Here is a 42254-nt window from a genome sequence, read left to right on the forward strand (position 1 = left end):
TTCAAAGGCCGCGCAACAGGCCGAACACATGTCAGTACCCGAACCAATGCAATTGCCGGCCAAATTACCTCTTGCGTTTTGGGCGTCTACACATGTTGCAAAGTTTTGACCATTGACGCTCGCTTCGCCAGCAGGTGAATGACTATCGGATTAATCAAGTCGAAAGTCTGTTCATGATCTCTTTCAAAGGTGCACAATAAGGGAAGCCAACCCAACCCATATTTGGGAGTCTCATTATCCTAAATTGCTGCCCATTGGCTCTAAACAGTTTTGGATCTCGAAATTTGCGAGTTTGCACAGCCAAATTCTGTTAAATAATGCTGCTACCAGCTATCGGTTTAAGTTTCATTTGCGATAGTTGAGCTACTCAGCTTCAAAGAGCTGGCACGTTCTCACATTCAAGCCCTTAGCGATCTGAATGATCGTTTTTACCCAGGGGTTTCTTCCCCGCGCTCAATCCCACCAATATAGGTTCTGTCTAACTCCACAAAATAGGCAAAGCCTTTCTGGGAAAGGCCTTTCGCCTTTCTCAGTTCTCGCACCCGACGTCCGAATGCTCGTATCCGCGATCTAAGCTTGCGATCGCTGTATTGTTGCTCTGATGGCGTGCGTTGTCGTGGCGCATCCGCGACGTATCTGTCCCATAGGGTATCCTTCCATTCCGTAGAATGGATGGCACCATCAAACCTTGGGATTAAACACCTAGCCACTTCCGAAAAATTCATTGACGGAGCACATGCACCGAACACTGAGCGTGGCGAACAACGAGGGCTGCCGTTGAGCCCAGGAAGAATTCCTTCATTCCGGGTCTATGCGAAGCAAGGACGATACAATCGATGCCATGTTTGTTTGCATACTCGGTGATTGCTCGGCCAGCTGATTGGCTCTCGATCAAGACTGAAGAAACGCTGGTTTCTCCCTTCAAACGTTCGGCTAAACTCGCCTTCGCTTTTTGGAGAGATTTTTCGGCGATATCTTCGTCCATATAGTACATTATCTGCCTGTTCGGCGGTTCGTGAATATGCGCCGCAGTGATTTTTCCACCTTCGGATACGAGAGCGTGTGCCGCCGAGAGTGCGTGATCACTGATGCCATGCTCAAGAGACAGCGCTACTAAGATGTTATTGTACATTTCAAACCTCTAGTTACAGGTTTCCGTTTTCTGCTGCTAACTTGTCTCTCCCACTTGATCTTTGAGAGAGCTCTCAGGCACCCCAGTCGTTTGATTGGGGTGCGCGCAATTTTATTTTGTCTTGCACTTTCCCGCGGCTACCTGCTGAGCAGGAGGTCCGGCAAGAAGAGAGCCAATTCTGGTACGAAGGTTGTCAGCATCAGCGTGGGAAGCCAGGCAAAGACAATGAAGATCAAAGTCGGCCACAGCATGCGCGAAACCGGCTCATCACAGACCTGAGCGCCAAGATAGAGCAGTGGCGCTGTAGGCGGTGTAATGTTTGCCATACCCAGGTTCACGCCAATCACAGCCGCAAAATGGATCGGATCCATGCCAGTGCTCTGTGCAATAGGCAGCAAGATTGGTGTCGCCAGAAGCAGGCCCGAAATATCATCCATTAACATCCCGATCAGGATCAAAACGATGTTGATCATCAACAAGACCACAATCGGGTTATTCGAAACAGAATAGACCATATTTTTGGCCAACTGTGGGGCACCTTGCGCGATCAAGTTGTCGGATACGATCAGGACCATGAAGATCATGACCATGACCACGCCAATAGTTACGCCTGAGTTCTGAATGGTCAGTACAAGGGTTTTCCAAGTCAGACCACGGTAGAAGTAAATCGCAATCGGGATTGAGTAGACGACGGCGATACCAGCGGCTTCGGTTGGTGTCATGATGCCGCCATAGATTCCACCCAGAATGATAAGAGGCATCATCAGTGCCGGGCCGGCCAGGCGTGTCTGTACTCCGAACGTTGGCAGGAATGGCTTGGGGCGCTCTGTCAGCTTAATTTCGTCGTATTTCCGCAGCATGAACTGATTGACCACAATCAGAAGTGTGATCAGGATGAGCGCCGGTAGAACCGTAGATAGAAAGCACTTCAGAACGTGTTGCTGCGCGACCCAGCCATACAGGATCATCGTGGAGCTTGGCGGGATCAAAAGACCCAGCGGACTTGCCGCTACGATTAGCGCTGCCGATTGTCCACCCGGATAATTTGCCTTTTTCAGGTGAGGCATCATGATGCCCCCAATGCAGGTAAGCGTCGCATTCGCACTACCGGAAATGGAGCCAAATACCCCACAGGCCAATACCCCTGCGGCGCTCAGACCACCTTTGACATGGCCGATAAACATTTCCGCCAGCGAGACAAGGGGAGCTGCGATCTTACCTTTTTCCATGATGCCGCCAGCGATCATGAAGAGCGGGATGGCCAGAAGTACCAGTGAACGGATGCCTGTAGAGCCGGTCGGCAGATAACCGGTAATCGATTGATCTCCAACAAGGGCGATGAATATCAAGACAGCTCCGAATGCCACATACACGCTGACGCCCAGAAGCAGCATAAAGCAGACAATAAGGAGACTTCCGGTAATGATCATTGGACTTCTCCCTTACGCATTTCTGATCTCAGGGGCAGACCGAGCCCCTTGCGGATATGCACGTACAGATAAGCAGCGGTGAACGTTGCCATGAAGCCAAAGGCAATCATGATTCCAATCCGCCAAGTGACAAACGGTATTCGCAATACGGGAGTTGCGCGTAGCCGCGGAAACGAGAAATCATCAAGAAGAGAGACATAACACGCATACATAAGGAACAAGATCACCAGCACCTCAATCGAGAGGACGATGAATCCGCGCCACCAGATCAGTCGAGGATTTTGGATCACGATGCCAAGAATATCCGCGTTGATATGCAGATTGCGCGCTGAGGCCAGAACGGCACCTGCAAAAAAGCCTATGATACTGATGCCCAGAAGCCATTCTTCGTAGGCAAATAGATCGCCGCCAAATCCATACCGGATGACAACAACGGCCCCAAATGTGAACGCCATCAAGAACCCGGAAAGCATGACAATCTGCCTCATGACAAACGCCACCGCTTTCAACGGATATCCAACAACTACCGGCAGTTCGTCAGTGATTTTTTGCGAGCTCTTCTTTTCAGCGCTTTCGACAATCACAGGACGCTCAGCTTCTGAACTAGACATCTTTCTCCCTCCCTTTGTTGAGCTAAAGATCAAGAAAGGGCCAACTGATGTGTTGGCCCTTTCCCTTAATTTTATTGTTGCTGATTAGCTGCCAGCAGGCGGTCGATGATGTCCTGACCGACGTTTTGTGCCATCGCGGGCCAGACTGTCTCTTGAACATGAGCCGCCATCGCAGCTTGCTCCTCATCGTTCAGGCGCAGGATGGTGTAGCCTTTGTCGAGCAGTTTCTGACCGAAAACGTCGTCATTCTCACGGTTGTAAGCAAAGAAGTCTTTGGACGCTTTGGTCATTGCTGCCTGCAGCGCATCACGCTGTTCGTCGTTCAGCTTGTCGAGTGTCCGCTGCGACGCGTAGAAAGTTGTCAGTTCCGATATTGAGTTGTACTCGACAAAATGGGTGCCAACATCCGACTTGGCGAAGATCGAGTAGGTCGCGGTCTTGGTGCAGCAGATCGCCCCATCGACGATACCGGCCTGAAGCGCCGGGAAGATGTCGCCCCATGCCATGGTCGTCGCCTGGTAACCCAGCTCTTCGACCATCGACTTCACGACACTGGACGACCAAACACGAATGTTCATGCCCTTGTCGTCAAATGTGTTCCAGTTCCCGGGCTCTTGCGACGCGACGATGCCGATGAACCCTTCAGGGTTCTGCGCCATCACGCGAACACCGTATTCGTCGGTGATCTCTTGCAAGATGGTATTGAATTCGGAATCCATGTTGAGCAGGGTCTTTTCCATGTCATCCCATCCGCCCAGCAGGAACGGCATAGACAGGAATTCCAGGCGTGGATCGGTATCGGCATAGATGAACGCCGATGCCAGGTCGATATTTCCGCGTGCGACGTCTTCGAATAGCGCCTCACCGGAGCCCAGCTGGTTGGCCGGGAATACTTCGATCGCCAGGCCGACATCCGCAGCTGCGACGTCCGCTGCGACTTGCTCCATCATCTTCGTGCCCTGATGATCGATCGGGAACACGCCGGCAAAACGCAGTGTCATGTCATCTGCTGTAGCAGCTGTTGATATTGTGGTTGCAGCAAGCAAAACGGCACCGCCCATCGCGCCGAGGGCGCGGCGGTTAATCTTCGTAGTCATTAAGGTTTCCTCCTCGGTATTGAGTTTCCTGCTGCACCACGTGCAGCAAGACCTTTCTTTGCCTCAAATCAGCAAAGTTCCGGGGCGACGAACTCGTATCCGAGATCATCGGCCACAGCCTTGTACGTCACCTTGCCATGGGCCACGTTCAGGCCGTTCATCAGGTGACGATTATCCGCAAGCGCCTGTTTCCAGCCATTGTTGGCAATGGCCAGAGCGTGCGGCAGCGTTACGTTGTTCAATGCGTAGGTCGAAGTCCGGGCGACTGCGCCCGGCATGTTGGCGACACAGTAATGAACAACATCGCCGACAACGTAAGTGGGCTCTTCGTGAGTGGTGGCTTTGGACGTTTCAAAGCAGCCGCCCTGATCGATCGCCACGTCCACGACGACCGCACCGGGTTTCATTTTCGAGATCAGCTCGCGCGAGACCAGCTTGGGCGCAGCAGCGCCCGGGATCAGAACCGCACCCACAACCAGATCGGCGTTGGTGACCTCTTCTTCCAGTGCAGCTTTGGTCGAATAGACAACTTTGGCCGACGCCTCGAAATGGTTCTCCAGCTTCTCAAGAACGGCGGGGTTGCGGTCCAGAATGGTCACGTCCGCGTGCAGGCCGACGGCCATTTGGGCCGCGTTGAAGCCAACGACACCACCGCCGATAACCACGACCTTGCCGGGCTTCACACCGGGCACGCCGCCCAGCAATACGCCCAGACCACCCTTGGCCTTTTCCAGCGCACTGGCACCGGCCTGGATCGACATGCGGCCTGCAACCTGGCTCATCGGTTTCAGCAATGGCAAGCCGCCATTGTCGTCGGTGACGGTCTCGTAAGCGATGCAGACCGCGCCCGAATTGATCAGATCCTTGGTCTGCTCCGGATCAGGCGCCAGATGCAGATAGGTGTAAAGGATCTGGCCTTCGCGCAGCATGCCGCGTTCCACGGCCTGAGGTTCCTTTACCTTCACGATCATCTCAGCATTGGCAAAGATGTCGGCAGCAGTTTCCGCAATCTCGGCACCAGCGGCGCGATAGGCGTCGTCGTCCGCGCCAATGCCAACACCGGCGTTGGTTTCTACGACGACGTTGTGGCCGTGCGAGACCAGTTCCGCGACACTTTCGGGGGTCAGGCCGACGCGATATTCGTGGTTCTTGATTTCCTTGGGAACACCAATGAACATGTGTTTCACTCCTTGGATCGGATGTTCATTTCGCCGTCGGCATGACGAACTCGGCACCTTCCGAGATGCTTTCGGGCCAACGCTGCATGATGGATTTCTGCTTGGTGTAGAAACGAACACCCTCTTCGCCATAGGCATGCATGTCGCCGAACAAGCTTTTCTTCCAGCCGCCAAAACCGTGCCAGGCCATCGGAACCGGGATCGGAACGTTGACGCCGACCATGCCGACCTGAACCTGCTTGCCAAACTCACGTGCAACATTGCCGTCGCGGGTGAACAGCGACACGCCGTTGCCGAACTCGTGGTCGTTGATCAGTTGCAGGCCTTCGACGAAGCTTGAGACGCGGACGCAGGACAGAACCGGGCCGAAAATCTCTTCCTTATAGATTTTCATGTCGGGGGTGACGTTGTCGAACAGAGTTCCACCAAGGAAATAGCCTTCTTCGTGCCCTTCGACGGTGTAGTCGCGGCCGTCGACCAGCAGGTCAGCACCTTCTTCTACGCCAGCGTCGATGTACCCTTTGATGCGGTCACGTGCGGCGGCAGTGACAATCGGGCCCATCTCGGCGTCCAGTTCGAGGCCGTTTTTGACCTTCAGGGTTTCGGCACGTTCCTTCAGGACCGGCATCAGCTTGTCGGCGGCATCGCCAACCAGCAGGGCAACCGAGATCGCCATGCAGCGCTCTCCGGCCGAGCCATAGGCCGCGCCGATTAGTGCGTCGGCTGCCTTATTCATATCGGCGTCCGGCATCACCAGCATGTGGTTCTTTGCGCCACCCAGCGCCTGAACGCGCTTGCCGTGACGCGCACCGACCTCGTAGATATAGTTGGCAATCGGTGTCGAACCGACGAAGGACACGGCCTTGACGTCGTCATTTTCCAGCAACGCATCCACGGCGACCTTGTCACCTTGAACGACGTTGAACACGCCGTCCGGGAAACCGGCCTTCTGCATCAGATCCGCGTAGAGCAAGGATGCGGACGGATCGGTCGGAGACGGTTTCAGGATAAAGGTATTGCCTGCGGCGATGGCGATCGGGAACATCCACATCGGCACCATGACCGGGAAGTTGAAGGGAGTGATCCCGGCGACAACACCCAACGCCTGACGCGTGGTCCAGTTGTCCATGCCAGTGGAGACTTGCTCTGTGTAATCGCCCTTTAGGAGTTGCGGGATACCGCAGGCAAACTCGATGATGTCGATGCCGCGCTCAACTTCACCCTGCGCATCTGTGAACACCTTGCCGTGTTCGACAGTGATGGCGCGGGCCAGATTGTCCTTATGCTCGCGCACCAGGGCCAGAAAATTGTTCATCAGGCGGGCGCGGCGGATAGGCGGTGTGTTTGACCACTTCGGGAACGCGGCTTTGGCCGCGGCCACTGCGTCGTCGACAGTCTGGACGTTCGCCAGTGACACCTCGCCGGTTTGCGCACCGGTTGCGGGATTGAAAACCGGCTGAGTATTCTCACCGGATGGCGCAGTGATTTGACCATTAATGTAGTGGCCGATCAAAGCGATCGGGGATGCATCTTTCATGATGTCAGTCCTTTTTGGGGTTAGAAGTCAGGGGTTATGGCAGGTCAGCCAATACCTCTCCAAGTGTTTGACAAAGTTTTGTTATTTCGGGTTCCGATATGATCAGAGGTGGAGACAAGGCGATGATGTCACCTGTGACACGGATCATTATTCCGGCGTCCCAGGCTCGTTTCATTGCATCATAACCCCGTGCCCCAGGCGCGCCCTCTCGTGGTGCAAGCTCGACCGCGCCCACCAATCCCAGATTGCGGATATCGACTACGTTCGGCAGACCTTTGAGGCTGTGAAGCTGATCCTCCCAGGGCTGCGATAGCAATGCAGCGCGGCGGAACAAATCATTCTGCTTGTAACTCTCCAGCGTAGCCAGCGCAGCAGCGCAGGACACAGGGTTGGCGGAATAGGTATAGCCATGGAACAGCTCAATCGGCGCATCTGCGTTTTCCATAGCCGAGTCATAGATGGCATCGGAAACGATGACCGCACCCATCGGAATAACGCCGTTGGTCAGGCCTTTGGCGGTTGTGATGATGTCCGGCGTCACATTGAAGTACTCCGATGCTGTCGCCGCACCCAAACGACCGAACGCGGTGATGACCTCGTCGAAAATCAACAGGATGCCATGGCGGTTGCAGATTTCGCGCAGCTGCTTCAGGTATCCTTTCGGCGGCAACAGCACACCGGTGGACCCGGCCATCGGCTCAACGATTACTGCTGCAATCGTCGACGCGTCATGCAGCGCAACCAGTCGTTCCAGATCGTCTGCCAGTTCCGCGCCATGTTCCGGACACCCGCGTGAGAATGCGTTTTTCTCCGGGTCATGCGTGTGGCGCAGATGATCGACGCCAGTGAGGAGCGTCCCGAAGTGCATCCGGTTCTTCACGATGCCGCCGACTGAGATGCCGCCGAAGCCAGTGCCGTGGTAACCACGCTCACGCCCGATCAAACGCGTACGTGCCCCGTCACCGCGCATCCGATGGTAATGCAGCGCAATCTTGAGCGCCGTGTCGACAGACTCAGAGCCGGAGTTGGTGAAGAAAGCGTGGTTCATTCCCTCAGGCATCATCGCTGTCAGCTTTGCCGACAACTCAAACGCCTGAGGGTGGGAGAACTGGAAGTTCGGGGCGTAATCCAACTCGTGCACCTGTTTATGCACGGCTTCAACGATCAGCGGATCACGGTGACCTGCATTGACGCACCACAGCCCGGCGGTGCCATCCATGACCTTGCGCCCATCAGAGCTGGTATAATACATCCCTTCGGCCGACTGGATCATACGGGGCTCGCGAAGGAAATCACGATTGGCTGAAAACGGCATCCAAAACGATGACATTGTGTTGGGTTGATCGAGCACGTCCATTCCTCGTGAAGCAGATTTTCATTTGGTGCCAAATCCTTGCAAAGTTCAGACACTCCGCACACCCGGATTTATTGAAATCTGTAAGCTATTGAAAAACAGAGTGACGGCATGCTAAATGCTTTCGATCAAAAGCGAGAAATCATTGAGGTAACGGTTTTGGCATCGGATTTGGAAACGGCTCGTCGCCTAAAACTGATTCGAACAACTAAAGGTCTCAGTCAGCGAGAGATGGCCAAACGCGCGGGAGTGGGTAGCGGGACGATTTCTCAAATCGAAAGTGGATCAACCCAGCCTTCGGTGGCACTGCTCAAGAAGATCCTCGCAGGTGTCGACGTCAACCTGGGGTTTTTCTTCAGTTTCGAATTGCAGAACGAAGACAGCTTCTATTTTCCTCACAGCAGCATGTGCGATCTTGGATCCCCTGGTGTTTCCTATCTTCTTGTCGCCGGCGAACGCCGAGACAGAAAACTACAGATGCTCATAGAAGAGTATGATGTCGGCGCTGACTCGGGTCGCGCAGAACTGTCGCATGAAGGCGAGGAATGCGCGGTTGTCATAGAAGGTCGGCTTGAAGTGACGGTAGATGGGCAGTCCAGAGTGCTAGACCCGGGTGACGCATATTACTTCTCGAGTATATTGCCCCACCGCTTCCGAAACGCTGGTGATATTCCCTGCAAGGTAATCAGCGCTTGCACCCCTTCATCATTTTGAATCGCAAAATCCACTATAGTATATTAGGCATTGCCAACTTGTTTGCGCGTTCTGAACTGGTTACCGCTCACGCATGAAGATACCGAGCAAAATACCGCGCCTGAAGGGTTTTCGTTTTCCACCAACTCATACCATCACGCCTGAGCTGATGCCTTCGACCTCTGGAACGACTATGCTGCCGAATTGACCACCTGACAGGCTGGGCAGGCCAACCTGTTAAATTCGGTCAAAACAAGTTGGCAATCACGGCGGATGATTTCCATCAGGAGATGGGACGCCTTGTCAGAGCTTTGTTGTTCGGCCTTTCGAAAGCTTCGACCCAACAATTTATCGAACATATCCAGTGCAAGATCGGTGAGTTGTTCTTCAGGCCGAAAGCAGGCGGCCGACAAAACCGCCCACAACCATGGCAAGGCCATACGCCTTAGGTTTTGCACCGTGGTCCGCAAGCCTTCACCGGCCAGATTGTCGAGTGCCAATATCGAGATATTCTTACGCAAACTGGCGGGCAACCCGATCGCCCGGACCACCGTCAGGCGATCCAGAACAGCCTTGATGGATTTGGCGGAAGCTGATTTAGGTGCCGCCTTCAACCAACTCAGCGTCGAAACCTCGCCCGATTCAGGTGGAGCAATCAATGCACGCAGGGCGTCGTGGTGATCCGAATGCAGGTCTCGGGTCAGAGCGGAAATCCTGACGTTTTCCGCGCGCTGGATTGCGTGCCTGACAATCAGTTCAACGGTGCGGCGCGCCGGAACCAGGATACGCCGCCTTCTCAGTTCTTCGATCAGCGAGATTGCCAAGGGCGCTGGCCGCGGGTCTTCTCCTGCAGATGGTGTCAGCCAATGAACAAGCTCCAGCACAAGAGATCTTGTGAAAGCTTGTTGGCCGAACCGAACCATGATTTGCGCGATATGTTCGCGTCGCGTCTGCGAGCGTCGATCATAGACCGCGACATCGGAGGCGCTGGCATCAACCTGATCTGCAAGGAAGGCCAGCATAAAGTCGTTGGGCTGTTCTCCAACCTCTCGAACCCGACCTAGGTGGTACAGATAAGTGTAGTGGCTTGAGATTATAAATCGTTGGGCGCGAGATTATCGCTGATTCTGGCCCAGATTATTTGAGACTGTAAATCGGTTTGGGATCAGATTGCTCGCGACTGGGCTCAGAGAAATTGAGACGAGCTCACATTGCTGAGATTGGATGCAGTGGTCTGAGATTACCGAAAACAAGAACGAGCTGACGTTGGTACGACCACAGGATACGAGAACCTAACCTGAGTTAATAATCAGGAGCAATGCGTAGACCATGCTTCCTTCACAATCCAAACAGATTCAAGATTTAAAGCCATAAAACCGTCTGAGGTACAACCGGCGAAGATAGAACAGCGCTGCACCAAGGCCCATGGCAATCAATCCGGTTGTGACGCCCGCCATCAAATGTTGGAAGGCGGGCACAACATAGTAGGTATCGCCCGTCGCGATTGCATCCGATGCTGCCGGAACAAAACGGCGTTGTATCACGTATGTGTTGGCTGCAATAAGAACGAGTAACAGACCATGAAGGATCAAAGCCCATTGCAACAGGTAAAGGGCGAAATCCATGATCTGGCGTACGCTTTTCACCCTTTTGTGCTCATGATGCGGTCAAGTTCACTCAGGTTTAAAGGCTCACATGCGAGGTTTTTCTTGTATGAGACAAATGGCAGCCAAAGGAAAGGCTACCTCATCCAAGAAAATTCGCTAGGGCAATACTTTTCATCAGTTTTGTTTTTTGTTACGTATGTTTCCGAAAGTACTTCGTAGAAGTCGTCGAGATCATCTCCCCAAATCCCAAGGTCTTACACAACACGAGTCTCTGAGGACAACCCAGAAACTTCATTTTCTGAGTAGCCAAATTTCTTTAGAGATTCCTTGGTTCTGGGGGGATTGCCTTTTCGATTATGAGAGATCTCGTTTTAAGTGGTTTTCCTGTGAATGAAAGCCACGGTAACAATTGCGGCGAAGCCGGGAAGCCAAAAGAAAGTTAGCAAGGAAAACGGCAAGTGATCAAGCAAGTATGCAGAAATACTGCCTGGCAGGAAACCTCTAAGTGGTTGCTGCCAAGTGAAATCCAGAAGTGCTGGCAGGGTCAATATTGTTGTAATAACAGCGGCTTTCCATCCCAATATTTTGTTGAGAGTTAAAAAAACTAATGGAGGTAGAGCGCAAATGACAATGGAGTTAAACCCTATTTCCTGCTGGGGTGCGGCGTAACTTGCTAAATAAAGCCAAACAACGAAGACGGTCAGAAAGACAGCTGCTCCCCACAACACGTGCTTTTTATTTAATGTCACCAAAGGATACTACCTCCCCGGCTGCGGAATGCGGCGGAGGCGCCGTTCAAGTCTTGATGGGAATCTTGTCGTTCTGAGATTTCTAAATGGCCCTATTCCATCTAGAACACCGGAGACAGATTTTGCGCATCCAAATAGTTTTTTCATCACATGATCTCCCAATCTTTCACGCCAGCCAAGGGCTTCGGCTTTCTGGATCATAATGCGGTTCTGGTTGCTGAGATACCGATACCTGTCATGCAGGCTGACGGGCACGGCACTGGAATTCGGGTAGCGTTCGATAAATTCGGTGCGGACAAGATTGTAGTAGGCTGACCCTTTCTTGACCACTACGTCGGCACAACTCGGGGGTTCTGCCGCAAACTCCGTCGCCAACTGTCAGATCAAACGCAGTTCTGGTAACGCGTGCTGGAACATGACAGGGGGAAATCCGTGACTATCTCTTTCAAAGGCGCGCATTTTCCGAAAGACGTGATTTTGCACGCGGTGTATTTCTATCTTCGTTATTCTGTGTCCTACCGGGATCTGGAAGAAATTCTGGCCGAGCGTGGCGTCAAGGTAGATCAGGCGACGCTGAACCGCTGGATCGTCAAATACGCACCTCTGATCGCCGACCGAGCACGTCGCCAGAAGCGTTGCTGCGATCGGTCCTGGCGAATGGACGAAACCTATGCGCGCGTCAAAGGAGAATGGGTCTACCTATACCGGGCGGTCGACAAACACGGTAAAACCCTTAACTTCTTGCTGTCCAAACGGCAGAATAAAGCTGCGGCGACAAAGTTCTTCGCTCGTGCGCTCGAGGTAAACGGGCTCCCAAGAAAGATAGTGATCGACAAAAGCGGCGCCAATACGGCCGGTATCAAAGCCTTCAACAAGATGTTGAAAGGTTTTGGTTGTCCGATCCCAATCGAGATACTGAGGCGGAAACTCCAAAATAACATCATTGAACAAGACCACCGATTTATCAAACGCCGGATCCGCCCAATGCTCGGTTTCAAGTCATTCGCCTCCGCTTCTGCAACGCTTGACGGGATTGAAGTTGCGCACATGATCCTAAAGGGTCAGTTCGGACTCGGAACCTGTCCGTTCAAGCAGTTTGCGGAACTAGCCGTCTAAACTCAGCAACTTCCGGCAAGCAATCATACTTCAGAAAAGAATGCGACAATGCCCGTGGCCTTCGCATCAAACCGCGTGGGATAACGCGTATCACATTGTGATGTGGGGCGATCCAAAGTAGTCAACTCGCGGCTTGCCCCGCAAAAAATAGGCGCCTCTACGCGCTGAAGAACGCCAGATATGGGCAAACTGAACAAGAAGAAAATTATGCACGCAGAGGCCCAAGTTGAACGGAAGAAATGTCGAAGAACTGAAATCCAAGGCAATTTGCTCTGATTGCATATCCGAACCTTATCTGTCCGAAGTGATAACCGCGGAAGGAGATGACCGAGATTGCAGTTATTGCGGGGATGCCGACGTCGCGGTTGATCTCGACACGTTGGCGGACAAGGTTGAGCTGGAGTTCACACACCATTTTATCCGCACCTCCGGTGAGCCGGATTTTTTTCAGTACCTAATGCGGAAAGACAAGGAGAGCGACTACCAATGGTCTCGCGAGGGGCAAGAAACGGCCTATGCCATCATGGATGTCGCGCAGATTTCTGAAACCGCCTTTGATGTCCAAGCCATCCTGAAAGAGCGACATGATGATTTCGACGCATCTGCAGCCGGGATTGAAACCGAGTTTTCTTCGGGCGCGCGTTACGAGGAGATCATGCCCGACGACGACGCATGGTATAAGGAATGGCGCAAATTTGAAGAACTGATCAAGACCGAAGCCCGGTTCTTCATCAGGACCATCGCATCCTATCCCGGACGGCTGTTTGATCATATCGACGAGATGCAAACCAGGGACGGCAAACCGCTCGTAGTAGACGCGGGTCCGGATTCAAAGATCACACACCTCTACCGGGCCAGAGTGTTTCAATCCGATGATCCACTGAAGACGGCAATGAAGCGCCCTGACAAGGAACTTGCCGCCCCGCCCTCACATGTTGCCGGCGCAGGGCGTAGGAACGCCAAGGGCATCTCCGTGTTTTATGGCGCGACGAAGCGGAAAATTGTGCTGGCAAAGGTGCGCTCACCCGTCGGAAGCCAGGTGCTTGTCTCGCGCTTCGAAATTACCCGTCCGCTGAAGCTGCTTGATTTGTCTGCCGTCGGCAATGTGCGGGAGATCGGTAGCATATTCGATCCCGGTTTTGCCAACCGTCTCGGCCGTATGCTGTTTCTGAGCACGTTGAGCGACCTTATGGCTCGCCCTGTCATGCCAGATGATCAGGACACCGAATATCTGCCTACCCAGGCCGTTGCCGATTACCTGGCGACGGAAAGTTGTCGCTCGACGGTATACTGTTCCCATCAGTTCAGATCGGAGGCAAGGGCCGCAACGTGGTGTTGTTTCACGAGGCATCACGATGCGCTGAAATGGAGTTTCCCGACGGCACGGAAATGCACGCTGAAACCTATAGTTCATATGCCGAGGGTCCGGAGATTGACTACACCGTGACAGAAGAAGTTCCTCTCGCAACAGAGGACACCAAAAAAAATGAAAGTTGCGCCTTTTCCGTTCGGCGATGATTGGCCAGGAGAAGATGATCCCGCCCCGCGCAACGTCGCGCTGAGAATTGAGCCAGAATCGCTACGGGTTCATCGTATCTGAGCGGTCAAATCAAGTCGAAAAGATTCGAAGTTCGGAGGCGTCGTTGGGAAAAGCGTGACGCTGATTTTTAGAGTTCCCAGAACGAAAAAACTTTGATCGATAAAGTGTGTCACCCAATCATGGTGTGCAGTCATTCACCGTAGCGTAGCTCAAATTCTTCTTTGCCAACTAAGCCGACTTCCGATATCCCAAACCATTGGTTACCAAAGGCTATGAATGAAATTAGCCAACAGCTTCTTTATCAGCGTTTACACAATCGCATCATTGAGCAACTAGACCACTCTTCGTCACTTTGCGGTGTGTCTGAAGTTGGTGCATTCGAAACGTTAGAGTGCATATACGATTTCCTGCCGATAGATTTTGATGTTGTACCAGAACTGTTTGACGAAGAAGAACGAAATGCGATTTCGGATTTTTTGGAGATTGCCGACAAGGCTGCCAAGGAAACCCATCGAGACACTTGGGAACTCGCTGCGTACAAACAATCTACAACGTGGGTCGAACTAACTCGCAGGGCAAAGTTGGGGTTTGCAGTGTTCATGCGAAGAGGGCGGTTCTCAGAGGACGAAGAGGAGAGCCTGACCGGCTAATTCAATGCCGCGTTTGGGCCCGGAGTCGAAATTCGCCGAGAGTTGCCTTTAGTTCACCTCTGCGCAACAAAGTGAGCTTTCGCTGCAATTGCTCCTATGACTGGTCTCAGAACATTCGCAAGAACTGAATGGAGAACAGGCTATATTCAACTGGCACGAATCCAGTCCCACTACCTCAGATCTTGATTATGGCCATTTTGTCCTGAGTCATGTCATGTATGGTGTAACCGATACCTCCGGTATTGTAGCCCGACTGGCGACGCCCGGCAAAGGGCATCCAGTCTACCCTGAATGCAGTGTGATCATTGACCATAACCGCTGTTGCGTCCAAATGCTGAATGGCTTGCATCGCAACGTCGAGCGTCTTGGTAAAGACGGATGCTTGAAACGCGTAGGGCAAGCTGTTCGCAGCCTGATATGCGGTTTCAATATCGTCATAACTGTAGACGCAAACGACCGGGCCAAAAATCTCCGCTGTTGACACGCGGGCATCCTGAGGCGGGTTTAGCAAAACTGTTGGAGCATAGGTTGTCTGCCCCAACCGTTTTCCGCCGGTAAGCACTGACGCACCTGACTGAACGGCTTCATCCACCCATTGTTCGACCCGATCGACCTCGGCGGGTCGGATCAGGGGACCGCAATCCACATTGGCGTCCGTGGCATCGCCAACTTTCAGACCACTGGCGGCATCAGCCAGATTCTGTGCAACTTCAGCAGCGATTTTCGCGGGGGCAAAAACCCGTTGGACGGAAACACAAACCTGACCGGAGTGATAAAACCCACCTTTAGTCAGCAACGGGATCATTGCGTCGATATCAGCACCGTCATCAACAATAACGGGTGCTGCGCCACCATGCTCCAAGGCGCATCGTGTTCCAGGGGCAAGCTTGGACCGCAGCATCCAACCCACCCTCGCCGACCCGATAAATGAGAAAAACCCGACCCTTGGGTCAGTGATCATCTTCTCGGCCACATCATTGTGACAGGCCGCGAACCGACACCAATCTTTGGGTAGCCCGGCCTGGCGAAGAATGTCGACGAACGCCCGGCAGGACAAGGGAGTGTCCAGGGCTGGTTTTACCAGTACGGGGCACCCGGCTGCCACGGCAGGGGCAACCTGATGGACGATCAGGTTTAGCGGGTGGTTGAAAGCGCTTGCCGCTACCACAACCCCAATCGGTTCACGTTGTGTGAATGCTATCCGACCTGACCCGGCTGCGGTCAGTTCCATAGGAATCTCTTTGCCTGTTATCTGACCGATCTCATGGACACACAATTCAACACCGTGGATGGCCCGTGTCACTTCCACCCGTGCATCAACCAGAGGCTTACCGCCCTCACTTGCAATAAGCAGGGCAAGCTCTTCATGCCGCGCGGCCATAAGCTGAGCGGTAGCCTTGAGGATTTCAATCCTCCTGAACGCCGGCAGCCAGCTCTCACGATTGCGGTAAAGGTCATGAGCCGCCCCAAGCATGGCGTCGATCTCATTATCTGAGCAGAGTTCGACCGCGCCAATGCGCTTCAGGGTGAAGGGGTTAACAACGTCCAGGGTGATTTCGCTCATATCAGGCACGCCTTCGCCGCCAGTTCATCAATCAGCACACGCTGATTTTCGCTGTAGTCAACGGGCAGGTCGACAAGATGAACTCCACCCGCTGCGAATGCCCGCTCAAAGACCGGCACCAGATCTTCAGTACGTTCGATGCGATGACCGGTTGCACCGTAACTGTTGGCATACTGAACAAAATCGGGGTTGTTGAACTCCAGTCCCCAGTCGTCAAATCCCGCGTGCGACTGCTTCCAGCGGATCATGCCATATGAGCTGTCGTTCAACACAGTCACCACCAGATTGAGGCCGAGCCGCACTGCCGTTTCAATTTCCTGACTGTTCATTATGAAACCGCCGTCACCGCAGATCGCCATAACCCGACGGTGTGGGTTTAGCTTTGCCGCCATCATGGCTGACGGCAATCCAGCTCCCATGGTTGCAAGTGCGTTGTCTAAAAGCACCGTGTTTGGCTGATAGGCTTTGTAGTTTCGCGCGTACCATATTTTATAGATTCCATTGTCCAGCGCGATGATATCGCAATCCCCCATGACTTTGCGGGTATCTGCCACAAGGCGCTGAGGGATGACGGGAAAGCGGGCATCGTCAGAACCTGTCGATGTGTGCAGGTCCGTTTCCTCTTTGATGCGATGGAAATAGCTGCGGTCAAATTCCAACGGCCCACCCAGAATGTGCCCGAGCCTGGCGATGGATTGCGTCAGATCCCCCACAACTTCGACTTGCGGGAAATAGACCTGATCGACCTGCGCGGCCTTGTAGTTCACGTGAATAACTTTGGTACCGCCTTCCTCCATGAAGAAGGGTGGCTTTTCGACCACGTCATGTCCGACGTTGATGATCAGATCGGCCCGGTCGATGGCGCAATGCAGGTAATCCCCGTCCGACAGAGCGGCGGTTCCGAGGAAGAGATCGGAACGCTCATCCACCACGCCCTTGCCCATCTGTGTATTGAAAAAGGGAATCTGCGTGTCCTCCACAAATTGGCTCAGCGCGCTTCGCGCGTGTTTACGGTTGGCGCCTGCGCCCAGCAACAACAGTGGCATCTTTGCAGACCGGATCATCTCGGCCGCTTCTTTCAGGACCGTATCGCCAGCCACGGCATAGTAGCGTGGATGGGGTTGCAGAACGCGTTCGTCCGTGTCCTCGGCCGCGATATCCTCGGGCAGTTCCAGTAGCACTGCGCCGGGGCGTTCTTCCTGTGCCACACGAAATGCCTCGCGGATCAGCGACGGGATAGTATTGCCATGGACGATCTGCTTGGACATCTTGCAGATCGGCGCAAACAAGCCCACCACATCAATTATCTGGAACTGACCTTGCTTGGATTTCTTGATTGGCTTTTGCCCCGTGATCATGATCAGGGGCATTCCACCGAGATGCGCATAGGCAGCAGGTGTAGCGAAATTCGTAGCACCCGGCCCAAGTGTTGCCATGCAGACACCTGCTTTTCCGGTCAGACGGCCATATGTGGCTGCCATGAAGGCAGCCCCCTGTTCGTGTCGGGTCAATATCAGTTCGATCGAGGATGTTCTGAGAGATTCAAGAACATCCAGATTTTCTTCGCCGGGAACGGCAAAGATATACTCGACGCCTTCAGCTTCCAGCGCAGCGACCAACAAGTCTGAGGCTTTGGTGTGGGTTGATGTGCTGATTTGTGAATCTGACATGCGTTCTCCTGCATTTATTCGGGTTAACCTTACACGACCAGCCAGCAGGCAGCACCGGCTACCTTGTTCCATTGGTATTGAAAGGATTATTCTGCTGCGGATACCAGTGTCGGTTCCTGATACAGGTCGTCCATTGAAACCGAACGCCCGTTATCCAGAACGATGCGTGCATGATATCGTTTCAGCAACCGGGGTTCGGCGACGCCGCAACTATGGGCAATGATGCCAACCTCTTTTTTCATGTTAATGGCATAGCTTGCGACGCGCTCTGACTTGCTGACGGTATCAAGGCCGAATTGCAGCTTGGGATCATGGGTTGTGATCCCTGTCGGACAGGTATTTTTGTTGCACTGCAACGCTTGAATACAGCCCAGTGCGAACATGAAACCCCGCGCCGAGTTCACAAAGTCCGCCCCTGCGCAAAATGCCCAGGCCACTTCGGACGGGTTGATCATCTTGCCGCTGGCGCAGATTTTCACCCGGTCGCGCAAGCCGTATTTCTTCAACATATCAACTGTCAGCGGCAGGCTCTCGCGCAACGGCATGCCCATGTTGTCAATCAAACTCATGGGGGCCGCCCCAGTCCCGCCATCGGCACTGTCGATAGTTATGAAATCCGGAGCGCTTTCTGGTCCACGCCTCAGAATTTCCTGACACAGGCTTTCGAAAAATCCGTATGCCCCGATCACGGCCTTGAAACCGACAGGCTTGCCTGTGACGTTGCGAACGTAGCCGATCATGTCCAACAGATCGCCCACATTGTTGATCTCAGGGTGTCGGTTGGGGCTGATTGCGTCCTGACCGACCTCTAGTCCGCGAATGGCAGCAATGTCTTCGGTGACCTTCGCACCGGGAAGTATGCCACCCTTGCCGGGTTTTGCGCCCTGGCTTAACTTGATTTCAAACATCTTCACGGCATCATGCGACGCCACCGTGCGCAGCTTGTCCTCGTCAAACCCGCCTTCTGGTTTACGAACACCGAATTTGCCGGTCCCTATCTGAAATACAATGTCTGCTCCGCTTTCCAGATGATAAGGCGACAAGCCTCCTTCGCCTGTGTTGATCCAGATCCCGGCCTTTTTCGCGCCTGCGGACAAGGCACGCACAGCCGGAACCGAGATTGCACCATAGCTCATGCCTGAAATGTTGAAGACAGAGGCAGTCGTATAGGGGCTTCGCGCAAAAGGCCCGACCGTTACAGCCGAGGGGTCTTCGGCGTCCTGCTCCAATGTGGGAAACGGGCAATTGACGAAATAAACCGTGCCGGTTGGCCGCAGATCACGCGACGACCCAAAGGCCACGGTGGAATCCACATTTTTGGCAGCCCGGTAGACCCAAGATCGTTCGGCACGGTTGAACGGCATTTCTTCACGGTCTTGGGCAAAGAAGTACTGCCGAAAGAACTCTCCCATATGCTCAAAAAAATAGCGAAATCTAGCGACGACAGGATAATTGCGCCGCAACGTGCTTTCGGTTTGGGTCTTGTCGCGAAAATAAATCACCACGACCCACAATACTGCGATGCCAATGGCAAAAATAAAGGCAAAGGACAAGAATTCCAGGATGTTCAGGACCACACTGGTTGCGTCTGACATTGTCTATTGCTCCTGCAAGTGGCGTGGCTTGGGAACCGGACAGCGACGTGTCACCCGGTCCGCTGTTGACGGTTCAATTCACATTGGGCTCAAAGAGCGTCCGATCCAGTCACAAGGCGATCAAAATCTGATGAACCATGCACAGGCGACGGGGTAAATCGCAGCCGCTCGGTGCCGCGTGGGACAGTCGAGAAATTGATCGGTTGGACATAGATGTCATAGTCGTCCGGCAGCATGTCGCTGAGATTCTTGGTGTTGACCGGGTTGCCGACCTTATCAAAATAGTCATTACCGCAACATACGGTGATATTCAGCTGCGATCCGTCAGGACGGGTCCGTACCGCATGCGGAAAGTTCCCGTTGCGGTGATCGATATCAATGAAGGTCCGGTAACGTCCTTCGTCATGCAGCCTGGCAATCGCTGAATCGAGCTGAGCAGTATAGTCCACCGACGCCTGTGTCGCCAATTTCGGCCGGCGTTGCGGATTTGAAAAATACTTCATTCGGATACTCCGATAGGCCGCTCAGATACACTTGTTATCCGCGAAGTTGATACAGGCACAGCTCGCTCATCCCGTCGGCAGCGGGGATTGGATCGGGTCAAACCAACCCCCGCTTTGTTGCCTCAGGGTGAAACCCGCGATCTTCTTTTCCTTTGGATGCTGATCAACCGTTTTCTGAAGCCACGCAGTCTCTTCAACGGGGTCATGCGCATGATTGACTTCAGCTTGCACGACAACGAATGAGGAATCTGCATCTGCAGATTCAGAAATCGCATCATCCAACAGTTAGGTATCGGGCATTTTGGTGAATGAACCGCTCTGACGCCAGGGATAGTCAAATCGCGTGGTGTCCCATAGGTGAAGATGGGTGTCGATCCGCTGCATTTTCGTTTCCTCGCACATCTTGCATCAGAACGTAGCACAGTCGTCATCCTCTTCGGAAACGACGCACTGCCTGGCATCTGCATCAACCGGCGGCAGATCCACCTGCACAGAAATACCAAATGCATTACCAAGGAAAACGGTCGTCGTGCCGCCGGTTGCAGACACTCGCGGCAACCGCGATTCCACGTGGTGAGCTCGCTCACTCTCGGCGGAATAAACTTGCGTTCCCACACTTGCATCGAATGGCCATCGGTTCGCAGAACCGTTGGACACAACCTTTACGCGCTAGCAGCCGGAGCCCGGTAAACTTCTCCTGTGCTCATCAAAGCCCAAACGATCCTCGCCATCTTGTTCGCCAGGGCCACTCGAACCGGCAGTGGCGGCTTGCGTTCGATCATGCGGGCAAGCCAGGGATCCGTTCCCATTCTGTTTCGAGCACGCCACATGACAACGCTGTTGGCACCAATGATCAATAATCGCCTGAGGGAACGTTCTCCCATTTTGTCGTCGTCCCGAGGCACTCCCGGGCCACATTCGGAATCGCGTTATCGGCAGAGTCTACCAAGACAACCAGCTTACGAATATTGGCCGCGCCTTGCGGAGCCACCTGACCGAGCTCTCCAAGGTGACCTCGCACGGCATTGATCAATTGCGTGCGCTGCCGAACCAGCAACTCCCGGGCCCGCAGAACCGTCGCGGACGCCTGGGTCTCTTCACTTTTCACGGCAACAAAGCGCATAGTTGGTCTACTCGCGGCTTCGCAGATCGCTTCCGCATCGGTCATATCGTTCTTTTGACGTTTGACGAATGGCTTCACGTAGGCCGGATGGATCAGCTTGACTTCGTGACCCAAGCGACCGATCTCGCGCGCCCAGTAATGCGCACTGGCGCAGGCCTCCATTGCAACCACGCAACGCGGCAGTTTTGCGAAGAACTCAAAGACCTGACCCCTGCGCAATTTCTTCCGAAGAACAGGATGACCTGATCCATCCGCTCCGTGCACCTGGAAAACGTTCTTCGCCAAATACAGGCCAATCATGCTAATATCTTCCATAGACACCTCCATTCAGGTTGTTGGCAAACCCTCAACGGCACATCGAGGCCAGCGGGGGCGTCTACACCTTCAGAACCACGGGAGATCAAGAGCGGCCAACAAGCGACCCAAACTTGAAGGGATTGTAACTAACTTGAAGCTGGTTGTGGTTCAATTCCTACGTTGGACAAGCAATCAGCCAGGCTCGTAGTTCAGATCGCCAAGCCATTAACCGCTCAATATCGACACTGGTTCAAAGGATATATGCGACGCCTCTCTAGACAGACGTCGCACACAACAGGCTACTTGTCGGTCACGTCAGATATCCATGTTCCCGCTGCGACAGCCCGTGGAAGCCCTAGAGGGCCAATCGCCAGAAGCGCAACCTGGTGCATATCTTCCGATGAGACCCCTTCTGTCAGTCCTCGGCGGCTATGCGAGTGCACCGCGCCTTCGGAACCGGCACCAATTGCAAGCGCCAGTTTAACAAGTCGGCGTTCACGCTTCGTAAGGTTGCCCGCCTCTGCGGTCGCTGATCCGAGTGCGGAATAGGCGTCCCATATGGAGGGGTGTTTATCGGCAAGCGCACCTGCGGCACTGGGCAGATCTTTGGTCATCTCAAACTCTCCGTTTTGTTAGCTCATGCCTTCAGCAATGATTTCTTCAAATGCATTCTTGGCTTTCTTCGGCATCTTGGCATCAAGGAACCCGTCCTGCATATCAGAAGCGCCGACCTGAATGACCATTAACATACCCATGCCGAGATGTGGTTTGCATTTGACCCCGATCATGCCATCAGCGGTCAACTCAACTTCAATTTCTTCATTAATCTTGCAAGTGAATCGTTTTTGCCCATCGGGAACCATGCCATTTACGGTTACTGCATTGTGACCCTTGGCAGCGGCTCGAAAAACCACGACATCACCAACCTGCGCCGAGACAAATCGCGGTTCGAACACCATTGCCTCTGCCTCGCCGCGGTTCAGCGTCTGGACCTCTATGGTCGCGGCAAGGGCTGAAACCGGCGCAAAAGCCAGCAGGGTGGCGGCGGTTAGAGGTTTGAGTTTCATCACACCTTTCCTTTTGAAGTTTTGATAGGATCATCCGCCGAGCGCAGACATATGGCGCGTCACGGCGGGTTTTGACATTTGGGAAATGTCGAAGCGGTGACGCTCGGGTTTCTTGAGGAGCGCGCGTCGAATGGCAGACAATGCCGCCTCCTCGGATCGGTGCAGGGGCGCGCGCAGATCAACCGACCCCTCGTCGCCCATGCAGGTGTAGAGGCGTCCGGTACAACTGACCCGCACCCGATTGCAGAGCGCGCAGAAGTTGCAGGACATCGGGGAAATGAACCCAAGCTTGCCACCTGTCTCTGCAACCCGCACGTAGCGCGCCGGACCGCCAGAGCTGTGGTTTAGCGGGGTCAGCGTCCATCGGCGCGCCAGGTCCGATTGCAGATCACGCAGGGAGAGCACGCGGTCATTTCGGTCCAGGCCGGTATCGCCCAGGGGCATTTCCTCGATCAGCGTCAGGTCCATGTCGCGCCCATGCGCAAAGCCGATCAGATCGTCGACTTCCTCTTCGAACACGCCACGGCTTGCGACCGCGTTCAGTTTGACTTTGAGACCCGCATCTTGTGCGGCATCGAGACCGGCCAACACGATGCGGATATCACCGAGCCGGGTAATGCAGCGGTATCGATCAGGGTTCACCGTGTCGAGCGAAACGTTGACTCGTTTCACACCACACGCCGCCAAACCATCCGCATGGCGCGCCAGCAACGTGCCGTTGGTGGTGAGCGTCAGTTCATCCAGCGCGCCGGATTGCAGGTGCCGCGACAGTTCCCGGAACAGGTCCATTACGTCGCGGCGCACCAGAGGTTCGCCTCCGGTAATGCGAAGCTTGCGAACGCCATGCCGGATAAAAATGTCGCTGAGGCGGGCCAGCTCTTCGAGGCTCAGAAGGCTGCGCTTGGGAAGAAACTTCATCCTCTCGGCCATGCAATAGGTGCAGCGCAGATCACAACGGTCGGTGACAGACAGGCGCAGATAGTTGACGGTTCGGCCAAAACCATCGACCAGCGGAGCAGTCGCGCGGTGCACATTGCGTTTGGAAGCCGACCCTCCTATCGATGCGCGTTTGTGGTCAGTTCTGGTAGTAATCTGATCATTAGGGCCAGCAGTCGCGCCGAAATAATTGCTGTTTGCGTTGTCCAGCATCGGACCCTCCTGCATGTTATGGAAGATCGTGAGGTATCTGGGGACCGGACGTTGACCCGGCCCCCTTCTTTGCCCTCGGCGCCCTAGTTGGCGTCGGCGGCGTTCATCATCAGGTATTCCATGACCAGTTCGCGTTCGCTGTCATCAAGACCGGCCCGTTCGAACATGGACGGCACGATGCCTTTCCATTGTTGTTGCGTGTAATGGGTCACTTCCCGCGGGGCGTGACAGACAGTGCAACGCTGGAAGAACATCTTTTCGCCAGGGGTCATGTCGGCATAGAGAGACGCAGTCAGAGCTTCGAGCCGTTCCAGACCAAGCTTTTCGTCGTCAATTGCGGCAACCTCCATGTCCTCGATGATCGCTGGCTTTTCATAGGCCATGTTCGGACCTTCCGGGTCTTCGCATTTGCGCATTTCAACGAGAACGGTATTCGCCGTGGTCGCTTCGCTGAGGCCCGAGGAGCGCTGTGTCGACGTCAGGAAGTTCACCAGACCCGAGTTGCAGCGACCCTTGCTGTCAAGCGACGGCCAGCAGCCCTCGTAGATCGAAACAACACCCGGCATGATCTCGTCACTTACAACCGCTCCGGCGATAACGGTGCCTCGGTCGTTGTACAGTTCGACCAGATCGCCATCTTCGATACCGCGCTTTGCGGCGTCTTCGGCGTTGATCCGGACCGGTTCGCGGCCCTGTACCTTGTAGATACCCCGCAGCGTTTCCGACTGGTCCATCTGGCTGTGCAGCCGGTACCATGGGTGGGGCGACACGACGTGTAACTGACCTTCCTTGGCATTGCCGAGATATTCGTGCTTCTCCATCCACATCGGCATACCGGGGCAGTCTTCGATCTCCATGTTCGCGATATTTTCGCAGAACATTTCGATCTTGCCCGATGCGGTGTGTAGCGGATTTGCATCCGGGTCGGTGTAGAAGTCGCCATGACGCACCCATTTCCGAGCCTCTGCGGGCACCGGCATCCGGGCATAGCCCTTTTCCCAGAACTCTTCGAACGGGGTTTCCCTGGCCGCGCCCGAAGCCTCAAAAGCCAGTTTGATGTGATACATCTTGTCTTCGCTGTCCGTGAACTGCGCCCAAAGACCCAGCTTGTCGGCCAGACCTTCGAAAATCTCGTAATCCGGCAGGCTTTCACCCACGGGTTCGATCACCTTTTTCATCGCATAGACACGGTCGTTCGAGTAGGTGCCGCCCGAGGTGATATCGTCCTGTTCCAGAGTCGAGGCCGCAGGCATCACGATATCGGCCCAGCGGGTCGCGGCTGTCCACCATACATCGACCGAGACGATAGTTTCGACCTTTTCAAGCGCGCGGATCAGCCGGTTGGTATCCTGTTGGTGCGACATGAAGTTGTTGCCGGCATTGAAGATCATCTTGATGTCGGGATAGGTGTTGGTCTGCCCGTTATAGAAGAAATCCACGCCCGGACTTTCTAGTGCCTCGGTAATGCGCGAGGCCGGGACGATCTTCTTGACGAAGTTCCGGCCCTGGCTCATGCCGACCGGTGTGGCGTTGCCACCCTGAGGCATACCGCCGTTCCCATAGTGCCACGAAAACCCGACGCCTTCGCCCGGTTTGCCGATCTTGCCAAGCAACGCCGCAAAGTTGATCAGCGACCAATAGGCCATTTCACCATGCTGGGCGCGCTGGATTGCCCAGGAACCGGCAATACTGGTTTTCGACGATGCGATGAGTTCAGCGAGATCCCTGATCTCCTGCTCGTCAATGCCAGTGATTGCCGAGGCCCAGGCGGGTGTTTTCGGGATGCCGTCGGTTTCACCTTTAACATAGGCAATCCACTTGTCGCTGCCGACTGTGTACTTGTCCAGATAGGCCTGATCTTCCAGACCGTTTTCCAGCGCATGATAGGCCATCGACAGGAACAGGGCGGTATCAGTGTTTGGTATGATCCGCTTCCACTCTGCATTCAGATAATCGTCGCTGGCGGTACGCTGCGGGTTGATCGAAATGAACTTGACGCCCGCATCGCGGATTTCTTCCCAATGGGCGTACATGCCATGATCGGCCACGCGGTATTCGATCCGGTTGTTCTTGATAGGGTCACACCCGACAAGCAGGAACAGTTCTGTATTGTCGCGGATGGTTTCCCAGGCGGATTGCGCGGAATAGACTTCCATGTCGCCGATGATATGCGGCAGGCAAACCTGACCGGCACCGGCCGACCAGTCGCCCGCAGTGTTGGTGCAGCCGCCCATCAGGTTGATCAGACGTCCCTGCAGCACGTTGGGGCGGAACACGCCGGCATTCGACCAGCCGCCATAGGACGAGCTGAAAATCGCTTCGTTTCCGTGGTTGGTGGCGGTATCTAGCAGCGCCTTCGCGGCCAGGCTCCAGGCGGTGTCCCAATCGACGCGGACGTATTCTTCCTTGCCGCGCAGTTCAGGTTTGATATCGCCGCTTTCCCAGCCTTCCAGATAGGATTTACGCACCATCGGATAGTTGATCCGGCTCTTGTCATAGGTGCGGTCCTTGACGCCGTAGGCCAGCATCTCGGTCGGGCGGGCATCAAGCTCCATGATCTTGTTGATGCCGATCAGCTTGCCATCGCGAACCACCGCCTCGAATGGGCCGAAATGGGTTGCGTGGAAGGTGCGGCCCGCGAAAGAGTTGGGGTCAAGCGCTGCGAGTGCAGTGGAGTTCATCAGAGCGGTTGCGCCGAATGTGGCGATACCCCCTTGCAAAAAGGCGCGGCGGGTTGGCGTTGAGAATGACATATCGGGCCTCCTGTGGCTGATCTCAGGATGCACAGTATTCTCTGGGCTGATTTGTCTGTTTGACCGGGCACAACTGCGCTTGTTCGAAAATGTAAAGAAATGTAAAACGGCGCGCATGGTACAACACATCCTCATCGTCGATGACGATCGCACAACACGGTTACGGCTTGCCGCATACCTGCAAGAGCAGGGGCATCGTGTCAGCGTCGCCGAAGACGCGGACGAGATGGAAACAATCATCGATTACGACCCGCCCGATCTGTTGCTGGTCGATATCAACATGGACGGAAAGGATGGCCTGACGATTACCCGTGAACAGCGGGTAAAGTCGCGGGTTGGCATAATCCTTCTGACGGCCCGTGATGATCAGGTCGACAAGATCGTCGGGCTGGAAATGGGTGCTGATGACTATGTGACCAAGCCCTTTGACAAACGAGAGTTGGCGGCGCGAGTGAAAAATCTGCTGGCGAGGATTGCGGATATCGGGCAGGCACCCGAAGGCCCACCACCGGTCGAGCATTTTGGCGTTTGGTGCTTTGACCGGATCCGGCATCGTTTGGTATCCACCGCAAGGACCGAGACGCTTACACCGCAAGAATTTGCGATCATGAAGGCGCTGGCGGATCACCCCGGGCAGACGCTCAGCCGTGCGCGGCTATCCGAGCTGATTGGCCGCAGCTCAAATCGCGCCAATGACCGAATGATCGACGTGGTGGTCGGACGACTGCGCAAGAAACTGGAAAAGGACCCGGCGAATCCCGAGTGGATTCTGACCCAACATGGTCAAGGCTATCACTTCGTCGATCCCGCCTCGATCTGAAGCCCCGCCTCTGCGGCCGCAGCTTCGAGGGTTGCCGCCGCGTTTCTGGCACTGGCACAGATCCGGTCCAACAGGGCGTCGCTGGCTTCACAATCTTGAGCCTCCATGTCGGCAAGCAGGGTACACAGGTCCTGCAGCCGGAAATTCGAGGCAGCGCCTTTCAGCCGGTGCGCCGTTTTGCGTTGCTGCTCGGCCCGTGTGGATTTGATCGTTTCCACCGCCTCGGGCAGCTCACGCAGAAACTCAGATACGATCTGCGCGGTTGTTTCCGGGCCAAGATCTGAAATATCACTGCGAAGGCTGTCCAGAACCGTAATTTCGTCTTGTGGTGGACCAGCCGGGTTTGCGGGCGAAAGAACCTCCGACAAAGCTCTTGGCGAGATCGGCTTGTTCAAAATGCGCGCAACGCCAAGCCGGGCACGGTTCGCTTCCGTGTCATCAATCAAATGAGCCGTCAGCGCGACCAGAATCGGCGCGTTGTCTTCGGCGCCAATCTGGGTCGCCACCTCCTCGCCCCGCAAGTCCGGCAGATCGAGATCGATCAGGATGAGGTCGAAGCGGCTGTCGCGGCTGCGCTTCAAACCGGCCATACCGGTTTCGGCCTCTTGCACCCTGCATCCCAACCGCTCCAGATAACCCCGTGCCACAATGCGATTCACCGCATGATCGTCGATAACTAGTACATTTCGATCGAGATCAGCCACGGGCAGGTGGGGTTCGTCCTCGACCACACAGGCGGCATCACCGGTCATCAGCGGGACGGTCAGAGTAAACCGGGTGCCGACACCGGGTTCGCTTTCGACGCTCAGCACCCCGCCAAGGGCTTCGGTCAGGTTGCGAGATATGGCGAGGCCGAGGCCGAGCCCCTCAATCCCCGCACGTTTTGCACTATCCGTCCGCATGTAGGCATCGAACGCATGAGTGATTGCCTCATGCGTCATGCCCATACCGGTGTCGGCCACCGTGAAACTGACAACTGGTTGTCCGGTATCTTCGGCCACCGCATGATCGACAATGAGCGTGACTGTTCCTCGCCTTGTATACTTGACCGCGTTGGAGATCAGGTTGCCAACAATCTGACGGATTTTCACAACATCGCCGAACAGAACAAGCGGCGTGGGCTCGGCCAGTTCGACAACGACCTGTAGCCCCTTTTTTCCAGCTAAGGACTGTAGCTGATGGCCCAATTGGCCAACCAGTTCACGCAGGTGAAAATGCACCGGATTGGTCCGATTATCCCGGTCTTCACTGCTGGCATAGTTCAGGATGTCGTTGGTGATCTCCAGCAATTCGCGGGCTGAGCGGTGCGCCGTCTTCACCCGGTCGTGCCGCGCCTTATCCCTCACCTCGGTCTCCAACAGCCCCAACATCCCGATTATGCCATTCAGCGGAGTACGAATTTCATGGCTCATCCGGGCAAGGAACTCGGTTTTACTGCGGTTCGCGGCCTCGGCCGCGGTGCGCGCTGCATCCGAGGCTTGCATCTCTGCGACGACATCGCCTGTGCGCGCGATTACGGCCTCTTCCAGATGTTCGCGCAAGTCGGCCGCATCGCTTGCACGGCGACGCAGGACATTAAGAGCCTTTTCCATGCGCCCGATCTCGTCATGACCGCTGATTTTCATTGGAGCGCCATATTCCCCTTCCGCCACCGCGACGATGCGACGGGACAATTCCCCCAGACGCGCGACCAGTTGCCGACGTGCATAAAGCCACAGGATTGAACCGGTAACCACTGCGGCCGCCACTACCAGCAGTAATGCTATGTTCATCATCGAAGATCGCCGTTCTGCCGCAGCGATCTGAGCCAACCCCTCAGCCTGAACAGCGTCGCGTGCCTGTCGGGCTTGTGCGGACAAATCCGATATGATGGTTTGCAGGCGCTTGCTATCAGCAGCAATCGCCATTCGCCGGTTGATCCTGCCCTCTTGCAGATTGATCAGCCCGTCAGGCGCAAGGGTATTCTGGAGTTGTTGCAGCGACGCCCTCGCTTCATTCCTGGAGGTGGGCGTTGGCAAATAGCGCAGGCGACGTTCGGCCAGAGTCAGGCGATCCGATAAATCCGCGCGAATATCTTTGGTCTCGGCCAGTGTTGTAGTCGTCGGCACTTGCTGTAACTGCAACCGGATCGCATCAACCAAACCCGTCAATTCGGTCAGCCGTTCGAAGGAAAAGAAATGGCGGTCTGCAAGCTCATCAAGCGCGGGGCGCGGATTGCCATCTGATTGCGTGTAAATTCCTACAATACCTGCTGTTATTCTGAGGCGAGCAAGATCAGTTTCTGCATTGATGAGCGCGTCCAACTGCCCGGCTTGCTGATTGATCCGGGTTGTTTGCTCTCTGACACGGTCGGCGAGCCTCAGCTCCTCTCGCCCGTTCTCTGTCATCCGGGCGACGACTTCACCTGAACGGGACTGCCGCTCGACAAGCGATGTGGCAGGGCTCAAATCCTCCAGCACGCGTACCCCGAGTTCGATGCCTTCGACAGTCTGACCAAGCGCAGCTGCGATCCGGTCAAGATCATCGCTGGTGTCAGCCTGCACGAAGGCTGTGGCGAGTGTTCCAACGACTTCGGCAGAGGCCCCGATCCGGCTGGCCAGTTCAATTGCAGGAAAGTTGGTTTGGATGAGGTCGTTCTGGGTGCGTATGAGATATCGGTTGACGGCAATCGCGACGATACCCACCATAATGGCCAGCGCCCCCATCGCCGAAAGGATCTGGATCAGCCGCGTGTCAAATCTCGTCCGTCGCATAGCTCGACACTACGGGGCCATCCGAACTGGTTCAATCTTGGCCGCCGGACTATGTGTCGCGTTCTGGTCCGCTTCCGTGGCGGGTCCGCGCCCACTGGTGTGCGTGCTGGTTCCCCATTTCAAGGACGAGTACTGGCTGAGCGTCGGTTACGGTCTGGAACAGGCGGCGGAACGCCTTGATGCGAATCTGCAGTTCTACGAAGCAGGCGGTTACCGTGCCCGATCACGGCAGATCGATCAGCTCAATACCTGCGCTGAGCAAGGTGTTGATGCGATACTTATCGGTGCGGTAACATCCGATCATGCTGATCTGATATATGCAATAGAGCAGATTGCCAAAAAAACACCTGTGTTTGGCCTGGTCAACGAATTGCATGCAGATTCGCTTAGCGGGCGAATAGGCGTTGATTGGCGGGATATGGGATACGCTGTCGGGCTCCATTTGACTGAATTGCACCCCGAAGGATCGCCCCCAAAAACCGCGACCTTTATCTCTGGCCCCCAGGAAGCCGGTTGGACGAGCCCTTTGGAGGAGGGTTTGCACGAGGGCCTTGGCGGTAGCTCGGTTACGATCCTTGAGGTGTTTGGCGCTGACACGGGCCTTGGTCCGCAACTGACGCTCGTTGAAACAGCATTGGAACACCATCCCGATACCGATTACCTGATTGGCAGTGCTCCAGCGATCGAAGCGGCGATCGGTGTATTTGTGAACTCCAATGACCCTGATCCGCCGCAGCTGATCTCTACCTATGTCAGCCATACGGTTATGCGTGGTCTGATGAATGGAAGAGTATTGGCAGCGCCATTTGATGATCCGACCATGCAGGGTCGCATGGCACTCCAGCAGGTTGTGTCTGTTCTTGCATCTGGAGAGCGAGAAGGATTGATCGGACCTGACATCGTTCTATTGACTCGCTCGGATGCGGATTTGGCCGAGATACCTATTTCGCCTGCAGAGTATTTTCCTAGTATTCAGTGAATCTGCGGTAAGCAGATTGTAACGCTATAGTGGGCTGAACTGACAAGACACGTGGAACCTGTTGCGAGCTTTTGTCCATTGAAGCACGTAGATGTAGGGTTGTGCTGGAATGGAAATCCCCTGATCTCTCATCTGGTAGGTTTTGGAGGTGGAAACCACTAGGAGGTTGGCGAGATGGCGGACTTGGAGCTTGTCGGCATAGATCTGGCGAAAAATGTGTTTCAACTTCATCGGGGCTTTGTTGCACAAATCCGGTGATGGCGGATTTTCCCTTTTCCCCTGACGGATTTAGCCTACGGGTTCTTTGAGAGGTGTGCCAAGAGCTGTGTAGCGATTGAGGACCGCGACGCGGATTTGGATTTCCGCTACCTGCCGCTCAAAGTCTCTTGGCATAAGCGATTGGCCGAGCATCTTGATGCAGTTCATCTTGCTCTCAACTCTGCTCCGGCGGTGATATCCGCTCCATCGCCGCCACAGAGCCCGGCCCAGGTATCGCGACGCATTGACGGCTTCGTTTCGAGCGATAGCTCCGGCGCTCGTGGGCTTCCAAGGCTTGGCATTTCTGCGGGGCGGAATGACAGCATGGGCGCCACGCGCGGCAATTGCGTCATGGCATTTGCGCGTGTCGCAGACCCGTCGGCAGTGACCGATCCGCTGTCCTGATCCGCTGCGATCCGGCCCAGCAAATCCGGGAGCATGGGCGCATCCCCAACGTTGCTGGTTGTCCCTTCGACCGCCCGTACTTCCAGCGTCTCTTCGTCGATCCCGATGTGTATCTTGCGCCAGATGTGCCTTTTTGGGGCCGCCACGATACGGCGGGCTCACGTTCAATGACTTCTGACGGCGGCACAGGGTGCTGAAATCCGGCACGGTCCAGTTCAGGCCGACCAGACGCAACAGGCTTTCCACGAAGCCCGTCGTCTGCCGAAGCGGTAAGCCGAACAACACTTTTCAAGGTCAGGCAAGTCTGGATGGCGGCATCGCTGAATTGCTGCTGCCGACCGCGCTTGCCGCTCGGCGCGGGTATCCAGATCATGCCCGGATCAAACCAGATCGACAGCGATCCGCGCTGCCTCAGTGCATCACTGTAAGACGACCAGTTTGTGGTTCTGTGTGTCATAGGGGCCCAACTGCTCATACCCTCCAGCTATCACGCCGGAGTCGCGAGATGAATCCCCACAGGGAATTGTGCAACAAAGCCCATCTGTTTGCTCTTTCAAAAGGTTGAGCAAACTCTAAATCAGTACGAGGGAAATTTCTCGGGGCAGGTCAAACTGCCTACCGAAACGCGCAACCCGGTCCCGAACGGTTTCGTAGGAGACGTCGATCCCGCGTGACGCAAGAAGATCCTCGACATCCCAGAGGCTGAGGGCAAACCGGTGATACGCCCAAACAGCATAACCGACCACCGAACGAGGAAAACGGAACCCTTTGATGCGGGGCCGGTCGGAAAAGTTTAGCATGAAACTTCGCTACCCCGACGTTACGCAGTCAACAACCTGACTAAACCCATGGCAGGGTTACCCTTGCTGATTGGGGTGATCGGAATCGACCGGTAGTGCGGTCGGCTGGGGTTTCAGCTTGTTGCGGAATTCAAAGTACAGCGTGCGGAAATGAAGTAGCAGGATCAGTACGATCAGCGCTGTCAGGATCGCCGCAATCGGGCGGTCGACAAAATCGAGCGGTGATTTGACCCGCGCCATGGCGCTGCGCAGTTTGACCTCCATGATGCCGCCCAGAACCATGCCCAGGATGATCGGCACAATCGGCAGGTCCAGCCGTTTGAGGATCAGGCCGAACACCCCAAACCCGGCGGCAATGGCGCAGTCGGTGATCGAGTTGCGCAAGCTATAGACGCCGACAAACGCCAGTATCAGGATCATGATGCCAAGGAATCGGGTAGGGATCTGGATGATCTTCAGCAGCAGGTTGGTCGAGAACAGTAGGAACACCAGAACGATGACGTTCAGCAGGATCAGCGCCATATACAGCGCCATCACAAAGTCCATCTGGTTTTCAAACAGCTGAGGGCCGGGGATGACGTTGTGCACATAGAATACCGACAGCATCATCGCGGTCAGTGCCTCACCCGGGATACCCAGCGCCAGTAGTGGGATCATGGCCGCGCCGGGTACGGCGTTGTTGGCAGCCTCGGAGGCAACCAGCCCTTCGGGCGAGCCATCACCGAATTTGCCGGGGTCTTTCGATGTCTTTTGTGCATAGGTGTAGGACAGAAATTGCGAGGTGAATTCACCTGTGCCCGGCACCATGCCCATGAAGACCCCGATACTGGAGGACACGGTGGCAATGCGCTTGATGCCCAGCAGCTCCTTGAGGCCGACAAAGATGTTGCCGCTGACATGCGCCTCGCCCGGGGCGTGGTTCTTTTCCAGCAACAGTAACAGCGCCTGACTGATCGCAAACAGGCCCAGCACGACCACGATCAGATCGACACCTGAGGCCAGCCAGCTTTGGTCAAAGGTATAGCGGCGGGTGTATTTGACCGGCTCAAGCCCGACCGTGTTCAGGAAAATCCCGAAGGCTGCCAGCATACCGGCGGCGAAAATCTGTCCGCGGTGGGCGAGGATGACCAGAATGATCCCCAACAGGGCGGCCAGGAAAATCTCGCGGCTGCCGAAATGTGGCGCGACAAGTGCCAGAACCGGTGACAGGATCATCAGGCAGATGATCGCAAAGATGCCGCCAAAGAAAGATGCGGAATAGGCCAGCGACAGAGCGCGATGTCCCTGTCCGCGTTTGGTCATCGGATAGCCGTCATAGGTGGTCAAGGCGTTTACCGCCGTGCCGGGCGTGTTGATCAGAATGGCGGGGATGGCACCACCATACATCGACGAGCCATAGATGCCCAGCAGCAGTGTCAGCCCGACGATGGGTTCGAACGCGAATGTGGCGGGCAAAAGGATGGCGATGGCCACAGCCGCGCCAACACCGGGCAGCGCCCCAATGATGACCCCACCGATTGAGCCGATCAGAAGGGCGACGATCACCTGCCATTGCGTCAGGATAGAAAGACCGGAAAGAAGCGTTTCCATAGCGAACCTCAAAGATAAGTCAGCGCAAAGGCGCGCACGGAATCCGGCAGGTATTCATAGACGGCTCCCGAGGGAATTTTGACCTGAAGAAAGGCTCGGAAGATGACCGTCACCGCGACCCCGAACGCCGCAGCAAGGCCAATGGATCGGGCGTCCCTGAAGCCGGTTCGGATGGCAAGAAAAACCGCGAACAGGACGGTCGACGGCAGGTACCCCAAAAGCGGGACGACCGCGACATAGACCAGAAAATAGGCAACATACTCAAAGGATCGAAGCCAAAACGCCACTTCGGGCCAGCGCCCAGGAATGCGGTCTGACATGGCCGAACTGAGCCAGTGCAGAAAGGCAAACACGGCCATTGCCCAAAGCGAGACCATCGGCCAGAAGCCAGGTTGCGCAAACCATTTGGTCCGCTTGACCACTTCAGTCTGCTCACCAAGTTGGCTCAGCAGGAAGATCGAAAAACCCAGAAAGGCTGCAGCGAATACAACATCGCCGGGTCGGCGGTATCGTTTGAACATGTCCTGTAAGGTTTTCGCGATCATCTCTCCCTCCCCACCGATTGAAATTGGCCCGGCAGTCTGAATCCTGCCGGGCCAATCTTGATTTATTCACCCAGAATCTCTTCGATTTTGGCGAAAGAGGCTTTGTCTTGTTCGATTTGCGCGTTGGAGGCGTCCGGGTCCTGCCAGTAGATCAGCGCTCCTGTTTCCTCGGCAAGCTGCTTGGCTTTGTCGGAGCTCAGAGCCTTTTGTGCCGCTGACGAGATCTTCTCACGTGCTTCGGAAGGGGTGTCTTTGTGAACGAACAGACCGTTCCATAGCGCCAAAGGCAGGTCGGGGTTAAGCTCGACAACGGTCGGCGTATCCGGAACCAGCGAAATCCGCTCTCCACCGATACTGGCCAGAACATTCACCTGATCCAAGCAGGGCAGTATGAGCTGAAGTGTTGTGTTGATCACGTCCACGTCGCCTGAAGCCAGGGTGTTGCAGTCCAGAGCATCAAATGCGGCTTCACTGGCGAAATCAAACCCGCTGCTGACAGCGGCTGCGAATGTCACCTGGGTGGGTGGCAGGACAGAGCCGAAGTGACCCAGCGCAACGTCGTTATCTTTGCCATGTTCCACCAGCTCCTCCCAAGTCGAGAAGGGTGCGTCTTTGCTGGACGCTATCACGAACGGATAGGTCAGGAAGATGCCAATCGGGTCAAATGGGTTGGGGTTCAGCTCTGGAATGCCAATTTCAGGGCCAATCACCGGCACGCCAATGACGAAAGAGCCGATGGTGTAGCCATCGCCCGGAGCGGTGGCGACCTCAACAGCGCCGGGGAAGGGGCCTCCACCGCCGCCGGGTTTGTTCACGACCGCTGCGGGTACGCCGTACATCGCCTGGAATTCGTCGGCTATCAGACGGGTCAGGACGTCTTCCAGATCCCCCGGAGGCCACGGAACGACAAAGGAGACCGGCTTCTCTGGATACTCGGCCAGTGCGGCAGTTGCAGAAGCAACAAAGGCTGCGGCTGTTAGAACTTTCTTCATTGACACCTCCCGTCAGTGGTTCATTAAATGATCCGCGTTTGCAAATTTAATGTTGCGTTGTTAAGCTTGTTCTGTCAAGCATTACCTTAACTGGAGGATGTGAATCGCATGGGAACCGCCCTGAATGCACTGAAAATGCTTAACTATTTTTCAAGCTCTCGACCGGAAATCGGGCTGAGTCAGTTTGCGCGGCTGTCCGGATTGAACAAAGCCACCGCTCTGCGCCACCTGCGGGCGCTCGAGGAATACGGGCTGATCGAACAGAACCCCATGTCCAAATCCTATGCGGTCGGACCCGCCGCGCTGCGATTGGCCGCGTTGCGCCAGATCGCCCGCCCCGGGATAGAAAGTGCTCGCCAAAGAATGCAGGCCGCAATGCAGGATGTGGGCGAAAGCCTGCATCTGTCCCTGCTTGAAAGAGATTCTCTTCAAACCGCACTGGTGGTCGAAACGACGCGCCACAGTGTGCGTGTCAGCCTCGATCCCAGCGAGAATCTTCCGATCAATGCGACCGCTTCGGGCCTGTGTTTGCTCAGCTTCGGTCCGTCCTTCTTGCTGGACCGTCTCGGACAGGAAGAACAAGCGCGATACACGGACACCACGCTGACCGACCCGGTCAAGATCAAAGACCGGGTCGCGACAATCAGCCAAGCCGGTTGGGCCAACAGCAATGGAAGCTATGAAAATGGCGTCTATGGCTATGCGGCACCCATATTCGGCATTGATCAGGTGGCGCTGGGAGCCATTGCGATTGCCGTCCCTGAAGGCCGCGCCGGAAACGAGCGCCTGCCAGAAATACTGACCGCTCTGCACGCGCTTTCAACCGACCTGACCGCAAGCTTTGGTGGTCAGCTCCCCGATACATTTCCAACTGAATTCCATCCTTGAGCGGTTGGACACAAACTCCGGAGACACGAGACATGAAAGACTCGAACTTTCTTAAGGAAAACAACGCCCGCCATTTCTGGCATCCGATGGCGCACCCGGCCGACAGCCGGAACAATCCGCCGACCATTCTGACCGGTGGCGAAGGAGTCAGCATTATCGACGTGGACGGCCACAAGGCGCTGGACGCCGTGGGGGGGCTTTGGAACGTCAATCTGGGCTATTCCTGCGAGCCGGTGAAACAGGCGATTTCCGACCAACTGAACGCGCTGCCCTACTATTCAACGTTCCGTGGCACCAGCAATGACAAGGCCATCGAGCTGTCCTATGAGTTGGCGCAGTTTTTCGAACCCGATGGGCTAACCCGCGCCTTCTTTACCTCGGGTGGATCGGACTCGGTTGAAATCGCGCTGAAACTGGCGCGCCAGCACCACAAGATTCGTGGCGAGGCCGGGCGTATCAAGTTCATCAGCCTTAAGCAGGGGTATCATGGTACCCATTTTGCCGCCGCCTCGGTCAACGGCAATCAGAAATTCCGCGCGGCCTATGAGCCGATGATGCCCGACTGTTTCCACGTGCCCGCCCCCTGGACCTATCGCAACCCGTTCGATGAGACCGACCCCGAACGCCTGGCGCAGCTCTGCGTCAAAGCGCTTGAGGCCGAGATCGCGTTTCAAGGCGCCGACACCGTTGCCGCATTTATCATGGAACCGGTTTTGGGGGCAGGGGGCGTGATCCCACCGCACAAAAGCTTTATGCCTATGGTGCGCGAAGTCTGCTCCAAGCACGGCATTCTGCTGATCTCGGATGAGATCATCACTGCCTTTGGTCGTACCGGCAGCGAAAGCGGCGCGCGGCATTGGGGCGTGCAGCCCGATATTATGACTACGGCCAAGGCCATCACCAATGGCTACTTCCCGTTTGGCGCGGCGATGATCTCGGGTGCGGTTGCCGAGGTGTTCGAAGGTGACACAACCGGCAATGCGTCGGTGGATCAGGGCTATACCTATTCCGGCCACCCGGTTGGCGCTGCGGCTGCTCTGGCGGCGCTGTCCGAGATCAAGCGCCTGCGTGTTTGGGAAAACGCCGCCGCGCGGGGCGATGAGCTGTTTGCCGGGCTACAAAAACTGGCTGACAAATACGATGTCATCGGAGACGTGCGGGGCGGCGAAGGGCTGATGTGTGCGCTGGAACTGGTTGCGGACCGCGCCACCAAGACACCTATTGCGAAGCACCTGCCGCTGCAGGTTCAGAAAGCGGCTTTCGAAGACGGTGTGATGGTTCGCGTATCCGGCAACAACATCATCCTGTCACCGCCGCTAATCATCACATCCGATGATGTGACCAAAATCCTGTCGGCGCTGGATACCGGACTGGCCACTCTGTAACCACTCAGTTGGCCCTTTCCAAAGCGGACGGGCCCCAGTTTTACCCCAGCATCTTCAGACTTTGACCGCCTGCAACTCCTCCAGAAGGTCCAGAAGTTGATCCAGTTTCTCGCGGCCCATCTGCGTCTCAATTTTGTCGGCCATCGCCAATGAGATGGCAAGATTGTCTTCCAGAACCGATCCTGATCACCTCGAACCTGCCCTTCGACGAATGGACGGAAACATTCGGCTCTGAGCATCTCACCGGCGCCTTGCTCGGCCGAATGACCCACCATGTCAACATTCTGGAGATGAACGGCGACCGCTATCGCCTCGCACAGAGCAAGGCTCGGCAGAACTCCTAAGACACAGAAGAGATTGGTCCTGGCGGACCAAGACGCCTTGGCAACCGCCAGTTAAATGGGAGCGCGCTTGCCAAGGCGCCAGTTACCCCAATAGTAGCCGACTTTTGCTCCGCCCCATGGCCGACTTTTACGCCGTTGACAGCTGGGCAACCAGAGCCTTTCAGCACCTTGTTTATGGCTTTGATACCAGCAGTGTTGGTCCCGCTTTGTCGACGACAATCTTCCGTGGCAAACCGTTCACCTCAAGCGCACGGGCGAAGAGCTTCGTTGCAGCAGCTTTATTCGGCGCTTGGATAGCATGAAGTCCAGGGTTTTGCCGTGCTTGTCGATGGTGCGATAAAGCACCGTTCACTTTCACATATGTCTCATCCATGCGTCATGAACGGTCCGCCGGACGCTTTTTATACCGCGAAGCATCAGCTAAGAAACCAGCGTATCGGCTCACCCAACGGTTCAGCGTCGCGTGATCCAGTTCAACACTACGTTCCGCCATGATTTCTTCCAGATCCCGATATGACACGCCGTATCGGGGATAAAGGAAAACAGCGTACAAAATCACTTCATTCGGAAAATGCGCGCCCTGGAATGAGATCGTCACCGTCTGCTCCTGTAAAACTCGAGCACGCGCTACCAAAACTACGCTCGACCTGACAGTGAGGAAAGAGTTTGCGACAGAACGATTCTGTCGCAAATTCCGGCGTTAATTGAAGCTATCGCTCTGATTGATTGGGTTTATCCCGCGAGTTTTGCAAATTGACGGAATCCGCTTGTGATTAAGTTATGCAGGCAAATTCGAAAGGCAGGTGGACTGCCTCTCGATATGTTGCACCCCAATGATTGCCTATCTGTTGAGAAACTCCAGTTCGTATTTGTCCTCAACATCAGGCAAGGGATGCTCAGCATGAAGCGACGAGACGATACCGTAGATCATGAACAACAAGATCACTGCGATTGGCAGCCCCGCGACGATTGATGCCGTTTGAAGCGCGCTCAAACCGCCTGCCAGCATTAGAACTCCCGCGACCACGCCCGCTGTTAGACCCCAAAAGACACGGAATTTGACTGGCGGATGCTCATCACCCATCGACAACATTGTGCACATCACCAGCGTTCCCGAGTCTGAAGATGTGACAAACCACGAGATCAGCAGAACAGTGATCAGAACAGTGATCGGGTAAACCAACCAAGTGTAACCGAACCCTTTGACCGTTTGGAATACGCCGGCCGCATAGTCATTGTTGACCGCTTCTACGACGCCCGCTTCATAGAACAAGTCCACACCGGCCGCCGCGCCACCGAAAACACCCATCCACAGCATAACGACTGATGTTGGGATAAGCAGCACGCAATAGCAGAACTGTTTGATCGTCCGCCCCTTGGACACCCGTGCGATAAACAGACCAACAAATGGACACCAAGCGATCCACCATCCCCAATAGAAGATGGTCCACCAGCTCTGCCATTGGTTCTCAGGCTCACCATTGATCCAGAAACCCATCGGGATCACTGTCCACAGATAGTCGCCGAAGCCGGATATGGTAATACCCAGCAGGAATGCCGTCGGCCCCAGGATGATGAAAAGTATCAGCAGGCCAATACTGGCCATTACATTGGCTTCGGACAGGATGCGAACGCCTTTGCCAACACCTGAAGCAGCTGAAGCCGTACCGAGGCAGGTAATGATCGCTACAAGAATCAATTGGTTTGTTTGGGTGTTTGTCATCCAGCCGAGGTCCTCAAGACCGGCAGCTATTGGTGTAACCCCCAATCCCAGAGAGGTGGCAAGACCAAAGATTGTGCCAAATACGCCAATCAGATCGACGAGATGGCCCCAAGGACCATAAATCCGATCCTTAAGCACAGGATAAAGCGCAGTTCGCAGCGTTAGTGGCAACCCGTGGCGATACGAAAAATAAGCCAGGCATAGCCCTACCAAAACGTAGAGGGCCCAGCCATGAAATCCCCAATGGAAATTGGTGATCGTAACTGCGGAAACTGCAGCAGCAACGGAACCTGATTCTATTCCCGCCTTCTCGAGAAACGGGCTGCCTTGAATATGGAACATAGGCTCAGCAACGCCCCAGTAAATAAGGCCAGATCCCAGGCCCGCGCTAAACAGCATGCAGATCCACGAAAACGTTGAAAAGTCGGGTTCATCGTCGTCTTTGCCAAGCTTCACGTGACCAAACCGACTGATCATCAGCCAAATCACAAAAAACAGTGCGGCGTTAACGACAAGAACGTAAAACCAGTCCAGACTGCCGATGATGAAATCCTTGCCAGACGCAAAGATCGCACTTGAAGCCTCGACATCGCGGATTGTGAAGAACACAAACCCCAAGATCATCACCATCGAAGCGATGCCCATTATCGGATTCATACCTTTGAACAAGCCGCTGTTCGCAACAAGATTGTCAGGTTTCTGTGTCGATTGATCACTCATTTTGCACCTCTTCGCCTTGTTGGTTCGGCTTACCGTGTGGATCCTGCAGCACCTTGGCGCGCTGAAGTTGTCAGCCATGACTCGAACGCTTCTTCCAGGCGCGCATGATTGTTCGCCCACCATTCGGCGTCTGACAGGATATACAGATTGTCTTCATACGCAGGGCCGTTTGGAATTCGCTCCAAAACGTCATCTGACAGAAGTGCTATCGATGATTTTCGGGTCGGGCCGTTTGGCAGGTAACTGACCATATTTGCCAGCGAGTTCGAACTGCTGGCAAATCGGATAAAATCAATCGCGCCTTCCTTATTCAGGCTTCCTTTTGGGATACCGAACAAATCCAGTTCGATAACGCGACCGTCCATGTTTACGGTGAAATCGGCACCTTCCTCCTGCGCGGCAGTGGCTCCTGTTGTTGCCCAAATCGATGACATCGCGACGTCACCCGCATTCAACATGCGCACCGGTTCACGCCCGGTTTCCCATATCTGCAATCCGGGTTTTATTTCATCCATCTTCCTCAGAGCGCGGACAACGCCGTCCTCGGTCTCGAGAGTTGAGTAGACGTCTTCGCGCGCCACGCCATCAGCCATAAGCGCCCACTCCATGATCACTGTCGGGTCATTTCGAATGGCGCGTGGGCCAGGAAAGTCCTCAGTGTCAAAGAAATCTGCGATTGTCGAAGGCGGTGCGTCGGAAAATTTTGAATTGTTAAATGCGTATGCGGTACCCCATACGATAACACCGACGCCGCAATCATTCAGCGCCCCTTCAACAAAATCCTCCCGAAACGGGGTGCCATCGACCCCATCCGGCAACTCGATATCGGAGATATTCTCCAGCAGTCCTTCCTTGCAGGCACGAAGAGAATCCGCCTGAGTCAGGTCTACAACATCCCATACCACATTCGCGCTTTCGACCTGGTCCCGGATTTCCGAAATGCCGCCGTTGTAATGTGCAACATGCACTTTGGCATTATTCGCCTCTTCATAAGGGCGCACAAAGCCAAGCATTTGGCTTCGCATGTAAGGACCGGTCCAAGACGTAAACGTAATGGTCGGCCGCGACTCTGTGCTCGTGGTTTCACTCTCAGGCGTAGTTTGCGCGTTCACACTGCACACCGAGAAGGATGTAAACAGCATCGCAGTTAATACCTGACAACCCCTGATTACAATTGGCGTTCCAAAATTCATCAAAGCTCCTCCCCGGCCACTACCAAGTTTGCTCAATCGGAACGATTGCGTCGTTCCCCAGGGCCTGCACCCAAAACATTCAGCAATAATACTTCAATTCTACCCCATGATCAGCAATAAACAAAAATAGCGATTGTCAAATACGACCATTCCGCAAGTCAGAGCGACAGGCCCGAGATATTGCACGAGTAGCGAATGGCGGTATTGCGGGTTGCAGGCGCAGCAATTTGTACCTCATCGAGTGACCGCGTCGAGCCGTCCTCATCAAGAGCGAGACGAGCCTGCCGACAATATTCTGCAGTTGCTCCGATAGAGGAAGTGAACCCAGAGCAACCAATGCTGCAGTCCGTTTCAACGGCATCTGTGGGTGGCTCCTGCATTGCAAGTGTTTTCTGGTGATTTCTGCGGTCATTTTCGTCAGTACCTTCGTCTGTCCGGCCTGTT

General features: G+C 55.0%; 34 protein-coding genes and 7 pseudogenes. 9 read left to right on the plus strand and 32 right to left on the minus strand.

The window, feature by feature from the left end:
• Positions 1-428: 428 nt before the first annotated feature.
• The 8 genes from ACR0AO_RS22960 to aptA all read right to left on the minus strand — a co-directional run bounded on the left by ACR0AO_RS22960 (position 429) and on the right by aptA (position 8342).
• Entirely contained in the window at positions 429-725 is a 297-nt protein-coding gene (locus ACR0AO_RS22960; RefSeq protein WP_480608831.1) for a helix-turn-helix domain-containing protein, read from the minus strand.
• On the minus strand, positions 722-1132 hold the full coding sequence (locus ACR0AO_RS22965; RefSeq protein WP_480608834.1) for a universal stress protein: 411 nt from the start codon (positions 1130-1132) through the stop codon (positions 722-724). The genes ACR0AO_RS22960 and ACR0AO_RS22965 overlap by 4 nt, the downstream gene beginning before the upstream one ends.
• 137 nt (positions 1133-1269) lie before the next feature.
• Complete coding sequence (locus ACR0AO_RS22970; RefSeq protein WP_480608835.1) at positions 1270-2562, minus strand: TRAP transporter large permease; 1293 nt, start codon at positions 2560-2562, stop codon at positions 1270-1272.
• The gene (locus tag ACR0AO_RS22975; RefSeq protein ID WP_480608837.1) at positions 2559-3173 is read right to left on the minus strand and encodes a TRAP transporter small permease; all 615 of its coding nucleotides are present in this window, start codon (positions 3171-3173) and stop codon (positions 2559-2561) included. The genes ACR0AO_RS22970 and ACR0AO_RS22975 overlap by 4 nt, the downstream gene beginning before the upstream one ends.
• A 71-nt stretch (positions 3174-3244) precedes the next feature.
• Positions 3245-4234, minus strand: a complete 990-nt coding sequence (gene dctP, locus ACR0AO_RS22980; protein ID WP_480608910.1) for a TRAP transporter substrate-binding protein DctP — start codon at positions 4232-4234, stop codon at positions 3245-3247.
• Positions 4235-4338: 104 nt separating this feature from the next.
• A complete protein-coding gene (gene ald, locus ACR0AO_RS22985) occupies positions 4339-5448 on the minus strand; it encodes an alanine dehydrogenase (protein WP_480608840.1) in 1110 nt (369 codons plus the stop codon).
• Positions 5449-5473: 25 nt separating this feature from the next.
• Positions 5474-6985, minus strand: coding sequence for a CoA-acylating methylmalonate-semialdehyde dehydrogenase (locus tag ACR0AO_RS22990; RefSeq protein WP_480608841.1), 1512 nt, complete (start codon positions 6983-6985; stop codon positions 5474-5476).
• Between the two features lie 34 nt (positions 6986-7019).
• On the minus strand, positions 7020-8342 hold the full coding sequence (gene aptA / locus ACR0AO_RS22995; RefSeq protein WP_480608843.1) for an omega-aminotransferase AptA: 1323 nt from the start codon (positions 8340-8342) through the stop codon (positions 7020-7022).
• A gap of 108 nt (positions 8343-8450) precedes the next feature.
• Between aptA and ACR0AO_RS23000 the strand changes: the two genes are divergently transcribed.
• On the plus strand, positions 8451-9053 hold the full coding sequence (locus tag ACR0AO_RS23000; RefSeq protein WP_480608846.1) for a cupin domain-containing protein: 603 nt from the start codon (positions 8451-8453) through the stop codon (positions 9051-9053).
• 170 nt (positions 9054-9223) lie between these two features.
• Here the strand turns inward: ACR0AO_RS23000 and ACR0AO_RS23005 are convergent, their stop codons facing one another.
• From ACR0AO_RS23005 to ACR0AO_RS23015, 3 genes are all read right to left on the minus strand, one after another.
• A complete protein-coding gene (locus ACR0AO_RS23005) occupies positions 9224-10054 on the minus strand; it encodes a DUF4158 domain-containing protein (RefSeq protein WP_480608849.1) in 831 nt (276 codons plus the stop codon).
• A gap of 333 nt (positions 10055-10387) precedes the next feature.
• Positions 10388-10657, minus strand: a complete 270-nt coding sequence (locus ACR0AO_RS23010; protein WP_480608852.1) for a hypothetical protein — start codon at positions 10655-10657, stop codon at positions 10388-10390.
• Positions 10658-11010: 353 nt separating this feature from the next.
• Positions 11011-11391: a hypothetical protein gene (locus tag ACR0AO_RS23015; protein WP_480608854.1), complete on the minus strand. Its 381-nt coding sequence runs from the start codon at positions 11389-11391 to the stop codon at positions 11011-11013.
• A 429-nt stretch (positions 11392-11820) separates the two neighbouring features.
• On the opposite strand from ACR0AO_RS23015, the gene ACR0AO_RS23020 reads away from it, so the two are divergent.
• The 3 genes from ACR0AO_RS23020 (at position 11821) to ACR0AO_RS23030 (ending at position 14694) form a co-directional block, all read left to right on the plus strand.
• Entirely contained in the window at positions 11821-12504 is a 684-nt protein-coding gene (locus ACR0AO_RS23020) for an IS6 family transposase (protein WP_480608857.1), read from the plus strand.
• Between the two features lie 304 nt (positions 12505-12808).
• Positions 12809-13951: an RES domain-containing protein gene (locus ACR0AO_RS23025; RefSeq protein WP_480608859.1), complete on the plus strand. Its 1143-nt coding sequence runs from the start codon at positions 12809-12811 to the stop codon at positions 13949-13951.
• Between the two features lie 365 nt (positions 13952-14316).
• On the plus strand, positions 14317-14694 hold the full coding sequence (locus ACR0AO_RS23030) for a hypothetical protein (RefSeq protein ID WP_480608862.1): 378 nt from the start codon (positions 14317-14319) through the stop codon (positions 14692-14694).
• Positions 14695-14869: 175 nt separating this feature from the next.
• Here ACR0AO_RS23030 and ACR0AO_RS23035 read toward each other — a convergent pair whose 3' ends face one another.
• The 10 genes and pseudogenes from ACR0AO_RS23035 to ACR0AO_RS23080 all read right to left on the minus strand — a co-directional run bounded on the left by ACR0AO_RS23035 (position 14870) and on the right by ACR0AO_RS23080 (position 26415).
• Positions 14870-16258 (minus strand): aldehyde dehydrogenase family protein, encoded by a 1389-nt coding sequence (locus ACR0AO_RS23035; protein ID WP_480608865.1) that lies wholly within the window; start codon positions 16256-16258, stop codon positions 14870-14872.
• On the minus strand, positions 16255-17928 hold the full coding sequence (locus tag ACR0AO_RS23040; protein ID WP_480608868.1) for an acetolactate synthase large subunit: 1674 nt from the start codon (positions 17926-17928) through the stop codon (positions 16255-16257). Before ACR0AO_RS23040 ends, ACR0AO_RS23035 begins: the two co-directional genes overlap by 4 nt.
• 86 nt (positions 17929-18014) lie before the next feature.
• Positions 18015-19523 (minus strand): FMN-binding glutamate synthase family protein, encoded by a 1509-nt coding sequence (locus tag ACR0AO_RS23045; protein WP_480608871.1) that lies wholly within the window; start codon positions 19521-19523, stop codon positions 18015-18017.
• Between the two features lie 89 nt (positions 19524-19612).
• Positions 19613-19795, minus strand: a pseudogene (locus ACR0AO_RS23050) (5-aminolevulinate synthase); the annotation flags it as partial.
• A 297-nt stretch (positions 19796-20092) separates the two neighbouring features.
• On the minus strand, positions 20093-20308 hold the full coding sequence (locus tag ACR0AO_RS23055) for a hypothetical protein (RefSeq protein ID WP_480608874.1): 216 nt from the start codon (positions 20306-20308) through the stop codon (positions 20093-20095).
• Between the two features lie 380 nt (positions 20309-20688).
• Positions 20689-21464 (minus strand): annotated as a pseudogene (locus tag ACR0AO_RS23060) (IS110 family RNA-guided transposase).
• A gap of 281 nt (positions 21465-21745) precedes the next feature.
• Positions 21746-22060, minus strand: coding sequence for a carboxymuconolactone decarboxylase family protein (locus ACR0AO_RS23065; RefSeq protein WP_480608876.1), 315 nt, complete (start codon positions 22058-22060; stop codon positions 21746-21748).
• Between the two features lie 18 nt (positions 22061-22078).
• A complete protein-coding gene (locus tag ACR0AO_RS23070) occupies positions 22079-22513 on the minus strand; it encodes a pseudoazurin (RefSeq protein ID WP_480608879.1) in 435 nt (144 codons plus the stop codon).
• A gap of 30 nt (positions 22514-22543) precedes the next feature.
• The gene (moaA, locus tag ACR0AO_RS23075) at positions 22544-23662 is read right to left on the minus strand and encodes a GTP 3',8-cyclase MoaA (protein ID WP_480608881.1); all 1119 of its coding nucleotides are present in this window, start codon (positions 23660-23662) and stop codon (positions 22544-22546) included.
• A gap of 83 nt (positions 23663-23745) precedes the next feature.
• Positions 23746-26415, minus strand: coding sequence for a molybdopterin-dependent oxidoreductase (locus ACR0AO_RS23080; RefSeq protein WP_480608884.1), 2670 nt, complete (start codon positions 26413-26415; stop codon positions 23746-23748).
• 115 nt (positions 26416-26530) lie between these two features.
• Here ACR0AO_RS23080 and ACR0AO_RS23085 point away from each other — a divergent pair, with 115 nt between their 5' ends.
• Complete coding sequence (locus ACR0AO_RS23085; RefSeq protein WP_480608887.1) at positions 26531-27235, plus strand: response regulator; 705 nt, start codon at positions 26531-26533, stop codon at positions 27233-27235.
• Here the strand turns inward: ACR0AO_RS23085 and ACR0AO_RS23090 are convergent.
• Positions 27208-29988: an ATP-binding protein gene (locus tag ACR0AO_RS23090; protein WP_480608890.1), complete on the minus strand. Its 2781-nt coding sequence runs from the start codon at positions 29986-29988 to the stop codon at positions 27208-27210. The genes ACR0AO_RS23085 and ACR0AO_RS23090 overlap by 28 nt on opposite strands.
• 76 nt (positions 29989-30064) lie before the next feature.
• Here ACR0AO_RS23090 and torT point away from each other — a divergent pair, with 76 nt between their 5' ends.
• Positions 30065-30967: a TMAO reductase system periplasmic protein TorT gene (torT, locus tag ACR0AO_RS23095; protein ID WP_480608893.1), complete on the plus strand. Its 903-nt coding sequence runs from the start codon at positions 30065-30067 to the stop codon at positions 30965-30967.
• 288 nt (positions 30968-31255) lie between these two features.
• Here torT and ACR0AO_RS23100 read toward each other — a convergent pair.
• The 6 genes and pseudogenes from ACR0AO_RS23100 to ACR0AO_RS23125 all read right to left on the minus strand — a co-directional run bounded on the left by ACR0AO_RS23100 (position 31256) and on the right by ACR0AO_RS23125 (position 35557).
• A pseudogene (locus ACR0AO_RS23100) lies at positions 31256-31776 on the minus strand (IS5 family transposase).
• A 24-nt stretch (positions 31777-31800) separates the two neighbouring features.
• Positions 31801-32105: pseudogene (locus ACR0AO_RS23105) on the minus strand (transposase); the annotation flags it as partial.
• 142 nt (positions 32106-32247) lie between these two features.
• Positions 32248-32430 (minus strand): annotated as a pseudogene (locus ACR0AO_RS23110) (IS6 family transposase); the annotation flags it as partial.
• A 57-nt stretch (positions 32431-32487) separates the two neighbouring features.
• Entirely contained in the window at positions 32488-34020 is a 1533-nt protein-coding gene (locus ACR0AO_RS23115) for a tripartite tricarboxylate transporter permease (RefSeq protein WP_480608895.1), read from the minus strand.
• Positions 34021-34028: 8 nt separating this feature from the next.
• The gene (locus ACR0AO_RS23120) at positions 34029-34565 is read right to left on the minus strand and encodes a tripartite tricarboxylate transporter TctB family protein (protein WP_480608896.1); all 537 of its coding nucleotides are present in this window, start codon (positions 34563-34565) and stop codon (positions 34029-34031) included.
• A 62-nt stretch (positions 34566-34627) separates the two neighbouring features.
• The gene (locus ACR0AO_RS23125; protein ID WP_480608898.1) at positions 34628-35557 is read right to left on the minus strand and encodes a tripartite tricarboxylate transporter substrate binding protein; all 930 of its coding nucleotides are present in this window, start codon (positions 35555-35557) and stop codon (positions 34628-34630) included.
• Between the two features lie 108 nt (positions 35558-35665).
• Between ACR0AO_RS23125 and ACR0AO_RS23130 the strand changes: the two genes are divergently transcribed.
• The 3 genes and pseudogenes from ACR0AO_RS23130 to ACR0AO_RS23140 form a co-directional block, all read left to right on the plus strand.
• On the plus strand, positions 35666-36445 hold the full coding sequence (locus tag ACR0AO_RS23130) for an IclR family transcriptional regulator (RefSeq protein WP_480608900.1): 780 nt from the start codon (positions 35666-35668) through the stop codon (positions 36443-36445).
• 32 nt (positions 36446-36477) lie between these two features.
• Positions 36478-37830, plus strand: a complete 1353-nt coding sequence (locus ACR0AO_RS23135; protein ID WP_480608901.1) for an aminotransferase class III-fold pyridoxal phosphate-dependent enzyme — start codon at positions 36478-36480, stop codon at positions 37828-37830.
• Between the two features lie 179 nt (positions 37831-38009).
• A pseudogene (locus tag ACR0AO_RS23140) lies at positions 38010-38229 on the plus strand (ATP-binding protein); the annotation flags it as partial.
• Positions 38230-38296: 67 nt separating this feature from the next.
• Here ACR0AO_RS23140 and ACR0AO_RS23145 read toward each other — a convergent pair.
• From ACR0AO_RS23145 to ACR0AO_RS23160, 4 genes and pseudogenes are all read right to left on the minus strand, one after another.
• Positions 38297-38772, minus strand: a pseudogene (locus ACR0AO_RS23145) (IS6 family transposase); the annotation flags it as partial.
• Between the two features lie 243 nt (positions 38773-39015).
• Positions 39016-40617 carry a BCCT family transporter gene (locus tag ACR0AO_RS23150; RefSeq protein ID WP_480608903.1) on the minus strand — a complete coding sequence of 534 codons (1602 nt, stop codon included), beginning with the start codon at positions 40615-40617 and terminating at the stop codon, positions 39016-39018.
• A gap of 29 nt (positions 40618-40646) precedes the next feature.
• Complete coding sequence (locus tag ACR0AO_RS23155) at positions 40647-41630, minus strand: extracellular solute-binding protein (RefSeq protein ID WP_480608906.1); 984 nt, start codon at positions 41628-41630, stop codon at positions 40647-40649.
• A 338-nt stretch (positions 41631-41968) separates the two neighbouring features.
• Positions 41969-42254: hypothetical protein (locus ACR0AO_RS23160; protein ID WP_480608908.1), on the minus strand; the 286-nt coding region annotated here is incomplete at its 5' end.

This window comes from Ruegeria sp. AF8, assembly GCF_056541825.1.

What these genes read in the sequence shown, in the direction of transcription:
- ACR0AO_RS22960 (WP_480608831.1), bottom strand. Translation starts at nt 725, where the DNA reads ATGAATTTTTCGGAAGTGGCTAGGTGTTTAATCCCAAGGTTTGATGGT.
- ACR0AO_RS22965 (WP_480608834.1), bottom strand. Translation starts at nt 1,132, where the DNA reads ATGTACAATAACATCTTAGTAGCGCTGTCTCTTGAGCATGGCATCAGT.
- ACR0AO_RS22970 (WP_480608835.1), bottom strand. Translation starts at nt 2,562, where the DNA reads ATGATCATTACCGGAAGTCTCCTTATTGTCTGCTTTATGCTGCTTCTG.
- ACR0AO_RS22975 (WP_480608837.1), bottom strand. Translation starts at nt 3,173, where the DNA reads ATGTCTAGTTCAGAAGCTGAGCGTCCTGTGATTGTCGAAAGCGCTGAA.
- dctP (WP_480608910.1), bottom strand. Translation starts at nt 4,234, where the DNA reads ATGGGCGGTGCCGTTTTGCTTGCTGCAACCACAATATCAACAGCTGCT.
- ald (WP_480608840.1), bottom strand. Translation starts at nt 5,448, where the DNA reads ATGTTCATTGGTGTTCCCAAGGAAATCAAGAACCACGAATATCGCGTC.
- ACR0AO_RS22990 (WP_480608841.1), bottom strand. Translation starts at nt 6,985, where the DNA reads ATGAAAGATGCATCCCCGATCGCTTTGATCGGCCACTACATTAATGGT.
- aptA (WP_480608843.1), bottom strand. Translation starts at nt 8,342, where the DNA reads ATGGACGTGCTCGATCAACCCAACACAATGTCATCGTTTTGGATGCCG.
- ACR0AO_RS23000 (WP_480608846.1), top strand. Translation starts at nt 8,451, where the DNA reads ATGCTAAATGCTTTCGATCAAAAGCGAGAAATCATTGAGGTAACGGTT.
- ACR0AO_RS23005 (WP_480608849.1), bottom strand. Translation starts at nt 10,054, where the DNA reads ATGCTGGCCTTCCTTGCAGATCAGGTTGATGCCAGCGCCTCCGATGTC.
- ACR0AO_RS23010 (WP_480608852.1), bottom strand. Translation starts at nt 10,657, where the DNA reads ATGGATTTCGCCCTTTACCTGTTGCAATGGGCTTTGATCCTTCATGGT.
- ACR0AO_RS23030 (WP_480608862.1), top strand. Translation starts at nt 14,317, where the DNA reads ATGAATGAAATTAGCCAACAGCTTCTTTATCAGCGTTTACACAATCGC.
- ACR0AO_RS23035 (WP_480608865.1), bottom strand. Translation starts at nt 16,258, where the DNA reads ATGAGCGAAATCACCCTGGACGTTGTTAACCCCTTCACCCTGAAGCGC.
- ACR0AO_RS23040 (WP_480608868.1), bottom strand. Translation starts at nt 17,928, where the DNA reads ATGTCAGATTCACAAATCAGCACATCAACCCACACCAAAGCCTCAGAC.
- ACR0AO_RS23045 (WP_480608871.1), bottom strand. Translation starts at nt 19,523, where the DNA reads ATGTCAGACGCAACCAGTGTGGTCCTGAACATCCTGGAATTCTTGTCC.
- ACR0AO_RS23065 (WP_480608876.1), bottom strand. Translation starts at nt 22,060, where the DNA reads ATGACCAAAGATCTGCCCAGTGCCGCAGGTGCGCTTGCCGATAAACAC.
- ACR0AO_RS23070 (WP_480608879.1), bottom strand. Translation starts at nt 22,513, where the DNA reads ATGAAACTCAAACCTCTAACCGCCGCCACCCTGCTGGCTTTTGCGCCG.
- moaA (WP_480608881.1), bottom strand. Translation starts at nt 23,662, where the DNA reads ATGCTGGACAACGCAAACAGCAATTATTTCGGCGCGACTGCTGGCCCT.
- ACR0AO_RS23080 (WP_480608884.1), bottom strand. Translation starts at nt 26,415, where the DNA reads ATGTCATTCTCAACGCCAACCCGCCGCGCCTTTTTGCAAGGGGGTATC.
- ACR0AO_RS23085 (WP_480608887.1), top strand. Translation starts at nt 26,531, where the DNA reads ATGGTACAACACATCCTCATCGTCGATGACGATCGCACAACACGGTTA.
- ACR0AO_RS23090 (WP_480608890.1), bottom strand. Translation starts at nt 29,988, where the DNA reads ATGCGACGGACGAGATTTGACACGCGGCTGATCCAGATCCTTTCGGCG.
- ACR0AO_RS23115 (WP_480608895.1), bottom strand. Translation starts at nt 34,020, where the DNA reads ATGGAAACGCTTCTTTCCGGTCTTTCTATCCTGACGCAATGGCAGGTG.
- ACR0AO_RS23120 (WP_480608896.1), bottom strand. Translation starts at nt 34,565, where the DNA reads ATGATCGCGAAAACCTTACAGGACATGTTCAAACGATACCGCCGACCC.
- ACR0AO_RS23125 (WP_480608898.1), bottom strand. Translation starts at nt 35,557, where the DNA reads ATGAAGAAAGTTCTAACAGCCGCAGCCTTTGTTGCTTCTGCAACTGCC.
- ACR0AO_RS23130 (WP_480608900.1), top strand. Translation starts at nt 35,666, where the DNA reads ATGGGAACCGCCCTGAATGCACTGAAAATGCTTAACTATTTTTCAAGC.
- ACR0AO_RS23135 (WP_480608901.1), top strand. Translation starts at nt 36,478, where the DNA reads ATGAAAGACTCGAACTTTCTTAAGGAAAACAACGCCCGCCATTTCTGG.
- ACR0AO_RS23150 (WP_480608903.1), bottom strand. Translation starts at nt 40,617, where the DNA reads ATGAGTGATCAATCGACACAGAAACCTGACAATCTTGTTGCGAACAGC.
- ACR0AO_RS23155 (WP_480608906.1), bottom strand. Translation starts at nt 41,630, where the DNA reads ATGCTTGGCTTTGTGCGCCCTTATGAAGAGGCGAATAATGCCAAAGTG.